General features: G+C 72.7%; 55 protein-coding genes and 3 pseudogenes (2 of these 58 running past the window's edge). 37 read left to right on the top strand and 21 right to left on the bottom strand.

Annotated features, from left to right (window positions below):
- Positions 1-469, bottom strand: partial view of a cytochrome c oxidase subunit II gene (locus GXW83_RS09050; RefSeq protein WP_182442563.1) — the 5' portion only. 404 nt of this gene lie to the left of the window's left edge; the window shows 469 of its 873 coding nt (coding positions 1-469); its start codon is at positions 467-469; the stop codon falls past the left edge of the window.
- 337 nt (positions 470-806) lie between these two features.
- On the opposite strand from GXW83_RS09050, the gene GXW83_RS09045 reads away from it, so the two are divergent.
- Positions 807-2,240 (top strand): cysteine desulfurase/sulfurtransferase TusA family protein, encoded by a 1,434-nt coding sequence (locus tag GXW83_RS09045; RefSeq protein ID WP_182442562.1) that lies wholly within the window; start codon positions 807-809, stop codon positions 2,238-2,240.
- 16 nt (positions 2,241-2,256) lie between these two features.
- On the opposite strand, the gene GXW83_RS09040 is transcribed toward GXW83_RS09045, so the two are convergent.
- Positions 2,257-3,231: a carbohydrate kinase family protein gene (locus tag GXW83_RS09040; protein ID WP_182442561.1), complete on the bottom strand. Its 975-nt coding sequence runs from the start codon at positions 3,229-3,231 to the stop codon at positions 2,257-2,259.
- 182 nt (positions 3,232-3,413) lie between these two features.
- Between GXW83_RS09040 and GXW83_RS09035 the strand changes: the two genes are divergently transcribed.
- On the top strand, positions 3,414-3,659 hold the full coding sequence (locus GXW83_RS09035) for a hypothetical protein (RefSeq protein WP_182442560.1): 246 nt from the start codon (positions 3,414-3,416) through the stop codon (positions 3,657-3,659).
- 95 nt (positions 3,660-3,754) lie between these two features.
- Positions 3,755-4,345, top strand: a complete 591-nt coding sequence (locus tag GXW83_RS09030; protein WP_182442559.1) for a hypothetical protein — start codon at positions 3,755-3,757, stop codon at positions 4,343-4,345.
- Between the two features lie 106 nt (positions 4,346-4,451).
- Here the strand turns inward: GXW83_RS09030 and GXW83_RS09025 are convergent, their stop codons facing one another.
- On the bottom strand, positions 4,452-4,805 hold the full coding sequence (locus GXW83_RS09025) for an iron-sulfur cluster assembly accessory protein (protein ID WP_182442558.1): 354 nt from the start codon (positions 4,803-4,805) through the stop codon (positions 4,452-4,454).
- A 200-nt stretch (positions 4,806-5,005) separates the two neighbouring features.
- On the opposite strand from GXW83_RS09025, the gene GXW83_RS09020 reads away from it, so the two are divergent.
- Positions 5,006-5,884 carry a GNAT family N-acetyltransferase gene (locus GXW83_RS09020; protein ID WP_182442557.1) on the top strand — a complete coding sequence of 293 codons (879 nt, stop codon included), beginning with the start codon at positions 5,006-5,008 and terminating at the stop codon, positions 5,882-5,884.
- Positions 5,885-5,925: 41 nt separating this feature from the next.
- Here GXW83_RS09020 and GXW83_RS09015 read toward each other — a convergent pair whose 3' ends face one another.
- The 3 genes from GXW83_RS09015 to GXW83_RS09005 form a co-directional block, all read right to left on the bottom strand.
- Entirely contained in the window at positions 5,926-7,290 is a 1,365-nt protein-coding gene (locus tag GXW83_RS09015; RefSeq protein WP_225446856.1) for an aminotransferase class I/II-fold pyridoxal phosphate-dependent enzyme, read from the bottom strand.
- Between the two features lie 144 nt (positions 7,291-7,434).
- Positions 7,435-7,860, bottom strand: a complete 426-nt coding sequence (locus tag GXW83_RS09010) for an Lrp/AsnC family transcriptional regulator (protein ID WP_182447181.1) — start codon at positions 7,858-7,860, stop codon at positions 7,435-7,437.
- Between the two features lie 120 nt (positions 7,861-7,980).
- Positions 7,981-9,168, bottom strand: coding sequence for a low temperature requirement protein A (locus GXW83_RS09005; RefSeq protein ID WP_182442556.1), 1,188 nt, complete (start codon positions 9,166-9,168; stop codon positions 7,981-7,983).
- Between the two features lie 218 nt (positions 9,169-9,386).
- On the opposite strand from GXW83_RS09005, the gene nadA reads away from it, so the two are divergent.
- On the top strand, positions 9,387-10,556 hold the full coding sequence (nadA, locus tag GXW83_RS09000; protein ID WP_182442555.1) for a quinolinate synthase NadA: 1,170 nt from the start codon (positions 9,387-9,389) through the stop codon (positions 10,554-10,556).
- A 170-nt stretch (positions 10,557-10,726) separates the two neighbouring features.
- Here the strand turns inward: nadA and GXW83_RS08995 are convergent, their stop codons facing one another.
- Together GXW83_RS08995 and GXW83_RS08990 are read right to left on the bottom strand one after the other, a co-directional pair.
- Positions 10,727-11,005, bottom strand: coding sequence for a hypothetical protein (locus tag GXW83_RS08995; RefSeq protein ID WP_182442554.1), 279 nt, complete (start codon positions 11,003-11,005; stop codon positions 10,727-10,729).
- Between the two features lie 10 nt (positions 11,006-11,015).
- Positions 11,016-11,780, bottom strand: a complete 765-nt coding sequence (locus GXW83_RS08990; protein WP_182447180.1) for a PspA/IM30 family protein — start codon at positions 11,778-11,780, stop codon at positions 11,016-11,018.
- A gap of 268 nt (positions 11,781-12,048) precedes the next feature.
- Between GXW83_RS08990 and GXW83_RS08985 the strand changes: the two genes are divergently transcribed.
- The 3 genes from GXW83_RS08985 to GXW83_RS08975 all read left to right on the top strand — a co-directional run bounded on the left by GXW83_RS08985 (position 12,049) and on the right by GXW83_RS08975 (position 14,526).
- Entirely contained in the window at positions 12,049-12,645 is a 597-nt protein-coding gene (locus tag GXW83_RS08985; RefSeq protein ID WP_225446855.1) for a DUF3043 domain-containing protein, read from the top strand.
- 119 nt (positions 12,646-12,764) lie between these two features.
- Entirely contained in the window at positions 12,765-13,490 is a 726-nt protein-coding gene (locus tag GXW83_RS08980; protein WP_225446854.1) for a bifunctional 2-polyprenyl-6-hydroxyphenol methylase/3-demethylubiquinol 3-O-methyltransferase UbiG, read from the top strand.
- Positions 13,491-13,521: 31 nt separating this feature from the next.
- Positions 13,522-14,526 carry an aldo/keto reductase family protein gene (locus tag GXW83_RS08975; protein ID WP_182442553.1) on the top strand — a complete coding sequence of 335 codons (1,005 nt, stop codon included), beginning with the start codon at positions 13,522-13,524 and terminating at the stop codon, positions 14,524-14,526.
- A gap of 61 nt (positions 14,527-14,587) precedes the next feature.
- Here the strand turns inward: GXW83_RS08975 and GXW83_RS08970 are convergent, their stop codons facing one another.
- Both GXW83_RS08970 and GXW83_RS08965 read right to left on the bottom strand, forming a co-directional pair.
- Complete coding sequence (locus GXW83_RS08970; RefSeq protein ID WP_182442552.1) at positions 14,588-14,857, bottom strand: hypothetical protein; 270 nt, start codon at positions 14,855-14,857, stop codon at positions 14,588-14,590.
- A gap of 51 nt (positions 14,858-14,908) precedes the next feature.
- Positions 14,909-15,346 carry an Ig-like domain-containing protein gene (locus tag GXW83_RS08965; RefSeq protein WP_182442551.1) on the bottom strand — a complete coding sequence of 146 codons (438 nt, stop codon included), beginning with the start codon at positions 15,344-15,346 and terminating at the stop codon, positions 14,909-14,911.
- A 187-nt stretch (positions 15,347-15,533) separates the two neighbouring features.
- On the opposite strand from GXW83_RS08965, the pseudogene GXW83_RS08960 reads away from it, so the two are divergent.
- From GXW83_RS08960 to GXW83_RS08930, 7 genes and pseudogenes are all read left to right on the top strand, one after another.
- Positions 15,534-16,079: pseudogene (locus GXW83_RS08960) on the top strand (bifunctional adenosylcobinamide kinase/adenosylcobinamide-phosphate guanylyltransferase); the annotation flags it as partial.
- Between the two features lie 10 nt (positions 16,080-16,089).
- The gene (gene cobT / locus GXW83_RS08955; RefSeq protein ID WP_182442549.1) at positions 16,090-17,178 is read left to right on the top strand and encodes a nicotinate-nucleotide--dimethylbenzimidazole phosphoribosyltransferase; all 1,089 of its coding nucleotides are present in this window, start codon (positions 16,090-16,092) and stop codon (positions 17,176-17,178) included.
- 5 nt (positions 17,179-17,183) lie between these two features.
- Positions 17,184-17,993, top strand: a complete 810-nt coding sequence (locus tag GXW83_RS08950; RefSeq protein WP_182442548.1) for an adenosylcobinamide-GDP ribazoletransferase — start codon at positions 17,184-17,186, stop codon at positions 17,991-17,993.
- Between the two features lie 182 nt (positions 17,994-18,175).
- Positions 18,176-19,687, top strand: coding sequence for a leucyl aminopeptidase (locus tag GXW83_RS08945; RefSeq protein WP_182442547.1), 1,512 nt, complete (start codon positions 18,176-18,178; stop codon positions 19,685-19,687).
- Between the two features lie 304 nt (positions 19,688-19,991).
- Positions 19,992-21,380, top strand: coding sequence for a dihydrolipoyl dehydrogenase (lpdA, locus tag GXW83_RS08940; protein WP_182442546.1), 1,389 nt, complete (start codon positions 19,992-19,994; stop codon positions 21,378-21,380).
- A 122-nt stretch (positions 21,381-21,502) separates the two neighbouring features.
- A complete protein-coding gene (gene sucB, locus GXW83_RS08935; protein ID WP_182442545.1) occupies positions 21,503-23,347 on the top strand; it encodes a 2-oxoglutarate dehydrogenase, E2 component, dihydrolipoamide succinyltransferase in 1,845 nt (614 codons plus the stop codon).
- A gap of 180 nt (positions 23,348-23,527) precedes the next feature.
- A complete protein-coding gene (locus tag GXW83_RS08930) occupies positions 23,528-24,049 on the top strand; it encodes a DUF4240 domain-containing protein (protein ID WP_182442544.1) in 522 nt (173 codons plus the stop codon).
- 58 nt (positions 24,050-24,107) lie between these two features.
- Here the strand turns inward: GXW83_RS08930 and GXW83_RS08925 are convergent, their stop codons facing one another.
- On the bottom strand, positions 24,108-24,611 hold the full coding sequence (locus GXW83_RS08925; protein WP_182442543.1) for a GNAT family N-acetyltransferase: 504 nt from the start codon (positions 24,609-24,611) through the stop codon (positions 24,108-24,110).
- A 44-nt stretch (positions 24,612-24,655) separates the two neighbouring features.
- Between GXW83_RS08925 and GXW83_RS08920 the strand changes: the two genes are divergently transcribed.
- Both GXW83_RS08920 and GXW83_RS08915 read left to right on the top strand, forming a co-directional pair.
- Positions 24,656-25,555 carry a TIGR01777 family oxidoreductase gene (locus tag GXW83_RS08920; protein ID WP_182442542.1) on the top strand — a complete coding sequence of 300 codons (900 nt, stop codon included), beginning with the start codon at positions 24,656-24,658 and terminating at the stop codon, positions 25,553-25,555.
- A 484-nt stretch (positions 25,556-26,039) separates the two neighbouring features.
- Positions 26,040-27,308: an FAD-dependent oxidoreductase gene (locus GXW83_RS08915; RefSeq protein ID WP_225447455.1), complete on the top strand. Its 1,269-nt coding sequence runs from the start codon at positions 26,040-26,042 to the stop codon at positions 27,306-27,308.
- A 171-nt stretch (positions 27,309-27,479) separates the two neighbouring features.
- On the opposite strand, the gene GXW83_RS08910 is transcribed toward GXW83_RS08915, so the two are convergent.
- The 3 genes from GXW83_RS08910 to GXW83_RS08900 all read right to left on the bottom strand — a co-directional run bounded on the left by GXW83_RS08910 (position 27,480) and on the right by GXW83_RS08900 (position 31,155).
- Positions 27,480-29,300, bottom strand: coding sequence for a regulator (locus GXW83_RS08910; protein WP_225446853.1), 1,821 nt, complete (start codon positions 29,298-29,300; stop codon positions 27,480-27,482).
- Positions 29,301-29,505: 205 nt separating this feature from the next.
- Complete coding sequence (locus GXW83_RS08905) at positions 29,506-30,093, bottom strand: TetR/AcrR family transcriptional regulator (RefSeq protein ID WP_182442540.1); 588 nt, start codon at positions 30,091-30,093, stop codon at positions 29,506-29,508.
- 60 nt (positions 30,094-30,153) lie between these two features.
- Positions 30,154-31,155: an aldo/keto reductase gene (locus GXW83_RS08900; protein WP_182442539.1), complete on the bottom strand. Its 1,002-nt coding sequence runs from the start codon at positions 31,153-31,155 to the stop codon at positions 30,154-30,156.
- A 187-nt stretch (positions 31,156-31,342) separates the two neighbouring features.
- On the opposite strand from GXW83_RS08900, the gene lipB reads away from it, so the two are divergent.
- The 4 genes and pseudogenes from lipB (at position 31,343) to GXW83_RS08880 (ending at position 34,503) form a co-directional block, all read left to right on the top strand.
- Positions 31,343-32,278, top strand: a complete 936-nt coding sequence (gene lipB / locus GXW83_RS08895) for a lipoyl(octanoyl) transferase LipB (RefSeq protein ID WP_182447176.1) — start codon at positions 31,343-31,345, stop codon at positions 32,276-32,278.
- A 101-nt stretch (positions 32,279-32,379) separates the two neighbouring features.
- Positions 32,380-33,329, top strand: a pseudogene (gene lipA / locus GXW83_RS08890) (lipoyl synthase).
- A gap of 183 nt (positions 33,330-33,512) precedes the next feature.
- Positions 33,513-33,704, top strand: a complete 192-nt coding sequence (locus GXW83_RS08885; RefSeq protein ID WP_182442538.1) for a hypothetical protein — start codon at positions 33,513-33,515, stop codon at positions 33,702-33,704.
- 115 nt (positions 33,705-33,819) lie between these two features.
- Complete coding sequence (locus tag GXW83_RS08880; RefSeq protein WP_370466607.1) at positions 33,820-34,503, top strand: DUF4191 domain-containing protein; 684 nt, start codon at positions 33,820-33,822, stop codon at positions 34,501-34,503.
- A gap of 263 nt (positions 34,504-34,766) precedes the next feature.
- On the opposite strand, the gene GXW83_RS08875 is transcribed toward GXW83_RS08880, so the two are convergent.
- The gene (locus GXW83_RS08875; protein WP_182442536.1) at positions 34,767-35,237 is read right to left on the bottom strand and encodes an RDD family protein; all 471 of its coding nucleotides are present in this window, start codon (positions 35,235-35,237) and stop codon (positions 34,767-34,769) included.
- Between the two features lie 366 nt (positions 35,238-35,603).
- Here GXW83_RS08875 and glnA point away from each other — a divergent pair, with 366 nt between their 5' ends.
- The 3 genes from glnA to GXW83_RS08860 all read left to right on the top strand — a co-directional run bounded on the left by glnA (position 35,604) and on the right by GXW83_RS08860 (position 37,732).
- Positions 35,604-37,019 carry a type I glutamate--ammonia ligase gene (gene glnA, locus GXW83_RS08870; RefSeq protein ID WP_182442535.1) on the top strand — a complete coding sequence of 472 codons (1,416 nt, stop codon included), beginning with the start codon at positions 35,604-35,606 and terminating at the stop codon, positions 37,017-37,019.
- A gap of 201 nt (positions 37,020-37,220) precedes the next feature.
- On the top strand, positions 37,221-37,478 hold the full coding sequence (locus tag GXW83_RS08865) for a type II toxin-antitoxin system Phd/YefM family antitoxin (RefSeq protein ID WP_182442534.1): 258 nt from the start codon (positions 37,221-37,223) through the stop codon (positions 37,476-37,478).
- Positions 37,475-37,732 (top strand): Txe/YoeB family addiction module toxin, encoded by a 258-nt coding sequence (locus GXW83_RS08860; protein ID WP_182442533.1) that lies wholly within the window; start codon positions 37,475-37,477, stop codon positions 37,730-37,732. Before GXW83_RS08865 ends, GXW83_RS08860 begins: the two co-directional genes overlap by 4 nt.
- Positions 37,733-37,762: 30 nt before the next feature.
- On the opposite strand, the gene GXW83_RS08855 is transcribed toward GXW83_RS08860, so the two are convergent.
- Positions 37,763-38,200, bottom strand: a complete 438-nt coding sequence (locus GXW83_RS08855) for a DNA-binding protein (RefSeq protein WP_182442532.1) — start codon at positions 38,198-38,200, stop codon at positions 37,763-37,765.
- Positions 38,201-39,181: 981 nt separating this feature from the next.
- Here GXW83_RS08855 and GXW83_RS08850 point away from each other — a divergent pair.
- The 5 genes from GXW83_RS08850 (at position 39,182) to GXW83_RS08830 (ending at position 44,022) form a co-directional block, all read left to right on the top strand.
- Entirely contained in the window at positions 39,182-39,403 is a 222-nt protein-coding gene (locus GXW83_RS08850; RefSeq protein WP_225446852.1) for a hypothetical protein, read from the top strand.
- Positions 39,404-39,510: 107 nt separating this feature from the next.
- The gene (locus tag GXW83_RS08845; protein ID WP_182442531.1) at positions 39,511-40,131 is read left to right on the top strand and encodes an RNA polymerase sigma factor; all 621 of its coding nucleotides are present in this window, start codon (positions 39,511-39,513) and stop codon (positions 40,129-40,131) included.
- Entirely contained in the window at positions 40,128-41,210 is a 1,083-nt protein-coding gene (locus tag GXW83_RS08840; protein WP_182442530.1) for a CU044_5270 family protein, read from the top strand. The genes GXW83_RS08845 and GXW83_RS08840 overlap by 4 nt, the downstream gene beginning before the upstream one ends.
- A gap of 237 nt (positions 41,211-41,447) precedes the next feature.
- On the top strand, positions 41,448-42,374 hold the full coding sequence (locus tag GXW83_RS08835) for a phytanoyl-CoA dioxygenase family protein (protein ID WP_182442529.1): 927 nt from the start codon (positions 41,448-41,450) through the stop codon (positions 42,372-42,374).
- 229 nt (positions 42,375-42,603) lie between these two features.
- Complete coding sequence (locus tag GXW83_RS08830; protein ID WP_182442528.1) at positions 42,604-44,022, top strand: hypothetical protein; 1,419 nt, start codon at positions 42,604-42,606, stop codon at positions 44,020-44,022.
- Here GXW83_RS08830 and GXW83_RS08825 read toward each other — a convergent pair.
- On the bottom strand, positions 43,973-44,905 hold the full coding sequence (locus tag GXW83_RS08825) for a sigma-70 family RNA polymerase sigma factor (protein WP_182442527.1): 933 nt from the start codon (positions 44,903-44,905) through the stop codon (positions 43,973-43,975). The two genes, GXW83_RS08830 and GXW83_RS08825, sit on opposite strands and share 50 nt — an antisense overlap.
- A gap of 77 nt (positions 44,906-44,982) precedes the next feature.
- Here GXW83_RS08825 and GXW83_RS08820 point away from each other — a divergent pair, with 77 nt between their 5' ends.
- The 5 genes from GXW83_RS08820 (at position 44,983) to GXW83_RS08800 (ending at position 49,001) form a co-directional block, all read left to right on the top strand.
- Positions 44,983-45,690 carry an FMN-dependent NADH-azoreductase gene (locus tag GXW83_RS08820; protein WP_182442526.1) on the top strand — a complete coding sequence of 236 codons (708 nt, stop codon included), beginning with the start codon at positions 44,983-44,985 and terminating at the stop codon, positions 45,688-45,690.
- An 80-nt stretch (positions 45,691-45,770) separates the two neighbouring features.
- On the top strand, positions 45,771-46,634 hold the full coding sequence (locus GXW83_RS08815) for an Fpg/Nei family DNA glycosylase (RefSeq protein WP_182442525.1): 864 nt from the start codon (positions 45,771-45,773) through the stop codon (positions 46,632-46,634).
- A gap of 155 nt (positions 46,635-46,789) precedes the next feature.
- Positions 46,790-47,410, top strand: coding sequence for a hypothetical protein (locus GXW83_RS08810; RefSeq protein WP_182442524.1), 621 nt, complete (start codon positions 46,790-46,792; stop codon positions 47,408-47,410).
- Positions 47,410-48,258: a hypothetical protein gene (locus tag GXW83_RS08805; RefSeq protein ID WP_182442523.1), complete on the top strand. Its 849-nt coding sequence runs from the start codon at positions 47,410-47,412 to the stop codon at positions 48,256-48,258. Before GXW83_RS08810 ends, GXW83_RS08805 begins: the two co-directional genes overlap by 1 nt.
- Positions 48,259-48,662: 404 nt before the next feature.
- Positions 48,663-49,001 (top strand): RNA polymerase-binding protein RbpA, encoded by a 339-nt coding sequence (locus GXW83_RS08800; RefSeq protein ID WP_182442522.1) that lies wholly within the window; start codon positions 48,663-48,665, stop codon positions 48,999-49,001.
- An 81-nt stretch (positions 49,002-49,082) separates the two neighbouring features.
- Here GXW83_RS08800 and GXW83_RS35300 read toward each other — a convergent pair whose 3' ends face one another.
- Complete coding sequence (locus GXW83_RS35300; RefSeq protein ID WP_370466868.1) at positions 49,083-49,556, bottom strand: CocE/NonD family hydrolase C-terminal non-catalytic domain-containing protein; 474 nt, start codon at positions 49,554-49,556, stop codon at positions 49,083-49,085.
- Positions 49,557-49,817: 261 nt separating this feature from the next.
- Positions 49,818-50,431: pseudogene (locus GXW83_RS35295) on the bottom strand (CocE/NonD family hydrolase); the annotation flags it as partial.
- Between GXW83_RS35295 and GXW83_RS08790 the strand changes: the two are divergent.
- Both GXW83_RS08790 and GXW83_RS08785 read left to right on the top strand, forming a co-directional pair.
- Positions 50,430-50,690, top strand: coding sequence for a hypothetical protein (locus GXW83_RS08790; protein ID WP_182442520.1), 261 nt, complete (start codon positions 50,430-50,432; stop codon positions 50,688-50,690). The pseudogene GXW83_RS35295 and the gene GXW83_RS08790 sit on opposite strands and share 2 nt — an antisense overlap.
- 225 nt (positions 50,691-50,915) lie before the next feature.
- Positions 50,916-52,883, top strand: a complete 1,968-nt coding sequence (locus tag GXW83_RS08785) for a phosphocholine-specific phospholipase C (RefSeq protein ID WP_182442519.1) — start codon at positions 50,916-50,918, stop codon at positions 52,881-52,883.
- A gap of 73 nt (positions 52,884-52,956) precedes the next feature.
- Here the strand turns inward: GXW83_RS08785 and GXW83_RS08780 are convergent, their stop codons facing one another.
- Positions 52,957-54,078, bottom strand: coding sequence for a lipopolysaccharide assembly protein LapB (locus tag GXW83_RS08780; RefSeq protein ID WP_182442518.1), 1,122 nt, complete (start codon positions 54,076-54,078; stop codon positions 52,957-52,959).
- 113 nt (positions 54,079-54,191) lie between these two features.
- Between GXW83_RS08780 and GXW83_RS08775 the strand changes: the two genes are divergently transcribed.
- Positions 54,192-55,088, top strand: coding sequence for an MBL fold metallo-hydrolase (locus tag GXW83_RS08775; protein WP_182442517.1), 897 nt, complete (start codon positions 54,192-54,194; stop codon positions 55,086-55,088).
- A 32-nt stretch (positions 55,089-55,120) separates the two neighbouring features.
- Here the strand turns inward: GXW83_RS08775 and GXW83_RS08770 are convergent, their stop codons facing one another.
- Positions 55,121-55,725: the 3' portion of an NADPH:quinone reductase gene (locus tag GXW83_RS08770; RefSeq protein WP_182442516.1), read on the bottom strand. The gene runs 403 nt beyond the window's last position; only the last 605 of its 1,008 coding nucleotides appear in the window; the start codon falls outside the window, past its right edge; its stop codon occupies positions 55,121-55,123.

The following is a 55,725-nucleotide window of genomic DNA, read 5'->3' as shown; positions in this document are numbered from 1 at the left end:
CGACCGTGTGCTCGTAGTTGAACGCCCAGCTCCACTGGAAGCCGACCACGTTGATCACGTGCTGCGGCTTGTCGATCTTGAGGAGGTAGTTCTCGTCGCGCGCGGTGTAGAAGAAGAACACCGACACCATGATCAGCGGAACGATGGTGAACAGTGCCTCAAGCGGCATGTTGTAGCGGAACTGCGGCGGTACCTCGACCTTGCTGCGGCTGCGCCGGTGGAAGATGACGCTCCACAGGATCAGACCCCAGACGAGGGCACCGACGGCCAGCGCCGCGATCCATGAGCTCTGCCAGATGAAGAGGACCGTCTTGCCCTGCTGGTCACGCGGAGTGGGCAGGCCGAGCCGAGGCAGTTGCGAGGACGAGCAGCCGGTGGCGGTGGCAAGGACGAGGCCCAGCGTCAGCGCTGAAAGCAGCTTCCGCCGCATCGAGCGCCGCGGCGAGCGGTCGGAGCCGTTGGGACTCACGTAGCGCCTTCCCGAAGTCTCGCCCGCTCACGCGCCAGTCGGGACTGTGGGGCCCGATGGCCCGGTCTGCGGGCAGGGTTTGGATGTTTATGCGGGCCAAACCCTACTCCAGGCGTATCGGAGCTTCGCGGGCAGGTCCGGCTAACGCGCCGAAGTCGCCCCCGGATGGCCCCCGGATGGGTGGAATCCCTGGTCAGATGGGCCCTGGCACGGGTCCGTCGGCCCTTGCGGAGAGCAGCCTGGACAGTTCGGCTGACACACCATAGGACACGTAAACGATCACCCGCCGGGCCGCCCCCTGACGTGCCGCCAGGCCCCCGGCCGGTAACGTGGGCAGGTGCCGTACTTCGACGCCGCGTCCACCGCTCCGCTGCACCCGCTCGCCCGGCAGGCGCTGCTCTCCGCGCTCGACGAGGGCTGGGCCGACCCGGCCCGGCTGTACCGCGACGCGCGCCGGGCCCGGATGATGCTGGACGCCGCCCGGGAGACCGTCGCCGCGGAGCTGGGCGCCCGTCCGGACGAGGTGGTCTTCACCGCCTCCGGGACGCAGGCCAACCAGCTGGGCGTGCTGGGCGCACTCGCCGGGAATCACCGGAAAGGACTCCGCCTCGTACATTCCGCCGTAGAACACTCGTCCGTCCTGCACGCGGCGGAGCAGCACCAGGCGCGCGGCGGCAACGTCGCGGCGGTGCCGGTGGACCGGCTCGGCCGGGTCGATCCGGAGCGCTTCGCGCAGGAGCTGCTCCCCGGCACCGCGCTGGCCTGCCTGCAGGCGGCCAACCACGAGGTGGGCACGGTCCAGCCGGTGGCCGAGGTGGGCGAGCGGTGCGCGCGGGCCGGGGTGCCGCTGCTGGTGGACGCGGCCCAGTCGGCCGGGCGGCTGGACGTCCCCGGCGGCTGGTCGCTGCTGACCGCCTCCGCGCACAAGTGGGGCGGACCGGCCGGGGTGGGCGTGCTGGCGGTGCGCAAGGGCGTCCGCTACCGCTCGCCGCTGCCCGCGGACGACCGGGAGTCCGGCCGGGTGCCGGGCTTCGTGAACGTCCCCGGCGCGATCGCGGCGGCGGTGGCGCTGCGGGCCGTCCGGCAGGAGGCGGCGCGGCTGAACCCGCTGCAGCACGCCCGGATCGACCGGCTGCGGGCCGAGCTGCCCGGCCTGGTGCCGGATCTGGCCGTCCTGGGCGACCCGGAGCGGCGGCTGCCGCACCTGCTGACCTTCTCCTGCCTGTACGTGGACGGAGAGGCGCTGCTGGGCGAGCTGGACCGGGCGGGCTTCGCGGTGTCGTCCGGCTCCTCCTGCACCTCCAGCACGCTGACGCCGAGCCATGTGCTGGCGGCGATGGGCGTGCTGACCGAGGGCAACATCCGGGTGTCGCTGCCGCCGGACTGCACCGACGCGGACGTCGAGCTGTTCCTGTCGGTGCTGCCCCGGGCGGTGGCGGCGGTGCGCTCCCAGCTGGAGCCACCGGCGGCGGGCGCGGGGGCGGCTCGTGCGGGGTCGGCAGCGGCGGCGGACGGGGCGGAGGACGGCGGCGGGGCGCTGGTGCTGGACACGCTGGGGCGGCGCTGCCCGATCCCGGTGATCGAGCTGGCCAAGCACTTCGCCGGGGTGCCGGTCGGCGGCCTGGTCGCGGTGCTCTCCGACGACGAGGCCGCCCGGCTGGACATCCCCGCCTGGTGCGAGATGCGCGGCCAGCGCTACGAGGGCGAGACGCCTTCGGACGCCTACGGACCAGGCGGCGGCAGCGCCTACCTGGTCCGCAGGCTCAGCTAGACGCTGCCTGCCCGGGTCAGGCCAGGTGCGCGGAGACCTCCGCGGCGGCGGCCTCGCCGTAGGCCGTGGCGAAGCGCTCCAGGAAGTGGCCGCGGCGCAGCTCGTACTCCTGGGTGCCGACGGTCTCGATGACCAGGGTCGCCAGCATCGAGCCGATCTGGGCGGCGCGCTCCAGGCCCAGCTCCCAGGTGACGCCGGCCAGGAAGCCGGCGCGGAAGGCGTCGCCGACGCCGGTCGGGTCGGCCTTGGCCTCCTCGGCGGGGACGGTGACGAAGATCGGCGGCTCGCCCTTGCGGTCGATCCGGGAGCCCTTGGCGCCGAGGGTGGTGATCCGGACGCCCACGCGCTCCAGGATCTCCTCGTCGGACCAGCCGGACTTGGTCTCGATCAGGGCCCGCTCGTACTCGTTGGAGAAGAGGTAGGCGGCGCCGTCGACCAGGGTGCGGATGTCCTCGCCCTCCAGCCGGGCCAGCTGCTGCGAGGGGTCGGCGGCGAAGGCGTAGCCGCGCTCGCGGCACTCCTGGGTGTGGCGGATCATCGCGGCCGGGTCGTCCGCGCCGATGAGCACCAGGTCCAGGCCGCCGATGCGCTCGGCAACCGGCTGCAGCTCGATGTTGCGGGCCTCGCTCATCGCCCCGGTGTAGAAGGAGGCGATCTGGTTGTGGTCCGCGTCGGTGGTGCAGACGAAGCGGGCGGTGTGCTGGGTCTCGGAGATCCGCACCGACTCGGTGTCCACCCGGTGGCGGTCCAGCCAGGAGCGGTACTCGGCGAAGTCCGCTCCGGCGGAGCCGATCAGGACGGGCGACAGGCCCAGCAGGCCCATGCCGAAACAGATGTTGGGGCCGACGCCTCCGCGGCGCACGTCCAGCGTGTCGACCAGGAAGGACAGCGACACGGTGTGCAGCTGCTCGGCCACCAACTGCTCGGCGAAGCGGCCGGGAAAGCTCATGAGGTGGTCGGTGGCGATCGAACCGGTGACGGCAATACGCACGGGGGTGCTCCCAGGCGAAGAGGACAGGCGACCGGCCCACGATACCGGCTGTCCGTGTCCGGTCACCGGAGAACGCCCAAGCGGTTACTTTCTGGTAGGGCTGGCCCGCTCCGACGTGCGGATCTAGGGTCGGAATCAGGGTTGCACCACCCTGCCACCCACCCCAGCACCGGGAGCGTCGCATGATGCCCAGGAACACCGCCCTCACCGTCCCGTCGCACCTGCGCGGCGAGGCCGGGCCCGACACGCTCGCCGCCCTGGTGGCGGACGGTCGGCGGATGGGTCTTTTCTGGCCGAAGCACACCGTCGGCGATCCGGTCGCCGAGGCCGGCGTCGGCGCTGGTCAGGACCGTCGTCCGGGCTCCGGCTTCCGGGTGCCCGCCAGCTCGGCGGCTCTGCTCGGGGCCTGGCTGGAGCGCGAGGGCTGACCGAAAACGCACCCCGCGCCCCGAAGACGGAACCTGAACCGCAACCTCCACGTCCCACTCTCGTTCAGCCAGGGACAGCACCAGGAGGCGGTACCGTGCAGATGGACTCGCGGAAGCAGAACAGGGCGTCGACCAGGCGCCTGGTCACCACGGCCGTCGTCGCGGCCCTGACCGTGGGCGGAGCGGCGGCGTGCCAGTCGGGCACGGCCTCGGCCAAGCCGTCCGCGACCCCGGTCTCCAGCATGTCCGGCGGCGCGCCGAGCACGCCCGTGAGCGTGCCGCCGAGCAGCACGCCGGGTGCGAGCGGCAGCCCCAGCATCCAGCCGGGCGGGACGATGATCCCCGGGCCGCCCACCGCCGGGCAGAGCTTCAAGGGCCTCGGCTACACCAGCAACGGCGACATCCTCACCGTGCGCTTCTTCGCGGGCGTCTGCGAGAAGTACGGGCTGCACGCCGACCAGTCCACACCGGGCAAGGTGCTGACGACCATCGTGGTCACCCAGCACCCGACGGCGGGCCAGCGCTGCCCGATGGTGATCACCCAGCAGCAGGTCAGCACCGACCTGGGCTCGCCGCTGGACGGCCGGGCAGTGGTGGACACCAGCAGCGACAAGCCGCTGCCGCAGCTGGACGCGCCCAGCGGGACGAAGTACTACTCCCCCGGCCCGGTGAAGGCCGGCGGCTGACTGCGGCCGTCCGGGCGACGGCAGACGGCGTCCCCGCCGCTTCCAGGGTTCCTGGTCGCGGCGGGGACGCCGTCGTGGTCAGCAGGTCGGCCGGTGGGGCCGGAGGTCAGCTGAAGGAGTCGCCGCAGGCGCAGGAGCCGGTGGCGTTGGGGTTGTCGATGGTGAAGCCCTGCTTCTCGATGGTGTCGACGAAGTCGATGGTGGCGCCGCCGAGGTAGGGGGCGCTCATCCGGTCGGTGACGACGTTGACGCCGCCGAAGTCCTTCACGACGTCGCCGTCGAGCGAGCGCTCGTCGAAGAACAGCTGGTAGCGCAGGCCCGAGCAGCCGCCGGGCTGAACGGCCACGCGCAGCGCCAGGTCGTCCCGGCCCTCCTGCGCCAGCAGGCTGCGGACCTTGTCCGCTGCGGCATCGCTGAGGAGGATCCCGCTCTCGACGTTGGTCTCGTCCTGGACGGTCATCTGTGTACTCCCGGGTTGTGACGACGGACTGCTACCGGCTGCAAACCGGCCGCACCCCAGAAGTATTCCGGGGATTGTCTCTACCGTCCCATGCTCGCACACCGCGCCGCGGTGGTCACCGGCTCCGGGGCGGGCGGCGCCCGGGTGCGGATCGGCCCGAATCCGTGGCCCGGCCGGGCGGTCCGGGCCAGACTTGGCCCATGATCCTGCGCCCGGTTCGTGACTCGGCCTCGGACGCCCGCGCCGTGACGGAGGTGTCCCGGGCGGCGTTCACCGCGATGGAGGAGTCGCTGGGGGCCGCCCCGCTCGCCTGGACCCCGGCCGGAGTGGCCGTGGCCGAGGCCCGGACCAGGCACCTGGCCGTCAGCGATCCGGGCGGCTGCTGGCTGGCGGAGGAGGGCGGGCAGCCGGTCGGGGTGGCACTGGCGCTGCGCCGCGAGGGGCTGTGGGGCCTGTCGCTGTTCTGCGTGCTGCCCTCGGCGCAGGGCAAGGGGCTCGGCAGGCTGCTGCTGGACCACGCCGCCGCCTACGGCCGGGGCTGCCTGCGGGGCATGGTCGTCGCGCCGCCCGATCCGCGCGCCGCCCGCCGCTACCACGCGGCCGGCTTCCGGCTGCACCCGACGATGGAGTTCCGCGGCCAGGTGGACCGGCCCGCGCTGCCGGACGCCGACGGCATCCCGGTCCACCTCGGCGACGCCTCGCACCGGCCGCTGCTGGACTCGGTGGACCGGCGGGTGCGCGGGGGCGCGCATGCCGAGGACCACCCGATGCTGCTGCGCGCCTGCGAGGAACTGCTGGTGGTGGACACCCTCGCCGGGAGCGGCTACTGCTACCGCGAGGGCGGTCGGATCGTGCTGCTGGCGGCCACCTCGCGGCGGCTGGCCGCGCGGCTGCTGACGGAGGCGCTGATCCGGGTGCCGACCGGGGTGGAGGCGGTGGTGTCCCACGCGACCGGGGAGCAGGAGTGGGCGGTGGACGTCTGCCTGGCGGCCGGGCTGTCCGTCGGCTCCCGGGGCTACCTGGCCCTGCGCGGCATGCGCCCGCCCGCCCCGTACCTGCCCTCGGACGCCTACCTCTGACGGCGGCCGGGGGCGCATCCGGGCCTCGGTGCTTCCGGGCCTCAGTGCATGGTGTCGAGGATCTCCCGGACCATGTCCGTGGTGGTGCCCGGGTGCAGGAAGGCGAAGCGGGCGACGACCTCGCCCTCCCAGCCGGTCGGGGTGACGAAGCCGGTCTGGTCCGCGAGCAGCTGCCGGGACCAGGCGTAGTAGTCCTCGGCGGCCCAGCCCCGGCGGCGGAAGACGACGCTGGAGAGCACCGGGTCGAGCACCAGCTCCAGGTCGGGGTAGGCGCTGCGGATCAGCTCGGCGGTCTCGCGGGCCAGGGTGAGGCCGGCCTCCACCGCCTCGGTGTAGGCGTCGGTGCCGTGGACGGCCAGGGAGAACCACAGCGGCAGGCCGCGGGCCCGCCGGGTGAGGTGGTAGGCGTAGTCGGTGGGGTTCCACTCCTCGTCGTCGCCGGTGTGCAGGACGTCCAGGTAGGAGGCGTCCTGGGTGTGCACGCCCTTGGCGAGGCGGGGGTGGCGGTAGATGAGCGCGGCGCAGTCGAAGGGCGCGAACAGCCACTTGTGCGGGTCCACGACGAAGCTGTCGGCGTGCTCGATGCCGTCGTAGCGCGCCCGGACCGAGGGGGCGAACAGCCCGGCGCCGCCGTAGGCGCCGTCCACGTGGAACCACAGCTCGCGCTCGCGGGCGACCTCGGCGATGCCGGCCAGGTCGTCGACGATGCCGGCGTTGGTGGTGCCGGCGGTGCCGACCACGCCGATCACCGGGATGCCGCTGGTGTCGGCGTCCAGCGCGGCGCGCAGCGCGGCGCCGGTCAGCCGGTGGCCCTCGGTGGGGACGACCAGCTTCTCCACGCCGATGATGTTGAGGGTGTTGGTGACCGAGGAGTGGGTCTGGTCGCTGACCGCGATCCGCATCCGGGCGCCCGGCGCCAGGCCGAGCCGGTGCCGCGCGGTGTCCCGGGCGACGACCAGGGCGGAGAGGTTGCCGGCCGATCCGCCGGAGACGAAGCAGCCGCCCGCCGTCTGCGGCAGCCCGGCGCGGTCCGCTATCAGCCGCAGCACCTGGTTCTCGGCGGCGATGGCCCCGGCCGCCTCCAGCCAGGAGATGCCCTGCAGCGAGGCGCAGGAGACCACCATGTCGAACAGCAGGGCGGCCTTGGTGGGCGCGCAGGGGATGAAGGAGAGGTAGCGCGGGCTGTCGGCGGAGATGACCGCGCGGGACAGCTCGTGGTCGTACAGCTTCAGCACGTCCGCAGGATCGTTTCCGTGGGCGTTCAGCAGGCCCTCCAGGGCCTGTCCGAGCCGTTCGCGGTCCCCGGGGTGGTCCAGCGGCACGGGGTCGTACTGGAGCCGTTCCCGCATGTAGTCGAAGACCAGGTCAACCGTTCTGGCGTCGTACTGGTGCATGCGCTCGGTCACGGGAGGGTCCTCTCAGGGCGGCTGCGACGTGATCAACCCTAGGCAGCAGGGCGGCCTCCCGGCACGTCGGAACCCTGCCCGGCGCGCAGCTTTCCTGCGGGATCGGGGCGCTCGGCGCAGCTTTCCGGACTGTCGGCGTCCGGGTCAGCCGATCAGCTGGCTGAGCACCACCGAGCTGCGGCTGCGCTGCACCCCGCGCTCCTTGCGGATGCGCTCGATCACGCTCTCCAGGTGCCGGGTGTCGGCGGCCCGCAGGTGCACCAGGGCGTCCGGGTCGCCGGTGACCGTCCAGGCGGCCACCACCTCCGGGAACTGCCGCAGGGCGGAGAGGATCTCCTCGGGCGAGGTGCGCTCCCGGCAGTAGATCTCCACGAACGCCTCGGTGCGCCAGCCCAGCAGCTCCGGATCGAGGACGACGGTGAAGCCGCGCACCACGCCGCGCTCCCGCAGCCGGTCCACCCGCCGCTTGACCGCCGTCGCGGAGAGGTTCACCAGCAGCCCGATCTCCGCGTAGGAGGCCCGACCGTCGCGGCCGAGCAGCTCCAGGACGCGGCGGTCGGTCTCGTCCAGCGCGGGGACGCGGCTCTCCGGCCGGTTCCCGGTGCGGCTCTCCGGCCGGCTCCCGGGCCGGTTCTGGCGGGGTGGCGTTCGTGGTGCGGACACGAGTACAGAACTAGCACATCCGGCCGGTCAGCCCGACAGATCGCGGTGGTACTGGATGCTGAGCCCCACGGCGACCGTGGCCGCGCACAGGAGCCCGGCCGTCAGCACCGCCCCCGCGCCGCCCACCAGGGTGGCGGCCAGGACCGCGACCGAGGCGGTCGGCAGCACCGCCTGGGCCGCGCCGCGCTTGGTGTAGCGCGAGTGCATCGCCCAGACGCTGAACAGGTAGACCGCCGTCGGCACGGTCACCACCGCGGCGGCGGCCCGGGCGGAGATGCCGGAGCTGCCGACCGCGTGCTCCACCGCCACCTCCAGGCCCGCGCCGATCGCCGCCGCCGACAGCAGCACCAGGTAGTGGCCGTAGCCCCAGAGGAACGCCTGCCGGTTGGAGCCCAGGTACTCGTGCACCGGCCGGGCGAAGTAGATCCACCAGGCGGCGAAGCAGATCAGCAGGCCGCCGGCGGCGATCGGCAGCAGCCCGCGCAGCGCGTCGTGCTCGTCCAGCGCCGACTGGACGGCGATGGTGGCCGCCGAGACCGACTCGCCCAGCACGATCAGGGTGAACAGGCCGTAGCGCTCGGCGATGTGCTCCGGGTGCCAGGAGGTGCGCTCGTGCCGCTCGGCGAGCGGCGGCACCGCCAGCTCGGCCACGATCAGCACCGGCAGCAGCGCGGTCTGCACCCCGTGCGGCAGGAACAGCAGCACCACCCAGCCGACCTGGACGCAGCTGACGCCGCAGGCGTAGCGCAGCGCGACGGTGCGGGGGGCGCCGGTGTTGGCGTGGGCGGCGCGCAGCCACTGGGCCACCAGGGCGCAGCGCATCACCACGTAGCCGAGCACCCCGACCGCCCGGTCGCCGTCGAACAGCCGGGGCACGCCGGCGGCGAGGATCAGCGCCCCGGTGATCTGCACCAGCGTCGCCACCCGGTAGGCGACGTCGTCGGTGTCGTAGGCGGAGGCGAACCAGGTGAAGTTGACCCAGGCCCACCAGATGGCGAAGAAGACCAGCAGGTAGCCGCTGATCCCCTTGCCCGGGTGCCCGGCGGCGAGCGCGTGCGCCAGCTGGCTGCCGGCCTGGGAGACGGCGACGACGAAGCAGAGGTCGAAGAAGAGCTCCAGCGGGGTGGAGGCGCGGTGCTCCTCGCCCCTGCTGCGGGGCAGCATCCGCCGCAGGGGGCTGCCTGCCCGCGTGGCCGCGTTCGACCCGTCGCTCATTCTCCGCGTACCCTTCCGCTCGCCCATCCGTTGCTTGTGAGCCTGTCGGCCCGGGGCGCGCCGCGCCAGCCGTATACGTCCATTGCGGCAGGAGCGGCGTCGATCACATTGCCACCTCGGCCGAGGTCGCAGCACCGGAAGCGGGTTATCATGGATAACGTCAGAAAGACGAAAAGGGTGCGGTCCCTCACCGCAGCCACACAGGAGGGCAGTCGCCCGTGACCATCACCTATCAAGAGCCCGCGCCCACCCCGCTGGCCCTGCTGCTGCTCGGCCGCGGGGCCGACCCGGCGAGCGAACGCGGTGTCGACTGTCCCGGAGACCTCCCCGCCGCCTCCGACCCCGATCTGGTCGAGCGCGCCCGCGCCGCCAAGGCCGCGCTCGGCGACCGGGTCTTCGTGCTGGGCCACCACTACCAGCGCGACGAGGTCATCGAGTTCGCCGACGTGACCGGCGACTCGTTCAAGCTGGCCCGGGACGCCGCCGACCGGCCCGGGGCCGAGTTCATCGTCTTCTGCGGCGTGCACTTCATGGCCGAGAGCGCGGACATCCTCACCGGCGCCGACCAGCGGGTGATCCTGCCGGACCTGGCCGCGGGCTGCTCCATGGCCGACATGGCCACCGCCGAGCAGGTCGCCGAGTGCTGGGACGTGCTCACCGACGCGGGCGTCGCCGACACCGTCGTGCCGGTCGCCTACATGAACTCCTCCGCCGACATCAAGGCCTTCACCGGCAGCCACGGCGGCACCATCTGCACCTCCTCCAACGCCAAGCGGGCGCTGGAGTGGGCCTTCGAGCAGGGCAGCAAGGTGCTGTTCCTGCCCGACCAGCACCTGGGCCGCAACACCGCCGTCCGCGACCTGGGCATCGGCCTGGACGAGTGCGTGGTCTACAACCCGCACAAGCCCGGCGGCGGGCTGACCGCCGAGCAGCTGCGGGCGGCCAAGATGATCCTGTGGCGCGGCCACTGCTCGGTCCACGGCCGGTTCTCGCTGGACTCGGTGGACGAGGTCCGCGCGCGCATCCCCGGCGTCACGGTGCTGGTGCACCCCGAGTGCCGGCACGAGGTGGTCCAGGCGGCCGACCTGGTGGGCTCCACCGAGTTCATCATCAAGGCGCTGGACGCCGCCGAGCCCGGCAGCAAGTGGGCCATCGGCACCGAGCTGAACCTGGTGCGCCGGCTGGCCAAGGCCCACCCGGACAAGGAGGTCGTCTTCCTCGACCGCACCGTCTGCTTCTGCTCGACCATGAACCGGATCGACCTGCCGCACCTGGTGTGGACGCTGGAGTCGCTGGTCGAGGGCCGGGTGCCGAACGTGATCACGGTCGACCCGCAGACCGCCGCGCACGCCAGGGCCGCGCTGGACCAGATGCTGGCCCTGCCGTAGCCGGAGCGGACGGACGGCGGCGGACGGACAGCCGCGGACGGACAGCCGCGGACGGACAGCCGCGGACGGACAGCCGCGGACGGACAGCCGCGGACGGACGAAGGACGGGCACCCCACCGGGGCGCCCGTCCTTCGTCGTCACCGCCCGGGGGCGGCGTGGTGCGAACCGCTCAGCCGGGGATCAGCCCGTCGTGGTGCAGCAGCTCCCTGACCTCGTCGACCGTGGCCTCCTCGTACGGCAGGGTCGCCTCGGAGGGCACCAGCTCGTCGTGCGGCACCGGCGTCCCACCGGCGCGCACCGCGGCGAGCAGGGCGGCCAGGCTGACCCGGAAGTCCGCCTCGTCGGCGGAGTCCAGGGCCGCCAGCACCGCGTTGTCCAGCTCGTTGAGCCGGTCGACCAGGGTCTCGGGAACCTCGAACTGGCCCTCCCCCATGATCCTGACGATCATGTGGCTCTCCCTACTTGTCGAAACGCGGCTGGTCTTGGGGAGTGTCCTGCTGGCCCTGCTCGATCGCCGGGGCGGCTGCGGAACCGCCCGACAGCTCGGCCTTCATCCGGGCCAGCTCGAGCTCCACGTCCGAACCGCTGGACATCCGCTCCAGCTCGGCCGTGATGTCGTCCTTGCGCATCCCGGTCGGGTCGTCGAGCGCGCCCGAGGCGAGCAGCTCGTCGATGGCTCCGGCCCGCGCCTGCATCTGCGCGGTCTTGTCCTCGGCCCGCTGGATCGCCAGGCCGACGTCGCCCATCTCCTCCGAGATCCCGGAGAAGGACTCGGCGATCCGGGTCTGCGCCTGCGCGGCCGTGTAGGTGGCCTTGATGGTCTCCTTCTTGGTCCGGAAGGCGTCCACCTTGGCCTGCAGCCGCTGGGAGGCGAGGGTGAGCTTCTCCTCCTCGCCCTGCAGGGCCTGGTACTGCGTCTCCAGGTCGGCGACCTGCTGCTGGACCCCGGAACGGCGGGTCAGCGCCTCGCGGGCCAGGTCCTCACGGCCGAGGGAGAGCGCCTTGCGGCCCTGCTCCTCCAGCGTTCCGGACTGCTTCTGCAACTGCTGGAGCTGGAGCTCCAGGCGCTTGCGGGACGTCGCCACGTCCGCCACCCCACGACGCACCTTCTGCAGCAGTTCGAGCTGCTTCTGGTACGAGTAGTCGAGTGTCTCTCGCGGGTCCTCCGCTTTGTCCAAGGCCTTGTTGGCCTTGGCACGGAAGATCATCGACATCCGCTTCATGATTCCGTCGCTCATGGGCCTCGCGCGCCCCCTTCTCCGGCCTGCCGGTTCTCGAACCCAAGACTACGGGGCGCGGGGCGTTCACCGCAGCGCACCAGACTGCAACAAGAGTGCTACAGCGACCCCCGTGGAGCGTCATCCGTGCGGCCGATTGGCTGAGACCCGCTCTCGCCCTCAGGACGGAGCCCGACCCCGAGCCGGACCGTCGGCATCCCGCTTCCCCGGGGGGCTAGGGAATACACCTTCTGACCACGTACTCTTGGGCACTGTGTTCCGACGAAGCTCCCAGGATGCCCCCGCCGACCCGGTCCAGCTGACCAAGCTGGACGAGTCCGCGCGCCCCTACGCCGAGGCCAAGAAGGGCCGGCCGACGCCCAAGCGCAGCGAGGCCGAGGCCAACCGCCGCGGCCGCGCCTACGTGCCGATGGACCGCAAGGAGGCCGCCAGGGCCGCCCGCGACGCCGGCCGCGCCGACCGCGAGCGGCAGCGGCTCGCCCTGCTCAACGGCGACGAGCGGGCCCTGCCCGCCCGCGACCGGGGCCCGGTCCGGCGTTTCGCCCGCGACTACATCGACTCCAGGTTCACCGCCGCCGAGTGGTTCCTGCCGCTGGCGGTGATCGTCCTGGTGCTGAACGTGCTGCCGAGCACCTCGCTGAAGAACATCTCGCTCATCGTCTGGGTGGCGATGATCGCGCTGATCGTCCTGCACTCGGTCTTCATGTCGCTCAGCCTGCGCAAGCAGATCGCGCTGCGCTTCGCCGGGCAGAACACCAAGGGCGCCGTCGTGTACGCGCTGCTGCGTTCGCTGCAGATGCGCCGGCTGCGGCTGCCCAAGCCCCAGGTGAAGCGAGGGCAGAAGCCCTGATCGAGACGTACAGCCCCACCGGCCACCTGCCGCAGCAGCGGTACGGCGGCTACGGCGCCGCGTCCGACGGCTGGCTGTCCGGCCCCGGCAGCCTGCGCGACGTCGTCCGCCAGGAGCTGGTGGCCCGGCAGCTGGCCGAGCAGATCACCGGGCACTTCGGCGACCGGCTGAGCGCGGGCGATCCGCTGCGGGTGCTGGACGCCGGCTGCGGGCAGGGCACGCAGGCGCTGCGGCTGGCCCGGGCCGGGCACCACGTCACCGGGCTCGACCCGGATCCGATGATGCTCGGCGAGGCCCAGCGGGCGCTCTGCGTGGAGCCGCCGCAGGTGCAGACCAAGGTCACGCTGCTGACCGGCCAGGGCGGCGACTGCGGCCGCTGGTTCGGCCCCGGCAGCTTCGACGTGGTGCTCTGCCACGGCATGCTGATGTTCCTGCCCGAGCCGGGACCGGTGCTGGCCTCGCTGGCGCGGATGCTGGCCCCCGGCGGGATGCTCTCGGTGATCGCCGCCAACGGCGACGCCCTGGCCATGCGGCCGGGTTGCGCCGGCGACTGGGCGGGCGCGCTGGAGGCGTTCGGCGGCGACACCTACGTCAGCCACCACGGCGTGCCCACCCGGGCCGACCGGCTGGAGCCGCTGACCAGGACCCTCGCCGAGCTGTCCGTCCCGCTGCGCGGCTGGTACGGCGTCCGGGTCTTCACCGACCAGGCTCCGGAGGGCACCCCGGCGCCGAGCGACCCCGCGCAGCTGGCCCGGCTGCTGGACGCCGAGGAGCAGGCCGGCCGCACCGACCCGTACCGCACCGTGGCCGCACTGCTGCACCTGGTCGGCACCCGCAGGTCCTGACCGGCGCGACGACCGGCGTAGGGTCGGCGGCATGGAGTTTCGTCATCTGGGCCGCAGCGGCCTGATCATCAGTGAGATCGCGTACGGCAACTGGCTGACCCACGGCTCGCAGGTGGAGGAGGACGCCGCCACGGCCTGCGTCCGCGCCGCCCTGGACGCCGGGATCACCACCTTCGACACGGCCGACGTCTACGCCGAGACCCGGGCCGAGGCGGTCATGGGCCGGGCGCTGAAGGGCGAGCGGCGCGAGGGCCTGGAGATCTTCACCAAGGTCTTCTGGCCGACCGGCCCCGGCCGCAACGACCGGGGGCTGGGCCGCAAGCACATCATGGAGTCGATCGACGGCTCGCTGCGGCGGCTGCAGACCAACTACGTCGACCTCTACCAGGCCCACCGCTACGACCCCTCCACCCCGCTGGAGGAGACCATGACGGCCTTCGCCGACGTGGTGCGCTCCGGCAAGGCCCTGTACATCGGCGTCTCCGAGTGGACTGCCGAGCAGATCCGGGCCGGCCACGCACTGGCCCAGGAGCTGCGCATCCCGCTGGTCTCCAGCCAGCCGCAGTACTCCGCGCTGTGGCGGGTGATCGAGGCCGAGGTGGTCCCGGCCTGCGAGGAGCTGGGCCTGGGCCAGATCGTCTGGTCGCCGGTCGCCCAAGGCGTGCTGACCGGCAAGTACCTGCCCGGCGCGCCGGTCCCGGCCGGTTCGCGGGCCACCGACGACAAGGGCGGCGCCACCTTCGTCTCCCGGCTGCTGCGCGACGAGGTGCTGGAGCGGGTCCAGCAGCTGCGCCCGCTGGCGGACCAGGCCGGGCTGACCCTGGCTCAGCTGGCGGTGGCCTGGGTGCTGCAGAACAAGAACGTCTCGGCGGCGATCATCGGGGCCTCCCGCCCCGAGCAGGTGGCCGAGAACGTCAAGGCGGCCGGTGTGGTGCTCGACGCCGAGCTGCTGAAGTCGATGGACGAGATCCTCTCCCCGGTCGCGGTGTTCGACCCGGCGAAGACGGCGGAGAACTCGCCGAAGACCCGCCCGTGAACGGCGCGGCGGCCGCTCCCCGCGAGGGGGCGGCCGCCGCGGCGGGGCGCTGCTGCCCGGGCTACTCGGCCGCGGGCTCCCCGGCGGGCTCGGCGGTCTCGGCCCCGGCGGGCTCGGCGGTCTCCCCGGTCTCGCCGTGCAGGTTCATCGGACCGTAGACCTTGTCGCCGTCCTCCAGCAGGACCACCTGGTCGATGCCGCCGTCCAGCAGCTCCTTCCAGGTCTCGCCGATCCAGGACTCGGCGTCGCCCTGGGTGGGGAACTCCTCCGTCCCGTTCGGCGCGGCCACCGTCGACCCGTCGGCCTTCTCGAACTGCCACGTCCACACCATGCCGGACTCCCTCTTACGCGCTGCCGTGTCCCGGCGAGACTACCCAGCCCGCTAGGCGGCGTACGCCAGCGCGCCCCAGCCGGAGGCCGATCCGGCGTGCGGGGCGACCGAGACCGTGACCGTGACCCGGGAGACCCGGCCCCGGCCGTCGGCCAGCCGGTAGCCGAAGACGTCGGTGCCGGTGAAGCCCGGCGCGGAGGTGTAGACGGCGGTGGAGTCGTCGCTGAGCACCACGTGCCCGTGGACCGGCTGTCCGGCCAGCGCCACCACCGCCCGGGCGTCCATGCCGTCGGCGAGCAGGTCGATCTGGACCGGACTGCCGGAGACGGCGTCCGCGCGGTCCTGGGCGACGGTGCTGCTGACGGCGGCAGGGGCGGCGGGGACCACCAGGGCGAGCCCGGCGGCGGGACGGTCGGGGGCCTCGGGGGCGGCGGGCGCCTGGGCGATGCGGCGGGCGTTGGCACGGCGCTGGCGGGCCACAGCGTTCATCTGGATTCCCCTTTTTCCCGAGGCACAGCGGCTGACCTATAAGGTCCCAAGAGCATAACAAATCGCAAAATCTGACCTTTATATTCCGCTGATGTGGTAGACACAACTACCCATGCGGATCTTCAGAGAGCAGTCCCAGCAGGGCTCCTGGCGGCTGGGCGTGGAGTTCCGCCCCCGGGCGGCAGCCCGGCGCACGCTGGTCCTCGGCGGTGCCCGCTCCGGGAAGTCCGTCACCGCCGAGCGGATGCTGGCCGGTCAGGACGGCGTCGTCTACGTCGCCACCGGCGGGCTGCGCGACGGCGACGCCGAGTGGGCCCAGCGGGTGGCCCTGCACCGGGAGCGCCGCCCCGCCGCCTGGCGCACCGCCGAGACCTGCGCGCTGGAGCCGCTGCTCGCCGCCGACGGCGGACCGCTGCTGATCGACTGCCTCGCCCTGTGGCTGACCGCCGCCATGGACGAGTGCGACGCCTGGTCCGACGCCGCCTGGGCCGCCACCGGCGAGGACCGGCTGCGGGCCCGCACCGGCGCCCTGCTGGACGCCTGGCGGACCACGCCGCGCCGGGTGGTCGCGGTCAGCAACGAGGTCGGCAGCGGGATCGTCCCCGCCACCGCCTCCGGGCGGCGCTTCCGCGACGAGCTGGGCCGCCTCAACGCCGCCGTGGCGGGCGCCTCCGAGGAGGTGCTGCTGGTGGTGGCGGGGCAGCCGCTGCGCGTCAAAGGCCAGGGACGGTAACGTTCCGCCGGTGAGCACCTTCGACAGCGCCCTCGACCTCGACGCGTTCTCCGCCCTGGTGGCCCGCCCGGACGACGAGTACCGGCAGGCCGCCGACGAGCGGTGGGCCGCGCTCGGTCAGCCGCGCGGCTCCCTCGGCCAGTTGCAGGGCCTCGGCAGCTGGCTGGCCTCGGTCCAGGCGAAGTGCCCCACCAGGCCGATCGACCGGGCCAAGGTCGTCCTCTTCGCCGCCGACCACGGCATCGCCGCGCTCGGCGTCTCCGCGCTGCCGCCCGGCAGCACCGCCCGCCAGGTGCACGCCGTGCTGGACGGCAGCGCCGCGGTGAGTGTGCTGGCGCGGCGCTTCGGCGCGCAGATCCGGGTGGTGGACGTCGGCGTGGACGCCGAACCGGACGCGTTCCCGGCCGGTGTCAGCGACCACCGGGTCCGGCGCGGCTCCGGCCGCATCGACGTGGAGAACGCGCTCACCCGCGAACAGGCCGAGGCCGCCTTCCGGGCCGGCATGGCCGTCGCCGACGAGGAGGCCGACTCCGGCACCGACCTGGTCGTCCTCGGCGACCTCGGGGCCGGCTCCACCACCGTCGCGGCCGTGCTGGTCGGCGCGCTGTGCGGCAGCGACGCCGCCGCCGTCACCGGGCGCGGCTCCGGCATCGACGACCGGGTGTGGATGGTGAAGTGCGCGGCGATCCGCGACTCGCTGCGCCGCGCCCGGCCGGTCCTGGCCGACCAGTTGGAGCTACTGGCGGCCACCGGCGGCGCCGACTTCGCCGCCATGACCGGCTTCCTGATCCAGAGCTCGCTGCGGCGCACCCCGGTCCTGCTGGACGGCGTGGTCTCGGCGGCCTGCGCCCTGGTCGCCCAGCGGATCGCCTTCCGCGCGCCCGAGTGGTGGCGTGCCGGGCAGGCCACCGGCGAGCCCGCGCAGACCAAGGCGTACGAGCGGATGAGCATCGACCCGCTGCTGGACCAGCGGGTCAGCCTGGGCGCGGGCACCGGCGCGCTGATGGCGCTGCCGCTGCTGCAGGCCGCCTCGACGCTGCTGGCCGAACTGCCGCTGGCGCCCGCCGCTGCCGCTGCCGCTGCCGCGAAGGACGCGTAGCGACGGTGTTCGCCGGGCTCCGCTTCGCCTTCGGCACGCTGTCGGTGCTGCGGGTGCGGGTGTCGCGCTGGGACCGGCCCACGGCAGGCCGGGCCATGCTCTGCGCGCCGCTGGTCGGGCTGGTGCTGGGGCTGCTCGCGGCCGTGCCCGGGGCGGCCCTGGACCGGCTCGGCGGCGGCCCACTGCTCGCCGCGGTGGCCTGCGTCGCCGCGCTCGGCGCGCTCACCCGGGGGCTGCACCTGGACGGCCTGGCCGACGTCGCCGACGGCCTGGGCAGCAACAAGCCCCCGGCGGCGGCCCTGGCGGTGATGAAGGCGTCGGACATAGGCCCGTTCGGCGTGGTGGTGCTGCTGCTGGTGCTGCTGGCTCAGATCGCCTCGCTGGCACGGGCGTTCGGCGTCGGGGCCGGGGCCGGGGCATTCGCCGTGCTGCTGGCCGCGACCGCGGGCCGGGCCGCGCTGCTGCTGGGCTGCCGGGTCGGCACCCCCTCCGCGCGCCCGGACGGGCTGGGCGCGATGGTCGCCGGGACGGTCCGCTCCCGGTACGCCGCCCTGGTGGCGCTGGCCGTCCTGGCGCTGCTGGGCGCGGGCGGCTGGGCCGTCGGCGGCCTCGGCGGGGCCGGCCACGGCGGCTGGGGGGCCCGGGCGGCGCTGGGGGCGCTGCTCGCCCCGCTCTGCGGACTGGCCTGCGCCGCCGCGCTGCTGACGCGCTGCGTGCGGCGTTTCGGCGGCATCACCGGCGATGTCCTGGGCGCGATGGTGGAGACCTCGGCCACCGCTGCGCTGCTGGTCTGGACGCTGTTCGCGGCCTCCTGACAGGATGCCACCCCAAGCCGTGGTGTCGGGATGCGCCCAGCGGGGCGCAACATCCCATCATGCGGACTACCATGCAGGACAGGTGTCGTGGCCCGAGTCGCGGACTGACGGTCCACCGGCACGCGAACCCTCGCCTTCCTCAGCACCCGGCCGAGGACCGCATACAGAACAGGACGCATTACGTGACTTCAGTGTCTCTGAGCACCTCCGCGGCCAACGCGCTGCGCGCGGACGCCGTCGTCGTGGCCGTGGCCAAGGGCCCCAAGGGCCTCGTGCTCGCCCCGGGCGCCGAGACGGTCGACGAGGCGTTCGACGGCAGGCTCGCCGCCCTCCTCACCACCCTGGGCGCCACCGGGGCCGAGGGTGAGGCGGTGAAGCTCCCGGCTCCCGCCGGCTTCAAGTCCCCCCTGGTCCTGGCCGTCGGCCTGGGCGAGGCAGCGGAGGCGGACCAGTACGCCGCCGAGGCGCTGCGCCGCGCCGCCGGAACCGCCGCCCGTACGCTGCAGGGCTCCAAGAAGGCCGCCTTCGCGCTGCCGCTGGCCGACGCCGCCGCCGTGGAGGCGGTCACCCTGGGCGCACTGCTCGGCGCCTACGTCTTCACCGCCTGCCGCAGCGAGGCCGACCTGGCCAACGCCAAGGCGCCCCTCGGCGAGGTCGCCCTGGTCGGCGGCAAGCGCGGGGACAAGGCGGCCAAGGCCGCCGTCGAGCGCGGCACGGTGCTCGGCGAGGAGATGAATCGCACCCGCGACCTCGTCAACCTGCCGCCGAACGACCTCTTCCCGAAGTCCTTCGCGGACCTGGTCACCACCGTCGGCAAGGAGCACGGCCTCAAGGTCGAGGTGCTGGACGAGAAGGCGCTCACCAAGGGCGGCTTCGGCGGCATCCTCGGCGTCGGCACCGGCTCCGCCCGCCCGCCGCGCCTGGTCCGGATCGGCTACACCCACCCCAAGGCCCGGCAGTCGCTGGCCTTCGTCGGCAAGGGCATCACCTACGACTCCGGCGGCATCTCGCTGAAGCCGGCCGGCCACAACGAGACCATGAAGTGCGACATGGCCGGCGCCGCCGCCGTCTTCGCCGCCGTGGTCTCCGCGGCCCGGCTCGGCCTGCAGGTCAACGTCACCGGCTGGCTGGCGCTGGCCGAGAACATGCCCTCGGGCACCGCCACCCGCCCCGGCGACGTGCTGCGGATGTACGGCGGCAAGACGGTCGAGGTGCTCAACACCGACGCCGAGGGCCGACTGGTGCTGGCCGACGCCATCGTCCGCGCGGGCGAGGAGAAGCCCGACGCGATCGTCGACGTGGCCACCCTGACCGGCGCCATGATGATGGCGCTGGGCGCCCGCACCTTCGCCGTCATGGCCAACCAGGACGCCTTCCGCGACACCGTGTACGCCGCGGCCACCGCCGCCGGCGAGCAGGCGTGGCCGATGCCGCTCCTGGCCGACCTGCGCAAGGGCATGGACACCCCCACCGCGGACATCGCCAACATGGGCGAGCGCATGGGCGGCGGCCTGGTCGCCGGCCTGTTCCTGAAGGAGTTCGTGGCGGAGGGCATCTCCTGGGCCCACCTGGACATCGCCGGCCCGGCGTACAACGAGGGCTCCGCCTCCGGCTACACCCCCAAGGGCGGCACCGGCTCCGCCGTGCGCACCCTGGTCCAGCTGGCCGAGCAGGCCGCCGAGGGCGCCCTGTAAGGCGCGGCTCCACGCGCTCCACGGGCGCCGCACACGCACGGCCGCAGGGGCGGTCCGCCGGGAATGGCGGGCCGCCCCTGCGCGTTCGCCATGAGCGCAACCGCAACCCCACGCGTGTCCCTGGACGACGTTGGGGCACGGCGGAGCACCCCCGGGCCGTCCACAGGGCAGCCCGGCGCATCAAGCACTCGCAACAAGTGCGAGGATGTATTTCCGGCACGACTGGTCTCCCCACAAGGGAGGACCCAAACCCGGCCGGTGATCGACCGGGACGATCCGCACCCATTTGCATGGAGGACGTGACGTGGCGAACGACGCCAGCACCGTTTTCGACGTAGTCATTCTCGGAGGCGGAAGCGGCGGATACGCCGCGGCGCTGCGGGCGGCCCAGCTGGGCCTCCAGGTTGCCCTCATCGAGAAGGACAAGCTCGGTGGCACCTGCCTCCACAACGGCTGCATTCCCACCAAGGCGCTGCTTCACGCCGGTGAGGTCGCCGACCAGACCCGCGAGAGCGCGGGCTTCGGTGTGAAGGCCACTTTCGAGGGCATCGACATCCAGGGCGTCCACGCCTACAAGGACGGCGTCGTCGCCGGCCTGTACAAGGGCCTGCAGGGCCTGGTGGCCAGCCGCAAGATCACCTACGTGGTCGGCGAGGGCCGGCTGTCGTCCCCCACCACGGTGGACGTCAACGGCGAGCGCTACACCGGCCGGCACGTGCTGCTGGCGACCGGCTCCGTGCCGAAGTCGCTGCCGGGCCTGGCGATCGACGGCAACCGCGTCATCTCCTCCGACCACGCGCTGCGGCTGGACCGCGTCCCGCAGTCGGTGATCGTGCTCGGCGGCGGCGTCATCGGCGTCGAGTTCGCCTCGGTCTGGCGCTCCTTCGGCGCCGAGGTCACCATCATCGAGGCGCTGCCGCACCTGGCCCCGCTGGAGGACGAGAACTCGTCCAAGCTGCTGGAGCGGGCCTTCCGCAAGCGCGGCATCAAGTTCGAGCTGGGCGCGCGCTTCGCGGGCGTCGAGTACACCGAGACCGGTGTCCGCGCCTCGCTGGAGAACGGCAAGCAGGTCGAGGCCGAGCTGATGCTCGTCGCCGTCGGCCGCGGCCCGGTCTCGCAGGGCCTCGGCTACGAGGAGGCCGGCGTCGCCACCGACCGCGGCTACGTCCTGGTCGACGAGTACATGCAGACCAACGTCCCCACCATCTCCGCCGTGGGCGACCTGGTGCCGACCCTGCAGCTGGCGCACGTCGGCTTCGCCGAGGGCATCCTCGTCGCGGAGCGGCTGGCCGGCCTGAAGGTCGTCCCGATCGACTACGACGGCGTCCCCCGGGTCACCTACTGCAACCCCGAGGTCGCCTCCGTCGGCATCACCGAGGCCAAGGCCAAGGAGCTGTACGGCGCGGACAAGGTCGTCACCGCCAAGTTCAACCTGGCCGGCAACGGCAAGTCGAAGATCCTGAAGACCGCCGGCGAGATCAAGCTCGTCCAGGTCAAGGACGGCGCCGTGGTCGGCGTCCACATGGTCGGCGAGCGCATGGGCGAGCAGGTCGGCGAAGCCCAGCTGATCTACAACTGGGAGGCGCTGCCCTCCGAGGTCGCCCAGCTGATCCACGCGCACCCGACCCAGAACGAGGCCCTGGGCGAGGCGCACCTGGCGCTCGCGGGCAAGCCCCTGCACAATCACGACTGACCTCCCCTCGCACTCCGCTTTCCCGCTCCCGGGGGGCCGCGGCGGCGCAGGCGGCAACCGCCGCGCCGCCGCTCCCCGGACGGGCCAACCATCCGCACGCACCACAAGGAGTAACTGAAGCCATGGCGGTCTCAGTAACACTGCCCGCGCTCGGCGAGAGCGTGACCGAGGGCACCGTCACCCGCTGGCTCAAGGCCGAGGGTGAGCGCGTCGAGGTCGACGAGCCCCTGCTGGAGGTCTCCACCGACAAGGTCGACACCGAGATCCCGGCACCCGTGTCCGGCATCCTGGCTTCGATCAAGGTCGCTGAGGACGAGACGGTCGAGGTCGGCGCCGAGCTGGCCATCATCGACGACGGCAGCGGCGCCCCCGCGCCCGCCGCCGCGCCGGCCGAGGCCGCCGCCCCCGCACCCGCGGCTCCGGCCGCCGCCCCGGCCGCGCCCGCCCCGGCCGCCGAGGCCCCTGCTGCTCCCGCGGCCGCCCCGGCGCCCGCCGCGCCCGCTGCCCCGGCCACCCCGGTCGCCGGCACCCCGGTGCTGCTCCCCGCGCTGGGCGAGAGCGTCACCGAGGGCACCGTCACCCGCTGGCTCAAGGCCGAGGGCGACACCGTCGAGGCCGACGAGCCGCTGCTGGAGGTCTCCACCGACAAGGTCGACACCGAGATCCCCGCGCCGGTCAGCGGCGTCCTGGTGAAGATCAGCGTCGGCGAGGACGAGACGGTGGAGGTCGGCGCCGAGCTGGCCGTCATCGGTGCGGCCGGTGCCGCCCCGGCCGCCGCCGCGCCCGCCCCGGCTGCGGCGCCCGCCGCCGCCCCGGCCCCGGCCGCCGCCCCGGCCCCGGCGGCTCCGGCCGCTGCGCCTGCTCCGGCCGCGCCCGCTCCCGCGGCTCCGGCTCCGGTCGCCGCGCCCGCCCCGGTCGCCGCTCCGGCTGCCCCCGCCCCGGTGGCGGCTGCTCCAGCCGCTCCGGCTCCGGCTGCCGCCCCCGTCGCGCAGGCCGCTCCGGCTGCCCCGTCCGCTCCGGCGGCCCCGGTTGCCGACAGCGGTGACGCGTACGTCACCCCGCTGGTCCGCAAGCTCGCGGCCGAGCAGGGCGTCGACCTGGGCTCGCTGCACGGCAGCGGCGTCGGCGGCCGCATCCGCAAGCAGGACGTCGTCGCCGCGGCCGAGGCCGCTCGCGCCGCCGCCGCTGCTCCGGCCGCCCCGGCCGCCGCCAAGGCGCCGACGACCGTCGCCGAGGTCTCCCCGCTGCGCGGGCAGACCGTGAAGATGACCCGCATGCGCAAGGTCATCGCCGAGAACATGCTCAAGGCGATGCAGACCACCGCGCAGCTGACCACCGTGGTCGAGGTGGACGTCACCAACATCATGCGGCTGCGCGAGAAGGCCAAGGCGGGCTTCGCGGCCCGTGAGGGCGTCAAGCTCTCGCCGATGCCGTTCTTCGTGAAGGCGGCGACCGAGGCGCTCAAGGCGCACCCGGTGATCAACTCCAGCGTCAACGACGCCGAGGGCACCATCACCTACCACGCCGCCGAGAACGTCGGCATCGCCGTGGACACCGAGCGGGGCCTGATGGTCCCGGTCATCCACGACGCGGGCGACCTCAACATCGCCGGCATCGCCAAGAAGACGGCCGACCTGGCCGCCCGCACCCGGGACAACAAGGTCAAGCCGGACGAGCTGTCCGGCGGCACCTTCACCGTCACCAACACCGGCTCGCGCGGCGCGCTGTTCGACACGCCGATCTTCACCCCGCCGCAGGTGGCCATCCTCGGCATCGGCGCGACGGTCAAGCGTCCGGTCGTGATCGAGAGCGCCGAGCTGGGCACCACCATCGCCGTGCGCGACATGGTGTTCCTGGCCCTGTCGTACGACCACCGGGTGGTCGACGGCGCCGACGCCGCCCGCTTCCTGGGCACCGTCAAGGCCCGCCTGGAAGAGGGCGCCTTCGAGGGCGACCTCGGCCTGTAGCACCCGCAGGAGCCCTGCACCGGCCCGTCCGGACCGCACGGCCCCGGCGCCGCTGCCCCTGTCCCGCTTCGGCGGGGCGGGGGCAGCGGCGCTTCCGGCGGCAGTGCCCGCGGCCGGACTGCCGCGCCCGCACGGCGCATTTCCCGTGCGCGCGGGGGCCGGGACGGCGATGCTGGGGGTGTGACGGACGAGACGGAGTTCTGGCAACTGATTGACGAGACGCGTGAGGCGGCTCAGGACGACCCGGTCGAACAGGCCGACCTGCTGGTGGAGCGGCTGGTGGGGCTGACGCCGGACGAGGTGATCGACTTCGCCCGGCTGTTCGAGGCGCGGCTGGCCCGCGCCTGGCGCTGGGACCTGTGGGGCGCCGCCGACCTGCTGCTGGGCGGCGCGGGGGACGACGCCTTCGACTACTTCTGCTGCTGGCTGATCGGCCAGGGCCGGGAGGTGTTCGAGGGCGCGCTGGCCGATCCGGACAGCCTGGCCGACCTCGTCCCGGACTTCGACGAGGAGGTGGACGGCGACGCGGAGGAGCTGGGCGACGCCGCCGACCGGGCCCACGAGCAGCTGACCGGGATGCCCCTGCCGGGCCTCGGGCTGTCGCCGAAGCCCGCCGAGCCGTTGGGCACGGTGTTCGACTTCGACGACGCCGGGATCATGGAGGAACGTTTCCCCCGACTGTGGGAGCGCTATGGCAGCTGACAGATGTCAGCATCTGTCAGCCGACATCTGACAGTCGTCAGCGGTCAGCGGTCAGCGCTCAGCCGTCCAGGGTCAGGCCCATGAGGACGTCGTCCACATAGCGCCCGTCCAGGCAGAACTCCCCCGGGCTCAGCCCCTCGACCACGAAGCCCGCCGACTCGTACAGCCTGCGGGCCGGGGTGTTGTGGCCGAGGACGCGCAGGGTGACCCGGCGCGCGCCGAGCCCGCGCGCCCGCTCCACCGCGGCCGCCACCAGCGCCCGGCCGACCCCGCGCCCGCGGGCCGCGTCGTCCACCGCCAGCCCGGAGATCTGCCGGACGTGGGCGTTGCTGGGCAGCGGGGTCGGCGGTACCAGCCGGATGTAGCCGACCAGCTCACCGCCGTCCTCCGCGACCAGGTAGTCGTCCGGCCGGTGGCGCTCGTCGAAGACCGTGCTGTCCGCGGTGGGCGGCGCCGAGCGCTCGGCGACCTCGCTCAGCGTGGACCAGGCGGCGTGGTCCAGGGCGTACAGGCGCGGGCCGTCCTCGGGTCGGGCGGTTCGGGTGTGCAGCGTGTCGGACATGTCCACCAGACTACGATCACCGCCCGGGCTGAGAGGATGTCAGCATGCGTATCGCAGTCACCGGCTCGACCGGCCTCATCGGCTCCGCCCTCGTCCGCTCGCTGCTGGACGACGGCCACCAGGTGGTACGACTGGTGCGGCGGACGCCGACCGAACGCCCCGACGGCAGCGTCGAGGTCAGATGGAACCCCCGGCTGCGGCAGCTCGACCGCAAGCGGCTGGAGGGCCTGGACGCCGTGGTGAACCTGGCCGGGGCCGGCGTCGGCGACCGGCGCTGGACCGACGGCTACAAGCAGGAGATCCGCGACAGCCGGGTCCTGGGCACCGGCGCCCTGGCCCGGGCCCTGGCGGAGCAGGACGCCCCGCCGAAGGTGCTGGTGAGCGGATCGGCCGTGGGCTACTACGGGCAGACCGGCAGCACCGTCATCGACGAGTCCGCGCCCGCCGGGGACGACTTCCTGGCCGGGGTCTGCGTCGAGTGGGAGGAGGCGGCCGCGCCCGCCGTGGCGGCCGGCATCCGGGTGGCGTACGCCCGCACCGGGCTGGTCGTCGGCAGCGGCGGGGGCGCCTGGGGCAAGCTGTTCCCGGTGTTCTCGCTGGGCCTCGGCGGGCGGCTGGGCAGCGGGCGGCAGTACTGGAGCTACATCTCGCTGCGGGACGAGGTGGCCGCCCTGCGGCACATCATCGACACCGAGGAGCTGCGCGGCCCGGTGAACCTGACCGCGCCGGTCCCGGTCACCAACGCCGAGGTGACCGCGGCGATGGGGCGGGTGCTGCACCGGCCGACGCTGTTCGGCGTGCCCGAGGCGGTGCTCAAGGCGGCCCTGGGCGAGATGGCCGTGGAGGTCGTCGGCAGCCACCGGGTGGTGCCCGGGCGGCTGCTGGACTCCGGCTTCCGGTTCACCGACACCACCGTCGAGCAGGCGATCCTGGCCGCCCGCTGAACGGAGCGCCGGGCTCCCGCCTCCGCCCCGGCGCAGCCGGAGCGCGGGGAGCGCGGACGAGTCGGCCGACGGGCGCAGGGGGGCATTCGCGGGGCGCACAGAAGCACTCCGTGACAGGGCGCAGCCGTGCGTCCACTTCCGGACACGCTCCGTGACCGGAACCCGCGCGGCTGCCGCCGTCGGCCGGATTCCCCTGTCTGACACCCGGCCTGACGGGGCATCACCTCGAGAAGCCGGCCGCGACCCGCGCCGACGGCCAGTGTCGATGGCCAGTGGAGAGTGCCGCGGGTCGGGCCACGGAGGGAGCCACCCCGTGCCTGCACCCACACCGCTCCACCAGCCCCCGCAGCACCAGCCCGAGCAGGGCCAGCAGTCCCCGTACCAGCAGAACCACCAGCACGCGCAGCACCCCCCGCAGTTCCAGCAGCACCCGCAGGGCCAGCCGGCGCAGTCCGCACGCCGGCCGCACCGGCGCCGGGCCGACGTGGTGGTCGTCGGAGCCGGGGTCGCCGGGCTGGCCGCGGCCCGGCGGCTGGCCGCCGCCGGGGCCGAGGTCACGGTCCTAGAGGCCGCCGACCGGATCGGCGGCCGGATGGCGGCCCACGAGCACCGGGGCTTCCGCCTGGACCACGGCGCGCACCTGCTGAACACGTCCTTCCCCGACCTCGGCGACGCCCTCGACCTGCACCGGCTCGACCTGCGCGCGCTCACCCCGGACGTCCTGGTGAACCGGCACGGCCGCCGCTACCGGGTCGGCCCGCCGACCGTCCCCCGGCTGGCGCTGAGCGCCTCCCGGGCGCCGATCGGCGGCCCCTGGGACCGCGCCCGGCTGGGCGCAGCCCTGGCCAGGCTGGCGGCCACGCCCACGGAGCGGCTGCTGGCCCGCCCCGAGCACACCACCGCCCGGGCGCTCGCCGAGCGCGGCATCCCCGCCCGCACCCTGGACGGCTTCATCCGCCCGCTGCTGGTGGCCCTGCTGGGCGATCCCGAGCTGGGGACCAGCAGCAGGGTGGCCGACCTGGCGCTGCGCGGCTACGCCCGGGGGCGGCTGTGCCTGCCCGCGGGCGGCGTCGGCGCCGTGCCGCTGCAACTGGCCGAGGGCCTGCCCGCCGGGACGGTCCAGCTGGGCGTGCGGGTCCGCTCGGTGTCGGCGGACGGGGTGGACACCGAGCGGCACGGCCGCTTCGGCTGCCGGGCGGTGGTGATCGCCACCGACGCGCGCAGCGCCGGCGGGCTGCTGCCCGGGCTGCACCAGCCCCGCCACCACCCGGTCACCACCTACTACCACGCCGCGGCCGAGTCGCCCTGTCCCGAGCCGCGGCTGCTGCTGGACGCGGACCCCGGCGAGCCGCTGTCGCACGCCCTGGTGCTCACCGAGATCGACCGGTCCTACGCGCCCGGCGGCGCGGCGCTGGTCGCCTCGACCGTGCTGGGCCGCCGCTCCTACGGCCCGGACGGCCCGGAGGCCCTGGAACCGCTGGTCCGCCGCCGCCTGGGGCGGCTGTACGGGGCGGACAGCAGCGGCTGGGAGTTCCTGGCCGTACGCCACCTGCCGGACGCCCTGCCGGCCATGCCGCCGCCGCACCACTTCCGCCGCCCGGTGCGGGTGCTGCGCGGCCTGTACGTGTGCGGGGACCACCGGGAGACCAGCAGCGCACAGGGGGCGCTGGCGTCCGGGCAGCGGGCGGCGGCGGCCGTCCTGCAGGACCTGGGGCTGGCCGGGACGGTGGTGGAGACCGGCCTGGCGGCCTGACGGCGCCTGACCGGCCGGGCGGCCGTCCGGCGGCCCGGCCCGGCCGTGCTGCGGCGGCGCGCCCCCGTACGCGCACCGCCGCAGGCCCGTGGCGCCGGGCGCGGGCGGCCCCGGCCCGACGTTGGCGCGGCCCCGGCCCGACCCCAGCCCGACCCTGGCGCGGCCCCCCGCTCAGATCACCCCGGCCCCGTGCGCGGCCTCCTCGAAGGCCCGCACCGCGGCATTGCCCCGGTACGGGGCCAGCCTGCGGCTGAACTCGCGGAGGTACTCCACCGCCCGCAGCGATCGCATCTCCGAGGCCCCGCGCAGCGCCTCGGTGGCCGCCGCGCACGCCTCGTCCACCTCGCCCATGCCGAGCCGGGCGGTGGCCAGCACCGTCCGGCAGAAGACCCGGCTGCGGGCGTAGGGGGCGGTGCGCAGCCGCAGCGAGCGCTCCGCGTGCTGGGCGCAGGGGCGCCACTGCTGCAGGTCGCGGTAGCAGTGGCCGAACTCGTCGGCGAGCTGGGCCTCGTCGAAGAACCGCGCCCAGCTGGGCAGTTCGTCGCCGGGGCGGGCGGCCTGCAGCGCCCGTTCGGCCCGGACCAGCGCGGTGGTGCAGGAGCGGGCGTCGCCGATCAGGCCGTGCCCGCGCGCCTCGGCGGCGTGCATCAGGGCCTGCACGGTGGTGGGCGCGACCGCGCCGACGCCCTGCTGGGCGACCCGGGCGAGCTGCACCGCCTCCCGGCCGTGGCCCAGGTAGACGGCCTGGCGGCTCATGGTGACCAGCACGTAGCCGCCGTAGAGCCGGTCGTTGGCGGCCTGGGCCAGCCGCAGCGCCTGGACGAAGTAGCGCTGGGCCAGCCCGTGCGCGCCGATGTCGTACGAGGTCCAGCCGGCCAGCCGGGTGAGGTCGGCGACCGCGCCGAACAGGGAGCGGCCGATGGCCTCGTTGTAGCGGCCGCGCAGCATCGGCTCGGCCTCGCTCTCCAGGTAGCGGATCAGCGCCTGCCGGGCGTGGCCGCCGCCGTAGGCGTTGTCCAGCGAGCGGAACAGGTCGCCGACGGCGCGGACGGCGGCCACGTCGCCGCGCCCGACGCGCTGCAGGCCGCGCGGCGGGGGCGGGGGCGGCAGCTGCCCGGTGAGCGGGCCCGGGTCGGTGCCACTGACCAGCGGGCGGCGGGACTGCGGCGGGACGTTTCCGCTGGGGGTTCCGCCCGGCCCGGCCGTACCGGGGGCGCCGGGCCCGCCGGGGCGCAGCGGGAGCCGCGCGGAGGGGGCGACGCCCAGGTCCTGGGAGGTCTCCCGGGCGACCCGGTCGTCGCTGCGGCCGATCAGCCAGTCGCGGCTGGGCACGACCAGCCCGGCCGGGGTGAAGGCGATGCGGCGCAGCTCGGAGTGGACGCCGGTGTCCTTGCGCCACATGCTGCTGACGATGTCCACCGCCTCGGCGGGCGACTCGGCGAACTCCAGGCCCGCGTAGACCGGGGCGCAGGCGTCCAGGCCGAGGTCCTGCGCGGACAGCCGGCGGCCCAGGCGGCGGGTGAAGACCTCGGCGATCAGCGCCGGGGTGGCGCCCCGGGGCTGCTGGCCGCGCAGCCAGCGGGTGACCGAGGTCTTGTCGTAGCGCAGGTCGAGGCCGTGCTCGATGCCGAGCTGGTCGACCCGACGGGCCAGCCCGGCGTGCGAGAAGCCCGCCTCCTCGATCAGGGCGGAGAGCCGCTGGTTCTGGGAGCGCTGGTCGGCGGCGCGCTGGTCGCCGGCCCTGGGGTCGCCGGTACGCGGGTCGCCGGTACGCGGGTCGCCCGCGCGCGGGTCGCGGGGTCTCTGTTCGTGCGGACGTCCGGCGGCGGGCCTGGGCGAGCCGGGGCTCGCCGGGGCGGACGGGCTCGCGGGTGACTCCAGAGCCCGGGTCGGGCTGATCCGCTGGTCGACGGGTCGGGACCGATCCGGAACCGCGGGGCGGTCCGGTCGCGGCTCGGTCGTCGGCCGGTCGGTTACTGGCCGTTGGGGCATATGCCACACACCTTCCGGGTGCCCGCCGCTCCCGGGGGATGCGCTCCCCGGAGTACGCCGCGAGCTCCCTACGGGAACGGCGCGAATGTAGCGAGCATTTGCCCCGTATGGCCGAGTACGCCTGTGCGTTCGTCCGATCGGGTGACAAGGACCGCCCGATCCGGGGACAGCACGGCCCTGCGTGGGTGCGCCGGGGCGCTCGCGCTCAGGCGCGGGCGAGGCCGCGCAGCAGCAGGTCCACCAGGGAGCCCAGCTCGGCCTCGGCGCCGGGGGCGGCCCAGGCGGCGGCGTATCCCGGATCGTGGAACCGGGAGGTGGCCTGGAACACCGCGCGGGCCAGGGTCCTCGGGTCCTCGCCGGCGGCGAAGAGGCCGTCGTCCTGGCCCTCCGCGATGATCGCCGCGAGCTGTGCTTCCAGAACCATCAGGTGCTCATCGACGAGAGCACTGCTCTCGTTCGCCAGCACCGAGAACGTCTCGAACAGCTCCGGGTCGTCCAGGGCCTTGTGCCGCTTGGCCTCGAACAGGGTCTCCAGCCAGATCCGCAGCCGCCGGTCGGGCGGCTGCGGACCGGTGGCGACGGCGGGCAGCGCGGCATGGGCGCGGTCCAGCCAGTTGCGGGTGACCGCGTCCCGCAGCGCGGCCTTGCTCGGGAAGTGCCGGTAGACCGTGCCATGGCTGACGCCCAGCGCCCGGGCCACGTCCACGACCGTGGCCTTGGCGGGGCCGAAGCGGCGCAGGACGTCCTCCGCCGCCTCCAGGATCTGCTCCGTGGTGAGCGCTGTTTCCGCCATGACCGCTACGGCCCCGCCTCTCGCTGTGACGTACCGGCTGCCGCCACGGCCGCCGTGCTGCTACTTCTCGCTGTCCAGATGCGCCATCTGGGCAGCAATGTACCGGTCACCCGCAGCCGCCCCGGCCGGGACGGCCTCCTCGACGGCCCGCAGGTCGGCGTCGTCCAGCCGGACGTCCAGCGCGCCCAGGGCCTCGGCCAGCCGCTCCCGGCGGCGGGCGCCGACCAGCGGGACGATGTCCTCGCCCTGCGCCAGCACCCAGGCGATGGCGACCTGGGCGGTGCTGGCGCCGCGCGCCTCGGCGACCGTGCGCAGCGCCTCCACCAGGGCCAGGTTGGCGTCCAGGTTGTCGCCGGAGAAGCGCGGGCTGATGCCGCGGAAGTCGCCGGGCGCCAGCGGGCGGTCGGCGCTCCAATGGCCGCTGATCAGCCCGCGGGAGAGCACGCCGTAGGCGGTGATGCCGATGCCCAGCTCGCGGGCGACCGGCAGGATCTCGGACTCGATGCCGCGGGAGATCAGCGAGTACTCGATCTGCAGGTCGGCGATGGGGTGCACGGCGTGGGCGCGGCGCAGGGTCTCGGCGCCGACCTCGGACAGGCCGATGTGCCGCACATGCCCGGCCTTGACCTGCTCGGCGATGGCGCCGACGGTCTCCTCGATCGGGACGGCCGGGTCCAGCCGGGCCGGGCGGTAGATGTCGACGTAGTCGGTGCCCAGGCGTCGCAGGGAGTAGGCCAGGAAGTTGCCGACGGCCTCCGGGCGGGAGTCGGTGCCGTGCCAGCCGCCGTCGTAGTCGCGCAGGGCGCCGAACTTCACGCTGACCGCGACCTCGCCGCGGTCGCGGCCGCTGCTGCGCAGGGCGTCGCGGATGAGCAGCTCGTTGTGGCCCATGCCGTAGAAGTCGCCGGTGTCGATGAGAGTGATCCCGGCGTCCATGGCGGCGTGGACGGTGGCGATGGACTCGGCCTCGTCGCTGGGGCCGTACATGCCGGACATGCCCATCGCCCCGAGGCCGATGGCGGAGAGGCGGGGGCCGGTGCTGCCGAGCTGGCGCTGGTTCATGGGGGAATCCTTTCGAGTACGTGATGACAACTATGGACTATGCACTGACAGATTTCAATATCTGTCATCCCGCCCCTGTCATCTGACTTCTGTCACCCCACCCCTGTCGCCCGTGCTCCCGGTGCCCGTCCGCGCCGCCGTACAGTTGCCGACAGGAGAACGACAGAACGGCCTGAAGGGGCGGCACCTGGTGAGCGGCGAGCTGCGTTTTGTACACCTGGGCATCGGCGAGCGCGCGGTCCCGTACGAGGAGGCCCTGGCCGAGCAGCTGCGGCTGCACGCCCTGCGGGTCGCCGACGAGATACCGGACACCGTCCTCCTCCTGGAACACCCGCCGGTCTACACCGCCGGCCGCCGCACCCGCCCCGAGGACCGCCCGCTCGACGGCACCCCGGTGGTCGAGGTGACCCGCGGCGGCGAGATCACCTGGCACGGCCCCGGCCAGCTGATCGGCTACCCGATCGTCAAGCTGGACCAGCCGATGGACGTGGTCGCCTACGTCCGCCGGCTGGAGGAGGCCCTGATCCGAGCCTGCGCCGAGTTCGGCGTGGCAACCACCCGGATCGAGGGGCGCAGCGGCGTCTGGGTGCTCGGCCAGGAGCTGCCGGACGCGGTCGTGGACGCCGACCGGGTGGTGAACGTCGGAGCGCTGACCCTGCGCATGGGCGCCAAGCTCGGCCTGGACCCCCGGCTGGCCGGCCCGGAGTACGCCGCCTCCAACGCCGGGCAGCGCGGCGACGACCGCAAGCTCACCGCGATCGGGGTGCGGGTCGCCCGCGGGGTGACCATGCACGGCTTCGCACTCAACTGCGACCCGGACATGACCTGGTTCGACCGGATCATCCCCTGCGGCATCCGCGACGCCGGCGTGGGCTCGCTCAGCACCGAGCTGGGCCGCGACGTCCCGGTCTCCGAGGCGCTGCCGGTGGTCGAGCGGCACCTGCGCGAGGTGCTGACCGCAGGCCCCGCCACCGGCACCGCAGGCGCACCGGCCCCGGCACCCGCCACCACGCCCGCCCCGGCACACACGCCCGCACACGCGTCCGACCGGGGCGGGAATCAGGCGGCCGCCGGCGCTGTTGCCGTCGAAGAGACCGCGACGGCGCAGCCCTCCCTTCGATAGCGGGAGCAACGCCCGGCGGAACCCGCGAAAGTACAGGCGTACCCTGGGGGCACCGCCTGTCGGTCAACATTGCAATACGCCAACCTTGAGGGAGCCGCTACGTGTCCGCTGTCGCACCCGACGGCCGGAAGATGCTGCGTCTGGAGGTCCGCAACAGCGAGACCCCCATCGAGCGCAAGCCGGAGTGGATCAAGACCCGGGCGAAGATGGGCCCCGAGTACACCGCCCTGCAGTCGCTGGTGAAGCGCGAGGGCCTGCACACGGTGTGCCAGGAGGCCGGCTGCCCCAACATCTTCGAATGCTGGGAGGACCGGGAGGCGACCTTCCTCATCGGCGGCGACCAGTGCACCCGGCGCTGCGACTTCTGCCAGATCGACACCGGCAAGCCGGCCGAGTTCGACCGCGACGAGCCCCGCCGCGTCGCCGAGTCCGTGCTCACCATGGACCTGAACTACGCCACCATCACCGGCGTCGCCCGCGACGACCTGGAGGACGGCGGCGCCTGGCTGTACGCCGAGACGGTCCGGCAGATCCACGCCGTCACCGCCGAACGCGAGAGCGGCCGGACCGGCGTCGAGCTGCTCATCCCGGACTTCAACGCGGTGCCGGAGCAGCTGGCCGAGGTCTTCTCCTCGCGTCCGCAGGTGCTGGCGCACAACGTCGAGACCGTGCCCCGGATCTTCAAGCGGATCCGCCCCGGCTTCCGCTACGAGCGCTCGCTCAGCGTGATCACCGAGGCCCGGGCGGTGGGCCTGGTCACCAAGTCCAACGTGATCCTCGGCATGGGCGAGACACGCGAGGAGGTCAGCGAGGCCCTGCGCGACCTGCACCAGGCCGGCTGCGAGCTGATCACCATCACCCAGTACCTGCGCCCCTCCCCCGGCACCACCCCGTGGAGCGCTGGGTCAAGCCGCAGGAGTTTGTCGAGCTGCAGCAGGAGGCCGAGGAGATCGGCTTCGCGGGCGTCATGTCCGGACCGCTCGTCCGTTCGTCCTACCGCGCCGGACGGCTGTACCGGCAGGCCCTGGAGCGGCGCGGCGCAACCGTCTGACCTGGGCCCCGGGGGAGGATGTGGGGAACAGCACACGCCGAGGCTTCATCTGGGTTTGACCCATGGGTCACCAGGCGGTAACACAATGTGGTGACGATGTGATGGCAGCCGCGCGGGGAATGTCCCCTCCGGGGAGCGCGGCACCACCGCCCGCAGCACGACCACAAGGGGAGTGGTTCCACCATGCAGCCGCAGTTCTCCGGCATCATCAAGGGTTCCCTGCTGGCGGGGGCCCTGCGCAGGGCCGAGTCCGTCCTGCTCAGCAGCGGCCAGCAGACCGCGCGCCGCAACGCCTGGGACGCGGTCTGCGAGAACCGCCGCCATGCCCAGGACCGGCAGGAGAGCGAGCGGACGCCGATCCGCGCGGTGCGCTGACCGCCCCGTCCGGCGTCACCCGTCCGGCGGCCGAGATCAAGCCGAGATCGACCCGAGACAGACCGGGGCACCCGGGCTTGGGCAACGGGCCCGGTGGCCACGTACGATGAGCCTCATGGCGAGGCAGGAAACCACCGACGAAAACTCCGGACGGCTCAAGCAGATTCGTCTGGCGTACACCATGACCAAACGGGTCGACTCGAAGATCGGTCTCATCACCGCCGGTACCGGGATCGGCACCTTCGCGGTGCTCCTCGCTATCGGGTTCGCAATCGGGCACCCGATCTACCTGGGCATCCTGGGCTTCGTGCTCGGCGTGCTGGGCGCGGTCATCATCTTCGGCCGCCGGGCCGAGAAGGCCGCCTTCGGCCAGATGGAGGGACAGCCCGGCGCCGCGGCGGCCGTGCTCAACAACATCAAGCGCGGCTGGAGCGTCACCCCGGTGGTCGCGGCCACGCGCCAGCAGGACGCCATCCACCGGGCGGTCGGCCGCCCCGGCATCGTGCTCGTCGCCGAGGGCAACGTCAACCGGCTGCGTCCGATGCTCGCCGAAGAGAAGCGCCGGATGAACCGGATGATCGGCAACGTCCCGGTGATCGACATCATCGTCGGCGACGGCGAGGGCCAGGTGCCGCTGAAGAAGCTGCACGTGCACCTCACCAAAATGCCGCGGACGCTTCCGGCCAAGCAGGTCACCCAGATCAACGACCGGCTGCGGGCGATGGGCGACCTGATGAGCAACGCGCCGATCCCGAAGGGTCCGCTGCCCAAGAGCGCGCGGATGCCCAAGGGGCGCTGACCCCTCCCGCGCTGCACCGCCCCCGCCGAATCCGGTCCCGTATCGGTACCGGTGCGCCGGGGAGCCTGCGCGACGGGGTCGGCCCTCCCCCACACGACGGACAGACAACGGCCCCGGCCGCGCCGCCTCCAGCGAGGCGCGCGACCGGGGCCGCTCGACGTCCCGGGCACTGCGGTCCGGGGCGGGGTCCGGTCGGATCCGGACCGCGACTGGGATCCGGACGTCGGCTCAGCTCCGGACCACGGCTCGGATCCGGACCTCGCTCAGATCCGGACCTCGACGGTGGCCACGGCCTTGTCGTGCAGGCCGCGCCCGTCCCGGTCCCAGACCAGCGCGGGCACGGCGAGCAGCAGCAGCACCGTCCGCAGCAGGATCTGGGCGATGCTGGCCCGGCCGCCGTCCAGCCGGACCACGCGCAGCCCGAGCAGGCGCTTGCCCGGGGTGCTGCCGACCGCGCTCATGGTGAGCACGCTCAGCACGAAGAAGACGAACATCGTCCAGTAGTTGGCCACCACCGGGTTGCGGTGCGCGATGAGCCCGTACGAGATGAGCGCGCACAGCCACCAGTCGATGAGGACCGCGACCAGCCTGCGGCCGGTGGAGGCGATGGAGCCCGGGCCCTCCTCGGGCAGCCCCAGCCGACGGCCCCGGTAACCGAAGTCGGCGCCGAGCTGCTCGGCCCCGGCCCGGGGGCCCTCGATCCACGATCCGATGATTTTTCTGCTCTCGTCCACGGGCCCACAGTAGCCGCCCGAGGGATCCCGATTTGCGCCCGGGGGTCGTTCCCGGGACGGCCCCGGGGCTAGGGTGGAGGTGCCCGGGTGACGCCCGGTGCGGGCGAGGGGTGTGGTTCCGGCCGCCCCGGGCAAGAGGTATAGACCACCCTCCTGGGAGTGAACCCCGGCCCCGGGCGCCGCCCCCGTGGAAGCCAGGAACCGCAAGGGTTTTCCGCCCTTTGACCTGGAGCGCTTAACAGGCGTGAAACATTAGGGTCACCGGCGGGAAACGGCCTGTTCCTATGGTGGCCAGCACCGGCGCTGCCGACGGGACCGGCGGCCCCGCACCCGCAATCCTGGCGCTTGCCGGGTCGAGGAGGATGGATGTTCAGCAACGCCGACGAAGTGTCCGGCTACATTCGGGACAACGACGTCAAGTTCGTCGACGTCAGGTTCTGTGACCTGCCGGGCGTCATGCAGCACTTCACGGTTCCGGCGGAGGCCTTCGACCCGAGCGAGACCCTGATGTTCGACGGCTCGTCGATCCGGGGCTTCCAGGCGATCCACGAGTCCGACATGGCGCTGGTGCCCGACCTCAGCACCGCCCGGCTCGACGGCTTCCGCAAGGACTCCACCCTCAACATCAACTTCTTCATCCACGACCCGATCACCGGCGAGCAGTACAGCCGCGACCCGCGCAACGTCGCCAAGAAGGCCGAGGCGTACCTCGCCTCCTCCGGCATCGCCGACACCGCCTACTTCGGCCCCGAGGCGGAGTTCTACGTCTTCGACGACGTCCGCTTCGAGACCAAGCAGAACAAGTCCTTCTACGAGATCGACTCCGAGGCGGGCGCCTGGAACACCGGTCGCGTCGAAGAGGGCGGCAACCGCGGCTACAAGGTGCGCTACAAGGGCGGCTACTTCCCGGCCCCGCCGGTCGACCACTTCGCCGACCTGCGCGCCGAGATGTCGCTGGAGCTGGCCAAGAACGGCCTCCAGGTCGAGCGCCAGCACCACGAGGTGGGCACCGCCGGCCAGGCCGAGATCAACTACAAGTTCAACACCCTGCTCGCCGCCGCCGACGACCTGATGCTGTTCAAGTACATCATCAAGAACGTCGCCTGGCGCAACGGCAAGACCGCGACCTTCATGCCCAAGCCGATCTTCGGCGACAACGGCTCCGGCATGCACTGCCACCAGTCCCTGTGGCTGGACGGCACCCCGCTGTTCTACGACGAGCAGGGCTACGCGGGCCTCTCCGACATGGCCCGCTACTACATCGGCGGCCTGCTCAAGCACGCCCCCTCGCTGCTGGCCTTCACCAACCCCACGGTGAACTCGTACCACCGCCTGGTCCCCGGCTTCGAGGCCCCGGTCAACCTGGTCTACTCGCAGCGCAACCGCTCCGCGGCGATCCGCATCCCGATCACCGGCGCCAACCCCAAGGCCAAGCGCATCGAGTTCCGCGCGCCCGACCCGTCCTCCAACCCGTACCTCGCCTTCTCGGCGATGCTGCTGGCCGGCCTCGACGGCGTCAAGAACAAGATCGAGCCGCTGGAGCCGGTCGACAAGGACCTCTACGAGCTCGCCCCCGAGGAGCACTCCGCGGTCCCCCAGGTCCCGGCCACCCTCCCGGCCGTCCTGGAGGCCCTCGAGGCCGACCACGACTACCTCCTCGCCGGCGGCGTCTTCACCCCGGACCTCATCGAGACCTGGATCGACTACAAGCGCACCGCCGAGGTCGCCCCCATCGCCCTCCGCCCCCACCCGCACGAGTTCGAGCTCTACTTCGACATCTAGCATCACCACAGGTCACATCGGGCAGTTGCCCCTTGGGGCCACCGGGCCGTCGTTCGCGCCTCCCGCCAGGGGAGCGCGAACGACGGCCCTTCGCATGCACGGGCACAAGGCGCGGCGACCAACCGGGAGCCTATGGCATCCATGCTTGCAGCATCACAGCCATGGACGTACAGTTTGTTGTACGTCAAAGAAGGGCCAGCCATGAAGACGATGACGTATTCCGAGTCCCGCGCGCGGTACGCGGAGGTACTCAACTCCGTCAATGACGATCGAGAAGAGGTCGTCATCACCCGCGCCGGACACGATCCCGTCGTCATCGTGTCCCTGGAGGACTACGAGTCCCTCAAGGAGACGGCATACCTGCTGCGCAGCCCCGCGAACGCCCGCCGCCTGCTCGCGTCCATCGACGAGTTGGAGAACGGTGGCGGCACGGTGCGTGAGCTGGCGACCGACGAGTGAAGATCGTTTTCGCCTCCCGCGCCTGGGAGGACTACCTGTGGTGGCAGCTTCAGGACCGCAAGACCCTGAAGCGGATCAACGCCCTCATCGCCGACATCGCCAGCAACGGGAACGAGGGCATCGGCAAGCCGGAGCCCCTCAAGCACGGGTTCCAGGGCTACTGGTCGCGCCGGATCAACGACGAGCACCGACTGATCTACAAAGCCACCGACGACACCGTCCTCATCGCCCAGTGCCGCTACCACCACGAGTGACAACAGCCGTAGCCGGCAGGCCGCTCGGCGTCAGACAGCCAGGACCCGGACCTGCGCGGAGCCGCCGGTCCGCCCGAGGCCGGGGCGGTCCAACCGGTCGCCGAGCAGGGTGGAGATGTCGTCCACGTCCGGGGTCAGCACGGTGACCGGTTTCTCCGCAGCAGCAAGGGCGGTGGCGACGACCATGGCGTCGATCGCGTACTTGTGCCCGTGCAGACCCGCGTCCTTCAGGAGATTCGACGCGGTCCGGGCCAGTCCCTGAGTGAGGGGGACGGCAACCAGGCGGGACAGAGCCCAGTCGAGTCTTGCAGGATGCACCTTGACGTGGTCAGCCTCGACGATGGTGGCGGCGGCGATCACGACCCGGGTGTCGTCCTGGAGGGCCACCGCGAGGCGGGCCGTCATCTTCCGATCGGCCCGCAGGTAGAGCGAGAACGCTTCGCTGTCGAGGACCCGGGTCCCGCTCACGCGACCTCGCCGCGCGGGACCGCGCCGTGGATCTCCTCGCGGGCCGCCTGAATCTCCTCGGGCGTGAGTGCGCCGTGGATCTCCTCATGACCAATGAAGCCGAGGTACGTGGATCGTAATGCTTCCTCAACACACCACCGTCTCCGGTGGTCGGCAGCGGCCCCGGTCGAGCGGCGCGGCCCTGGCCGCGTGCGCCCTGGTGGTGCTCGGGCTCACTGCTTGCGAGCCCGGTTCCCAACTCACCATCCACAACGAACTGAACGTGCGGGTTCGAATCAGTCACCTCGACATCGGCACTCCCGCAGCCCTACCCGTCCCCGAGTCCCCTGGGCTGGTATACCCGGGGGCCAAGAATGTCTGGGCGGTCAACCTCGGGATTTCCAAAGGGTGCCACGATGACATCGAGTACATCGCAACGACGCCTTCGGGGAAGACCTACACGTACGGTCCACCGGTGTGCGTGGGCGGGACCTGGACCATCAAGGACAGTACTGGTTCGTCAGGAGGGTAACTGACCGTGCCGAGCTGCGGGTCCTGCCACTGGCAGGGCCCGCAGCAGTGAGCGCTGGTCATCAGCGATTATCAACCTCATGTGGAACGCATGCGGAAGGTGATCCTAAAATGCCTGGCTGAGCGTCAGTGATGATCCGGCCCTCGCTGTCCTCGATCGAGAACGGCGGGGGCCGGCCGCTGTATTCGGTCGTCAGGCCAGAAGGCGCGTGACAGCATCGTGGGCATGCCTGCTCGTACTCTCACCCATCACGGCCAGCGCTACTGCCTTGTCAGCACGTTCTCGCTCCCCGGCGACTGCTTCGTCGCTGTCACGGTCCCCGACGAGGACCCGGAGGCTGATCCGGCGATCCGTTTCTGGGGAGGCAAGGACTGGACATCCCTACGCGGTCATGTCCTGGTTCATGGAGGCAGCGGAGGCCGAGGTTCAGATGTGCCGAGCCGCCTTCAACGCCGGGGGAACAGGCTCCCATGACGGCTGACGGCCCAGCCGCTGCGCCTTGGCCCGAGGTGGACGCGCGGATCTTCAACGGGGAGATCGTGCGAGCTCTGATCCTCATACGCGAGCGCTACGCCTGCAGCATTCCCACCGCGATCGACCACGTCGCCGATCGCTACGAACGACTACGCATTGAGGAGCCCGTCCGCTTCACGGTGAGCCGTGAGGAGTTCGGACGCGGCTTTTACAGTTGAGTCCCCCGCAGGTGAGGAGGCGGCTGCGGGCTGGGTCGAGTTGGGCGCGCTGTGGGGGCTTGGGGAAAGGTGTGGGAACTCCTTGCTCGGTGCGGACAGGAGAGGGTGTGGAGAACTCCCAACGCACCCGGATACGCGCCGGGGACACGGCGGCTTTCGCCGCGCTCTTCGACAGCCATGGCCAGGCCATCCACCGGTACGCCGCGCGCAGCACCGGTGACTGGTCCGCCGCCGAGGACGTGGTCTCGCTGACCTTCCTGGAGGCCTGGCGGCTGCGGACCTCGCTGCACGAGGACGGCGGACCGCTGCTCCCGTGGCTGTTCGGCATCGCCACCAACGTGCTGCGCAACACCGCGCGTTCGGCGCGCCGGCACCGGGCGGCGATGGAGCGCATGCCGCCGCGCGAGCTCGTCCCGGACTTCGCCGACGAACTGGTGGACCGCATGCACGACGCGGCGAAATTGGCGGCGGCCCGGCGCGCGCTGGCGGCGTTGCGGCGCCCTGAGCGTGAGGTGTTCGCGCTGGTGGTCTGGTCCGGTCTGGACTACGTCTCGGCGGCGGAGGCCCTGGGCGTGCCGGTGGGTACCGTCCGCTCGCGCCTCTCCCGCGCGCGGACCCGTCTCCAGGCGCTCGCCGCAAAGGAGTTGGAACTCGCCCACAAGTCCGGACAGTACCGGGCAGGACGGGATGAGCCGTCCCCGTCGTACCAGAAGGGAACAAACCGATGAACGCCGCCCCGAGCCCGGAGGAGCGGGCCGAGCTGTCCGCACTCCTGCCCGCCCCCGGCGTACCGGCCCTCATGGACGACCGCCGCACTGCACTCAGGGGGCACCTGATGACCGAGATCCACCAGCCCGCAGCACCGTCGACCGCCCGTCGTGGGTGGCTGGCCGCAGGCGCGCTGACTGCGGCGGCTGCCGTCGTCGCCGCGGTGGCGCTGACCACCTCGGCCGGCGGCACCGCCGACCCCGGCGGCAGCACCAACGCGCTGATGGCCGTCGGCGAGCCCCTCACGGGTTCGCACCGGCAGGCGGTGGCGCTGCTGGACAGCATCGCCGACACGGCCTACAGCGCGAACAGCGGCGCCGTGCCGCGCAGTAACCAGTTCGTCTACGTGAAGACCATGGACAGCTCGTACGGCGGTGTGCAGGACGCCGGCGGCAAGGACACGGCCCGCGTCTACGCCCCGACGGAGCGGCAGCTCTGGCTCTCGGTGGACGGTAGCCAGGCGGGCCTGCTGGAGGCTCCGGACGCCACGCCGCCGAGGCCCCACCAGCCGCTGGCCCCGGTCACCCAGCCGAGCATCCAGACCCCCACCTACGCCTACCTGGCCACGCTCCCGACCGACCCGCACGCGCTGTTGAAGCTCATCTACGCCCAGGCCCAGGGCAAGGGGCACACCCCCGACGACGAGGCCTTCGTGGCCATCGGCGATGCGCTGGGCGGGACGGCGGCTCCGGCGGCGGTGAGCGCCGCCTTCTACCGGGCTGCGGCGCTGATCCCCGGTACCGAACTGGTGCCGGACGCCGTGGACACGCTGGGCCGCAAGGGCGTGGGCGTCGCGCGTGAGGACAGCTTCGGGGTGCGCACCGAGTGGATCTTCGACGCGAAGACCCACGCGTTCCTGGCTTCGGAGTCGGTCCAGGCGGTCGACAGCGCCACGGTGCCGAATCCGTCCGGCAACCCCACGCTCAGCGCGAGCGCGCAGAAGGACGTCTCTGACCCCGCCGTCAAGGCAGGCACGGTACTGAGCAGCACGGCCGTGATCACCCGCGCCGTCGTGGACCAGGCCGGGCAGCTGCCGTAGGCCGTGCGTGCACGGCGACGGGCCGCCGCCCGTCCGGTCCGGGTTCGGGTTCGGGTTCGGCTTCGGCTTCGGGTTCGGGGGAACTCGGTCGGGCGGCGGCAGATAGGCGGCAGGAGAGTGCACACGAAGTGAGTCAACTGCCTCCCTGGCGGGCGGGATTGTGCCTTGCGGCGGGTGACGGCGGCGTGCGAGGGTCTGCGAGGGGCCAGAACGTTTGCTTGCGAAAGGGTCACGTCGATGGGTATCACCCTCAGCCAGGGGCAGGTCGATTTCTACCGCGAGAACGGGTTCTGTGTCGCCGAGGGGATTTTCGACGCCGCGGTGATCGAGCAGGCGCGAGCCGTTGTGGACGGCCTGCTCTCCTCCGCGGACCTGGCCAGTGTGGCCGAGGCCGAGCCGGAGGACGGCTCCCGGGCCCGCCGCATCTGGGCACCCACCTCACGGGACAAGCTCTTCGCCGGCATCGCCGAGGACACCCGACTCCTGGACGCCGTCGAGCAGCTGATCGGCCCCGACATCGTCCTGCAGTACTCCAAGCTCAACGTCAAACCCCCGCGCGTGGGCAGCGTCGTGGAATGGCACCAGGACTTCGCGTACTACCCGCACACCAACACCGACCTGGTCGCCACCCTCATCTACCTGGACGACGCCACCCGCGAGAACGCCTGCCTGCGCGTGGTCCCCGGCTCCCACCGGCACGGCCTGTTCAAGCACGAGGCCGACGGCCACTTCGTCGGCAAGGTCGCCTCCCCCGCCGACGCCGGACTGGACGACGCCACCGTCACCGACTGCGAGGGACCGGCAGGATCGGTGGTCTTCATCCACCCCCTGCTCCTGCACAGCTCGGAGAAGAACCTCTCGGACATGTACCGCCGCGTCTTCATCCCCTCCTACCGCGCGGCCGACGCCCTGCCCATCTACTACGGCCCGCACGCCGCCCACAACGAGCCCACCGCCAAACTCGTCCGCGGCACCACCCCCAGGACCGTCCGCAGCGAACCCGGCCAGTGGCAGCTCCCCATCGCCGCAGCCGAGTTCAACTCCCTCTACCAGGTCCAGGAAGGCTCCCACCTGGGCAACGGGACCAAGACCCCCACCGGCTACTTCGCCCACGAAACCGACACCGACACCAGCACCAACGCCGGTACCGGCGCCTCGATGTGAACCAACACCGGCAGCCGAGCGTGTGACCTACGCGAGCAGCTGCCCTGCCGCTCCGGGCACGGCCGGCGTGGCCGTACGGAGAGTCCCCGTCCGCTGCCCCGGCTCCGCCGTCGGGCGACCGTCTGCGGCGGGGACGCCCGTCGTGTCGGCCGTCGCGGAGTGATGCGCGTCGGCACGGGCGAGGCGCCGCCGTCGCAGCGTACACAGAACGTGTTTATGGAGGTTGGACATGACGGTGGAGAAAATGACGGCGGACCGTGTCACGAGCGAATACCTGAGGCGCTGCCAGGCTGATGAACGACTGCGGTCGGTCATGGCGACCAGCCCCCTGCCGGAATCGTTCCAAAGCGCCTACGATCTCCTCCCCAGGCCGTTCTTCGCCGACCGGGGGACGATGGATGCGCTGGGCACCGACGTCAGGGACATTTTCGACATCATCGTCTCGCTGCCCGAGCGGCTGTTCCCCGGCGACCTCGGCGCGTACTGCTCCGCCCTCGGCATCGACGAGGAGCGCACCGCGCTGATCGGGCGGCTGCGCGATGCCGAGCCGCCGCGGTCGGGGCGCGCGGACCTGTATCTGGACGAGTCGGGGTTCAAGCTCCTCGAATTCAACGTGAACACCGGGCTCGGCGGCGCCGACATGGTGGAGGTATATCACGCCCTCACGGCAGCGGAATCCTTCTCCGGATTCGCCAGGGAATTCCACCTCGAATACACCGACATCATGGCGTCGCGGGCCGCTCTGCTCCGCGAGGCCGCCGCGCCGGTATCGGGCGGCCGGGAGCCGGTCATCGCCGCGATAGAGGCGGACGGGGGGATCTCGTCCTGGGAGAACGGCTTTCGGTCCATTCAGCACTCGCTGGCGAGGCACGGCATACAGCTTGTCCTCGGGGAACTCGGCCAGTTGAAGGAGAAGAACGGCCGGGTGTATCTGGACGACCAGCCGATCGATCTCATGCTGCGGTATTTCATGGTGGACCAGCTGATCGCCGACGTGAGCGGGCAAGCGGTCTACGACATGATCTGCCAGGTGCAGGAGCAGGGCAATCTCGTGCTGCACACGCCGCCCACGAGCCACCTCTTCAACGACAAGGCGACGCTGGCGCTGCTGTCCGACCACAGCTACCGGCAGTCGTTCTCCGGGGCCGAGCGGGAACTTGTCGACCGCATGGTCCCGTGGACGCGCGTCCTGCGTGAGGGCTGGACCCGGTACGAGGACGAGCGCGTCGATCTCATGAGCTTCTCGATCGGGCACCAGCAGGATCTGGTCCTCAAACCGGGTGCGGGCTTTGCGGGCAAGGGCGTCGTGGCGGGCTGGGAGACCGAGGCAGATGCCTGGGCGGAGCTGCTGCGTCGCAGCGCGGGCGGGCCGTTCATCATCCAGCAACGCGTGGACGCCCTTCCCGAGCTCGTGGTCGATCCCGACAGCGGGCGCCTGGAGCGCATCCTGCCGGCGTGGGGCATTTTCTTCTCGGAACACGGCTACGACGGCGGGTTCGTCCGGGGCGTGCTTCCCGAGGGCAGCACGGGAGTTGACGCCACCGCCGAGGCGAAGACCTCGATCACCGGGGGCCCGGGAACGCGACGGAACGGGCTGTTCACCTTCGATGCCCACGAAGCTGTGCCGCAGGCGGGGCAAGGGCGTTGACCGGGGGCAGGACGGCGAGGTCGAGCCGGTCCAGGCGGCCCGGGGCGGCGATGACCTCATAGCCGGCCACCCGCCCGGCCGCGACGTCGACCGTCAGCACCAGCGCCAGCCGCCCGTGCGGGGCGACGACCACCCCCACCACGCCGTCCACCAGCGCCGGTTCGGCGAAGCGGGCCCGACGGCCGAGGACCACCGTCTCCCGGGCCACCGAGGCGGCGCCGCGCACCAGGGCCGCCACCCCGGTCGGCAGCACTGCCGGATCGGCCCGGCGGACGACGTCCGGCGCCAGCACCGCCAGCAGCGCCGCCAGGTCCCCGCCGCGCGCAGCGCTGAGGAATGCCTCGACCACCCGCCGCTGCTCGGCGAGGTGGGCGCCGGAGACCGCCGGGGTGCCCTGGACCCGCAGCCGGGCCCGGCTGGCGAGCTTCTTGGTGGTGACCGGTGAGCGCTCCACGATCGGGGCGATCTGGTCGAACGGCACGGCGAACAGGTCGTGCAGCACGAACGCCACCCGCTCGGCCGGGGCCAGCCGGTCCAGCACCACCAGCAGGGCCCGGCCGACGGAGTCCACCAGCAGCGCCTCACTCTCCGGGCCGGCGTCGTCGTCGGCCTCGGCGACCCGCTCCGGGAGCTGCTCGCCGACCAGCTCCACCGGCCGCGTCCTGCGGGAGCGCAGCTGGTCCAGGCAGACCCGGGAGACGACCGTGGTCAGCCAGGCGGCCAGGTTCCCGATCTCCTGCGGCCGGACCCGGCTGAGCCGCAGCCAGGACTCCTGCACCGCGTCCTCGGCCTCGTCCAGCGAGCCGAGCATCCGGTAGGCGACGGCGCGCAGGCGGCCGCGGTGCTCCTCGAACTGCCGCGCCAGCCCGTCGTTCGCGTCCATCGGTCACCTTTCCTCGTTCCGGTCCGTCACCACCTTGACGAAGCCAACCATGACGACGTGACCGGGAGAGTGCTCCGATGACCGCTGACCGACCCGCCCTGCTGCACCTGGACGCCAGCCCCAGCCGCTCCGCCGACTCGGTCAGCAGGCAGCTGACCGCGCTGTTCGCGGACGCCTGGCGCGAGCGGCACGGCAGCAGCGGCTACCGCTACCGCGACGTCGCCGCCGACCCGGTGCCGCTGACCGGCGGCGCCTACGCCACGCTGGGCCGGCGCGTGGAGCGCCACGGCGCCGTTCCGCTGGACACGGTGGCCGAGCTGGTCGCGGACGCCGACGAGGAGCGGGAGTGGGCGCTGACCCTGCCGCTGATCAGTGAGCTGCTGGCGGCGGACACCGTCCTGATCGGCACCCCGATGTACAACCTTTCGGTGCCCGCCGCGATGAAGGCGTGGATCGACCGGGTGACCTTCCCCGGCGCCTACACCGATCCGGCGACCGGGGAGCACCTGCTCGCCCGGACCAGGGTGGTGGTCGTCACCGCGCGCGGCGGCAGTTACGGCCCGGGGACGCCGAGGGAGGGCATGGACTTCCAGCTCCCCTACCTCCGGTGCTACTTCCGTGGCCTGGGGGTGGCCGAGTCGCGGCTGTACCTGGTGAACGCCGACCTGACCCGGGCGGCGGACATTCCGGCGCTGGCCGGGTTCCAGGGGTTGGCGGCGGCCTCGCTGGCGGCGGCCACCGCGGAGGTGACCGCGCTGGCGGCGGGCGGGGTCCGCGCGGGCTGAGCCGCGCCCGGTAGGGGGCCGCTCGCTCTGCGGGCGGTCCCCGGGTGCCGTCGGACCGGCGGGCGGGCAGACTGGGGGGTATGCCTGAATTGCCGGAGGTGGAGTCTCTCAGCCGGTTCCTGGCGGAGCACGTCGTCGGGCGGACGGTCGAGCGGGTGTATCCGCTGGCGGTGCACGCCCTGAAGACGTACGACCCGCCGGTGACCGCGCTGGAGGGGCGGGAGTTCGACGGGGTGGGGCGGCACGGGAAGTTCCTGGACCTGCGGGCCGGGGAGCTGCACCTGGTGGTCCACCTGGCGCGGGCCGGGTGGATCCGCTGGTACGACGCGCTGCCGGAGGCGCCGCCACGGCCGGGCAAGGGGCCGCTGGCGCTGCGGGTGCGGCTGGCGGAGCCCGGGGGCGGCTTCGACGTGACCGAGGCGGGGACGCAGAAGCACCTGGCGATCTACGTCGTACGCGATCCGCAGGACGTGCCCGGGGTGGCCCGGCTGGGGCCGGATCCGCTCGCCGAGGCGTTCACGCCGGAGGTGTTCGGCGCGATGCTGGCCGAGGAGCGGCGCCAGATCAAGGGGGTGCTGCGGGATCAGACGGTGCTGGCCGGGATCGGCAACGCCTACTCCGACGAGATCCTGCACGTGGCCCGGATGTCGCCGTTCAAACTGGCCGCCCGGCTCACCGAGGAGGAGCTGGCCGTCCTGTACGCGGCGATCGGCAGCACGCTGCGGGACGCGATCGAGCGGTCGCGGGGGCTGGCGCTGCGCGACCTCAAGTCGGAGAAGAAGAGCGGGCTGCGGGTCCACGGACGCGCCGGGGAGCCGTGCCCGGTGTGCGGCGACACCATCCGGGAGGTGTCGTTCAGCGACTCGTCACTGCAGTACTGCCCGACCTGCCAGACCGGCGGCAAGCCGCTGGCGGACCGGCGGATGTCACGGCTTCTGAAGTAGCCCAAAGAGATTGACGCTCCGTCAGCACACTGGTGAGCCGAACCGCTGAACGGTACCGGCACACCGTTTGCGTTTGCCTGCCTGCGATGCGGCAAGTCGCCAGATGAGGAAGCGCGTTGCTCAGCCCGCGCCCCCATCGGCAGGAGAGGAACGGCATGTCCACAGGTGTGATCATTCTGATCGTGGTAGCGGTCGTCGTCGTGGCCGCGCTGGTCGCGTTCACGGCGGCGCGGCCGCGAATGCGGAGTCGGCGTCTCCAGGAGCGCTTCGGCCCCGAGTACGAACGCGAGTTGGCCGAGCACGAAGGTGATCGGGCCGCGGCCGAGAGCGAACTGGAGGAGCGGGTCAAGCGGGCCCAGAAGCTGGACATCCAGCCGCTGGACGCGGCGCAGCGCGAGCGCTTCCTCGCGGACTGGAACACGCTGCAGGAGCAGTTCGTCGACTCCCCCGCCAAGGCTGTCATAGGCGCGGACCAGCTGCTCAACGAGGTGCTGCGGGACTCCGGCTACCCGGAGGACGACCGCTACGGCGCCCTGTCCGTGCACCACAACAAGGCCCTCCCGGGCTACCGCGCCTCCCGCGAGGCAGCGGTGCACGCGCGTCAGGGCGAGGCCACGACCGAGGAGCTGCGGACGTCGTTCGTGGACGTCCGCAACACCTTCGACCTGCTGGTCGGCGCCGGCGAGGGCAGCGACCGGCAGCAGAGCCTGCCGAACAACCGGGTACCGGCACCGCGTCCGGCGCCTTCGTCCACCACCACTGAGGAGACTTCCTGATGCCCGACCGCAGGTTCGCCGAGAAGGGCGACAATCTCAAGGACCGCGCACGCTGGGACGCCGAGCCGGCCGAGGACACGACCGAGGCGGACAGAGATCCGGCGGAGGCGTCGGCCGACGTGGACGTCAACGGGGACAGGGGCCTCGACCGGGACGGTGTGGATCAGGACGGTGTGGACGGCGACCGGGACAGTGATGTGGACCTGGACGAGGACGGGGAGGACCGGCGGGCCGACATGGTCAAGCGCCTGGATGCCGACCGGGACGACGCCTACGGGACCGGCACCGGCACGGACGGCCTCGGCACGGACGGTCTCGGCACGGACGGCCTCGGTACGGACGGTCTCGGCGCCGACGGCGACCGGTCGGCTGCGGCGGGTGTGACGCCGGTGAGCGAGCCGGTGGCGGCGGGCGAGCCGGTGGTGGCGGACGAGGCGGTTCCGGCGGGCGACGTGGTTCCGGCGGGCGGGGCGATACCGAACGGTGAGGCGGTACCCGCTTCCAGCGACGCGCAGCCGGTCGCGGCCGGGACGGATGCGGCTACCGGGACCGGGACGGCGGGGTTCCTCTCCGGGGACGCCGTGGAGAAGCTGCAGGCGCGCTGGCAGACGGTGCAGGTCGGCTTCGTGGACGACCCGCGGCACTCGGTGGAGGAGGCCGACGCGCTGCTGGAGCAGGCGGTGACGCAGTTCACCGAGTCGGTGACCTCGGCCCGCAGCTCGCTGCGCGCGGGCTGGCAGTCCGGCGGCCCCGGCAGCGCGGCGGACGACAGCGGGACCTCCACCGAGGACCTGCGCGGCACCCTGCGCGAGTACCGTCGGCTGCTCAACCAGCTGTTGGCGAGCTGACGCAGGCGCTCGTCCGTTCGTTCGGCACTCGTTCCCGTCCTGGCTGCGCCCGGCGAAGGGGCGGGTGCCGATCTGCGTTCCGGGGCCGGGTGACGTGGGCCCGGGCGCGGGGTACGGTGCTGGGACGGTCGGCCGGACGGCGGCGGAATCGGCGGGGTGAGACTCCGGCGGCGGGGGAATGCTCCTTGTGCGCTCCCACCGGCCGGGGCGCCGCCCGCCCACCGGGGGGCCGAGCGACACGGAGAGCGGCGGACCGCTGGGGACGCCGTGGCCGGGAACGGCCCGTGCGCGTCGGCCGGAGCCGGGTCCGCAGGACCCGCTGTCGGCAGACGGGCCACCGGGAACGTACACTGGCTGCTCGCCGCGGACCGGGCAGCGAGACATCGAGCAGGGGAGTGACCACCGTGGCACAGGGACGAAGCGGCATTCGCGGGAGCAGGATCGGCGCGGGCCCGATGGGCGAGACCGAGCGGGGCGAACTGGCGGCCCGTACCGTCGTGTCGTTCTGGTGCGGCAACGGCCACCACATCCGGCCGAGCTTCTCCAGCGAGGCGGCCATCCCGGAGACCTGGGACTGCCCCAAGTGCGGGCTCCCGGCCGGTCCGGACCAGGAGAACCCGCCGGCGGCGGCCAGCACCGCGCCGTACAAGACGCACCTGGCGTACGTGCGCGAGCGGCGCAGCGACGAGGACGGCGAGATCCTGCTGAACGAGGCGCTGGCGAAGCTGCGCGGCGAGTTCTGACCCTCCTCTGCTGACGTTCCTCCGAGCCTTCATGGCGCAGGGCCCGAGCCGGTGCGGCTCGGGCCCTCGGTGCGTCCGGGGTCAGCCGACGGGCACGGTCAGGGTGCCGCCGTTGAACGCGTCGGTGGAGCCGGTCTGGTCGGCGTCCGCGTACAGCAGGTCCTTGGTGCCGACGACCAGGGCCAGGTGGTCTCCGGCCGGGACGTCGTAGGCGATGGCGTTGAGGTCCAGCGAGATGTGCAGCGGTGCGCCGGGGGTGGCGTCGAGGTAGGTGTAGGGCGCATGGGTGACGAAGGTGGCGTTGCCCAGCCAGTTGACGTCGTAGAGATAGGCGACGAGGGTTCCGCTGGACGCGCTGGGGGTCATGGTGAGCTGCGCGTGCGGGATGCCGCGGATGGCGGCGCCGGAGGAGAGCGTCGGGCCCTGCCAGACGGCGGCGTCCCAGCGGTCCACCAGCGGCAGCCAGATGGACGCGGGGGTGCCGGTGACCTGGGTGAGGCCGTTGGTCAGGAACGGCACGCCGGCGTTGGCGATCGTGTAGTAGCCCGAACTGATGCTGGTGGGCGACAGGTTGACGGTGTCGGTGCCGGTGGAGGTGCTCGCCCAGTCGGCGTAGTGCTGCTGGCTGCCGCCGACGGAGGTGAGGTTGACGCCGGTGGTGGCGGTGGAGCCGCCGCCGAGGTAGGTGCCGAACCAGTCGGCGACGTTGCTCCAGACGGTGTTGGGCAGACCGGCCAGGCCGGTGAGCTCGACCGTGGCGTGGTCGCCGGGGGCCAGGTCGAGCCGCTTGGGCCCGGTGTACTGGTTGAAGAACGAGACGACCTGGTCGGGCGCGAAGAAGCTGTCGCCGAAGGAGTTGGCGATGTACACGGCCGGGTGGTTGGCGTCGAGCTGGCTGAGGTAGCTGTCGGGCGAGCGGACGGCGGCCCAGGACTCGACCCAGGGGATGTCCGTGTTCGAACTGAGGTCGGAGAGCGCCTGGTTGAGCTGGGCGTCGGGGCGGCCGGTCAGCTGGCCGAGGAAGCCGAGCAGGTCGGCGGCGAGCAGGTGCCGGGTCTGGCTGCCGTACAGCGAGTAGGTGAGGTCGGTCCAGGCGCTCATCGCGGCGACGGCCTTGATCCGCGGGTCGTGGGCCGCGGCGAGCAGCGAGAGCCCGGCGCCGTAGGAGACCCCGGCGAAGCCGATGCGGTTGGGGTCGGCGCTGGTGTTGGCGAGCGTCCAGTCGATGACGGACGAGGCGTCGGCGACGTCCTGCGGGCTGGCGACGTGGATCTGGCCGCCGGAGTCGAGGAAGCCCTCGGGGTGTAGGAGACGACGACGTAGCCGTGGGAGGCCAGCGAGGTCTCCTGCGCGATGTACTCGACGTCGTCCAGGGACCAACTCGAGATGAACACAATCACCGGGTGGGGGCCGGGCGAGGTGGGTTGCATGACGTTGGCGCTGAGCCCTGTGCCGTCGGCTCCGGGGATGGTCAGGAACGTCGGTCCGGTGGTGCCGACGCTCGCCGCGGTGCGTGCCGGTGTTGCCGCACCGGCTGTCGGAGCCATACCGATCAGTGCACAGAACAGTGCTGTGACCAGCGACAACAGGGTGATGCGTCTGGGCATGGGGGCGCCTCCAGCGGGATGTTACTCGACGGAAACATCGTGGTTACTGGAAGGTAAGGTCTTTGTCAGTCAAGCACAATGAGCGCGACGGGATTTGTTGCAGAGAGCGCCGCCGAGGGCGGTCGGCGCGCCGTCCCGTCACAGATGGTTCATCCGCCGTCCAACAAAGATGTCCAGACAAGTGCTGGCCTTCTGGAGCACCTTTCTCGGTAGTCCCGACCCGTGAGCGCCGTGCGTTCCCCTGGTTCCGCGCGTCTTCGTACGGGCCCGCACGGCCCCGCACGCCCCCGAAGAAAGGTCCCCGCACATGTCCCCCATCTCCCGCAGGACACTGCTCGGCTCGGCCGCCGCCATCGGTGCGGGCGGCGCCCTCGGTGTACTCCCGCTCCCCGGAACTGTGCGCCGCGCCATGGCGGCCAGCACCGGCAGCGGCTCGCTCTCCTCGGTCAAGCACGTCGTCATCCTGATGCAGGAGAACCGTTCCTTCGACCACTACTACGGCACCCTGCAGGGCGTGCGCGGCTACGGCGACACCTCGCTGCTGCGCTTCCCCAAGGGCTCCAACGTCTGGAGCCAGTCGACAAAGGGATCCGCCTCCGGTGGAACGATCCTGCTGCCCTGGCACCTGAACACCGCGCTCACCGACGCCCAGCAGGTCGAGGACCTCGACCACTCGTGGAGCGGCACCCACGGCGCCTGGAACGGCGGGCTCAACAACAACTGGATCCCGGAGAAGACCGGGTACACCATGGGCTACTACAACCGCAGCGACCTGCCGTTCCACTACGCGCTGGCCGACGCGTTCACCATCTGCGACCAGTACTTCTGTTCCGTACAGGGCCCGACCAACCCGAACCGGCTGTACCAGTGGACGGGCATGATCGACCCGAGCGGCACCGGCGGCGGCCCGGTCACCGACAACAGCGAGGACGGCTACTCCTGGACCACCTACCCGGAGATGCTGCAGGACGCGGGCGTCTCCTGGCGCGTTTACCAGGAGGCGGACAACTTCGACGACAACCCGCTGGCCTGGTTCACCCAGTTCAAGAACGCCTCGACCTCCTCGCCGCTGTACACCAACGGCATGGCGCGGGTGGCCAGCATCAACGCGGCCATCACCGCCGACATCGCGGCCGGGACCTTCCCGACCGTCTCCTGGATCGTCGCCCCGACCGCGCAGTGCGAGCACCCGGCCAACCGCCCGGCCGACGGCGCCGACTTCGTCAACGGCGTGCTCTCGGCGATCGCCAGTAACCAGGCCACCTGGGACTCGACCGTCGTCTTCTACAACTTCGACGAGAACGACGGCTTCTTCGACCACGTCGCCCCGCCGACCGCGCCGTCGGGCACCGCCGCCGAGTACGTCGACGGGCTGCCCATCGGCATGGGCCCGCGCGTGCCGATGACGGTGATCTCGCCCTGGTCCACCGGCGGCCGGGTCTGCTCGCAGACCTTCGACCACACCTCGCCGCTGCAGTTCGCCGAGCTGGTGACCGGCGTGCAGTGCAGCAACATCTCGGCCTGGCGGCGCGAGGTCAGCGGCGACCTGACCAGCGCCTTCACCTTCGGGCAGAGCCCGGTGGCGTTCCCGACCAACCTGCCGAACACGGCCGCGCTGGTCACCGCCGCCAACAACGAGGAGTCGCTGCCCGCGCCGAAGGTCCCCGCCTCGGGCGCGCTGCCCGCGCAGGAGAGCGGCGACCGCCCGGCGCAGCCGATCGGCTACGCCTTCAACACCACCTCCTGGACCGACACCTCCACCGGCCGGATCTGGTTCGAGACGGTCTCGGCCGGCACGCTCGGCGCGGCGTTCACCGCGTACACCGTCAACGACCGCACCTACGACGCCTGGCCGTACACCTGCGCGGCCAACGGCTCCATCTCCGACTACTTCTCCGCCAAGACCTACGGCGGCGGCCCCTACGACATCGACCTGCACGGCCCGGACGGCTACCTGCGCGGCTTCCAGGGCAATGTGCTCACCTGGTCCAGCACCACCAAGGCGCACCCCGAGGCGTACGTGGTGGACAACAAGGACGGCGCGACGCTCGCCCTGACGCTGACCAACGCGGGCACGGTGTCAGCCGTGTTCACCATCAACCCCAACGTGGCCTACCTGGCCTCCGGTGGCTCGGCGACCACGGTCACGGTGGCGGCGGGCGGCAGCTACAGCACCACCCTGCACGCCACCTCGGCCGGACGGTACGACATCACCGTCACCGCCAACACCGGCGACGGCTTCGCCCGGCGCTTCGCCGGACGCCTGTACGCCTAGCAGCACGGCGGCACGGGGGAGTTCCCTGGCGGACCATGGAACTCCCCCGCGCAGCAGCCTTGCTGACGGTACGTCAGTCCAGCCCGGCGAGTCGGCGCAGCTCGGCCACCTCGTCCTCGTCCGCGCCCAACTCGGGTGCCTGCTCCAGCAGTTCGACGATGTCGCGGGGGCGCCCCCACTGCCGCAGGAACTCCGCATAGGCCAGCAGCGCCTGCAGGTCACCCGCCTCGACGCCGTTGCGGTAGCACTCCTCGGCGGTACGGCGGTCCTTGCGGTCCTCGTGGATCAACGCCAGGTTGAGCCAGGCGTTGGTCTCGCCGTCGGCGGCGGCGGCCTGGTACTCGGCGACGGCCTCGTCGAAGCGGTCGTGGTCGGCCAGGTACAGCGCGAAGTCGAAGTGCGCGCCCGGCTCGCCGTCCGCCAGCGCCCGGCGGAACTCGGACTCGGCGGTGGCCTGCTCCTGCGGAGTGCCGTGCTCGGCGCAGAAGTTGGCCCAGGCCAGGCGGGCGCCCTCGACCCCGTGGGCGAGCGCGTCGCCGAGGTGGCTGCGGGCGTCCTCCAGCCGGCCGAGCATCTGCTCGGCCTCGGCCATGGGCACCAGCACCGAGCGCACGCCCGCGTCCAGGCCGCGCACCAGCCACGGCAGGGCGCGCTCGGGCTCGTCGGACTCCAGGTGCATCCGGCCCAGGTTGCCCAGCGCCATCAGGTCGCCGCGCTCGACGGCCAGCAGCAGCACCTCCTCGGCCTCGGCCAGGCGGTCCGGGTCCTCGCTGAGGAAGACGCCGAAGTCGTTGAGGGCCTCGGTGTCGCCGGTGGCGATGGCGCGGCGGTACCACTCCTCGCCGCGCTCGCGGTCGCCCATCTCGTCGGCGAGCACCGCCGCCGTCCACAGCGTGACGTCGCGCCCGCCGCGCCCGGCGGCGTCCAGGGCCTCCAGGGCCTCCTCGGGCTCGTCGAGCTCCAGCAGCAGCACGGCCAGCGCCTCGTAGGCGGCGGCGACACCGCCGTCGGCGGTCTTCTGCAGGATCTCCAGCGCCGTGTCGACGTCCTCCCAGTCCTCGACCAGGTCGAGGAGCTTGTCCGCCACCTCGTCGTGCCTGCTGTCCCACGCTCGCGCGTACAACTCGAGGGCGGCGGCGTGGTTGCCCCGGGCAGCCTCTTGGTCCGCGCGCTGCACGAGAACCTGGTCGAGCATGGTGTGTCCCTTCCACGGTGGTGTCCCCCCAAGTATGGGGACTGTCCGCCGCTCCGGCGCCGCCGACCTGCGCCGCGCCCGTCGGGCGCGGACCGCTGTGGCACAGTGGCCGCATGAACGATCCTGCGGTGGGCGGCTGGCGCGAGGTCGCCGACCGGGTGTTCCAGCGGCGCTACCAGCCCTTCGACGTCACGGTGAGCGTGGTGGCGGGCGCGGACGGGCTCGCCGTGGTGGACACCAGGAGCAGCCTGGCCGAAGCCCGTGAGCTGCGCGAGGACCTGCGGCGGCTGTCGCCCGCGCCGGTGCGCTGGGTGGTGAACACGCACGTCCACTTCGACCACGTCTGGGGCAACGCGGAGTTCGCCGCGCCCCGGCAGGAGCCGCCCGCGCAGTTCTGGGCGCACGCGGCCGCGGTGGCGGCGATGACCAGGGCGGTACAGGGCCGCGACCCGGAGGCGTCCGCGTTCAAGGTGCGGCTGGCGGCCAAGAGCCCGCGGTGGGCGGCGAACATGGCCGAGCTGGAGGAGGTCGTGCCCGACCACGCCGTGGGCGGCGGCGGCCGGGCGGACCGGCACACGCTGGAGCTGGGCGACCGCGCCGTGCACCTGCTGCACCTGGGGCGCGGGCACACCGACGGCGATCTGGTGCTGCACATCCCGGACGCGGACGCGCTGCTCGCCGGGGATCTGGTGGAGCAGTCCGGCCCGCCCGCGTTCGGACCGGACTCCTACCCGCTGGACTGGGCGCCGACCCTGGACGCGCTGATCGCCACCGCCGTCGGGCCGGACACGGTCGTCGTCCCCGGCCACGGCGAGGCGGTGGGGCGCGCCTTCGTCCGGGCGCAGCGGGACGCGATCCGCTCGGTGGCGGAGCGGTGCGCCGTGCTGCACGCGGCCGGGGTGCCGGTCGGCGAGGCGCGGGCGGCCGGCGGCGACTGGGCGTACCAGCCGGACCAGCTGGACAACGCCGTCGAGCGGGCCTACGCCCAGCTCGACGGCGCGATCGACTGACGCAGCGTCAGCGACCCGGCTCCGCAGCGGAGTCAGCCGACGTCGATGAGCACCTTGCCGACTACGGAGCCCTGCACGGCGTCGTGGGCCTCGGCGGTGCGCGCCAACGGGTAGTGGTGCCAGGGCAGCCCGGCCTCCGCTCCCCCGCGCAGCGCGCCCTGGGCGACGGCGTCCTGGATCGCGGCGACGGCGTGCAGCTTGGCCTCGACCGGGACGGTGTAGATCAGCACGCCCTGCCAGCGCAGGTTGCGCGTCATCAGCTCGCGGACCGGAAGGGTCACCTCCGAGCCGTTGGTGTCCGCGTAGAAGGCGACCGTGCCGCCGTCGGCGAGCACCGCCACATCGAGGGCGGCGTTGCCGGCCGTGGCGACCTCCACCACCAGGTCCACCCCGGCGGGGGCGGCGGCGCGGACGGCGGCGACGGCGTCCTGGGCGCGGTAGTCGATGACGTGGTGCGCCCCGGCCGCCTCGGCCAGCTCGGCCTTCTCCGGGCTGCTGACCGTGGTGAGCACGGTGGCCCCGGCCCAGCGGGCCAGCTGGATGGCGGCGTTGCCGACCGCGCCGGCGCCGCCCGCGACCAGGACCGTCCGCCCGGCCAGGGCGCCGGGGGCCAGCCGCTGCGGGCCGTCGGCGCCCA

It is taken from the genome of Streptacidiphilus sp. PB12-B1b (assembly GCF_014084125.1).
Classification (GTDB): domain Bacteria; phylum Actinomycetota; class Actinomycetes; order Streptomycetales; family Streptomycetaceae; genus Streptacidiphilus.
The sequence above is the reverse complement of the archived record's forward strand: the minus strand, read 5'-3'. Positions and strand labels throughout refer to the sequence as shown.

Coding starts and splice junctions, on each gene's coding strand:
- GXW83_RS09035 (WP_182442560.1), top strand. CDS start 3,414: ATGATGCCCAGGAACACCGCCCTCACCGTCCCGTCGCACCTGCGCGGC.
- GXW83_RS09025 (WP_182442558.1), bottom strand. CDS start 4,805: ATGACCGTCCAGGACGAGACCAACGTCGAGAGCGGGATCCTCCTCAGC.
- GXW83_RS09020 (WP_182442557.1), top strand. CDS start 5,006: ATGATCCTGCGCCCGGTTCGTGACTCGGCCTCGGACGCCCGCGCCGTG.
- GXW83_RS09005 (WP_182442556.1), bottom strand. CDS start 9,168: ATGAGCGACGGGTCGAACGCGGCCACGCGGGCAGGCAGCCCCCTGCGG.
- GXW83_RS08995 (WP_182442554.1), bottom strand. CDS start 11,005: ATGATCGTCAGGATCATGGGGGAGGGCCAGTTCGAGGTTCCCGAGACC.
- GXW83_RS08990 (WP_182447180.1), bottom strand. CDS start 11,780: ATGAAGCGGATGTCGATGATCTTCCGTGCCAAGGCCAACAAGGCCTTG.
- GXW83_RS08975 (WP_182442553.1), top strand. CDS start 13,522: ATGGAGTTTCGTCATCTGGGCCGCAGCGGCCTGATCATCAGTGAGATC.
- GXW83_RS08970 (WP_182442552.1), bottom strand. CDS start 14,857: ATGGTGTGGACGTGGCAGTTCGAGAAGGCCGACGGGTCGACGGTGGCC.
- GXW83_RS08965 (WP_182442551.1), bottom strand. CDS start 15,346: ATGAACGCTGTGGCCCGCCAGCGCCGTGCCAACGCCCGCCGCATCGCC.
- sucB (WP_182442545.1), top strand. CDS start 21,503: ATGGCGGTCTCAGTAACACTGCCCGCGCTCGGCGAGAGCGTGACCGAG.
- GXW83_RS08925 (WP_182442543.1), bottom strand. CDS start 24,611: ATGTCCGACACGCTGCACACCCGAACCGCCCGACCCGAGGACGGCCCG.
- GXW83_RS08920 (WP_182442542.1), top strand. CDS start 24,656: ATGCGTATCGCAGTCACCGGCTCGACCGGCCTCATCGGCTCCGCCCTC.
- GXW83_RS08910 (WP_225446853.1), bottom strand. CDS start 29,300: ATGCCCCAACGGCCAGTAACCGACCGGCCGACGACCGAGCCGCGACCG.
- GXW83_RS08905 (WP_182442540.1), bottom strand. CDS start 30,093: ATGGCGGAAACAGCGCTCACCACGGAGCAGATCCTGGAGGCGGCGGAG.
- GXW83_RS08900 (WP_182442539.1), bottom strand. CDS start 31,155: ATGAACCAGCGCCAGCTCGGCAGCACCGGCCCCCGCCTCTCCGCCATC.
- GXW83_RS08885 (WP_182442538.1), top strand. CDS start 33,513: ATGCAGCCGCAGTTCTCCGGCATCATCAAGGGTTCCCTGCTGGCGGGG.
- GXW83_RS08880 (WP_370466607.1), top strand. CDS start 33,820: ATGGCGAGGCAGGAAACCACCGACGAAAACTCCGGACGGCTCAAGCAG.
- glnA (WP_182442535.1), top strand. CDS start 35,604: ATGTTCAGCAACGCCGACGAAGTGTCCGGCTACATTCGGGACAACGAC.
- GXW83_RS08865 (WP_182442534.1), top strand. CDS start 37,221: ATGAAGACGATGACGTATTCCGAGTCCCGCGCGCGGTACGCGGAGGTA.
- GXW83_RS08850 (WP_225446852.1), top strand. CDS start 39,182: ATGACGGCTGACGGCCCAGCCGCTGCGCCTTGGCCCGAGGTGGACGCG.
- GXW83_RS08840 (WP_182442530.1), top strand. CDS start 40,128: ATGAACGCCGCCCCGAGCCCGGAGGAGCGGGCCGAGCTGTCCGCACTC.
- GXW83_RS08835 (WP_182442529.1), top strand. CDS start 41,448: ATGGGTATCACCCTCAGCCAGGGGCAGGTCGATTTCTACCGCGAGAAC.
- GXW83_RS08830 (WP_182442528.1), top strand. CDS start 42,604: ATGACGGTGGAGAAAATGACGGCGGACCGTGTCACGAGCGAATACCTG.
- GXW83_RS08825 (WP_182442527.1), bottom strand. CDS start 44,905: ATGGACGCGAACGACGGGCTGGCGCGGCAGTTCGAGGAGCACCGCGGC.
- GXW83_RS08820 (WP_182442526.1), top strand. CDS start 44,983: ATGACCGCTGACCGACCCGCCCTGCTGCACCTGGACGCCAGCCCCAGC.
- GXW83_RS08815 (WP_182442525.1), top strand. CDS start 45,771: ATGCCTGAATTGCCGGAGGTGGAGTCTCTCAGCCGGTTCCTGGCGGAG.
- GXW83_RS08810 (WP_182442524.1), top strand. CDS start 46,790: ATGTCCACAGGTGTGATCATTCTGATCGTGGTAGCGGTCGTCGTCGTG.
- GXW83_RS08805 (WP_182442523.1), top strand. CDS start 47,410: ATGCCCGACCGCAGGTTCGCCGAGAAGGGCGACAATCTCAAGGACCGC.
- GXW83_RS08790 (WP_182442520.1), top strand. CDS start 50,430: ATGACGTTGGCGCTGAGCCCTGTGCCGTCGGCTCCGGGGATGGTCAGG.
- GXW83_RS08785 (WP_182442519.1), top strand. CDS start 50,916: ATGTCCCCCATCTCCCGCAGGACACTGCTCGGCTCGGCCGCCGCCATC.
- GXW83_RS08780 (WP_182442518.1), bottom strand. CDS start 54,078: ATGCTCGACCAGGTTCTCGTGCAGCGCGCGGACCAAGAGGCTGCCCGG.
- GXW83_RS08775 (WP_182442517.1), top strand. CDS start 54,192: ATGAACGATCCTGCGGTGGGCGGCTGGCGCGAGGTCGCCGACCGGGTG.